54 protein-coding genes, 1 tRNA gene and 1 pseudogene (2 of these 56 running past the window's edge) are annotated in these 57,671 nt (G+C 38.4%); 33 read left to right on the forward strand and 23 right to left on the reverse strand.

Translation table 11 applies throughout. The features are described from left to right. The 3 genes from rpoB to tehA all read left to right on the forward strand — a co-directional run. Positions 1–1,714 carry the final stretch of a DNA-directed RNA polymerase subunit beta gene (gene rpoB / locus K6J66_RS02580; protein WP_038439425.1) on the forward strand. It extends 2,318 nt beyond the left edge of the window, so the window shows 1,714 of its 4,032 coding nt (coding positions 2,319–4,032); its start codon lies off the left edge, out of view; the stop codon is at positions 1,712–1,714. A 244-nt stretch (positions 1,715–1,958) separates the two neighbouring features. Next, positions 1,959–6,209 carry a DNA-directed RNA polymerase subunit beta' gene (gene rpoC, locus K6J66_RS02585; RefSeq protein WP_110442577.1) on the forward strand — a complete coding sequence of 1,417 codons (4,251 nt, stop codon included), beginning with the start codon at positions 1,959–1,961 and terminating at the stop codon, positions 6,207–6,209. 193 nt (positions 6,210–6,402) lie between these two features. Continuing rightward, positions 6,403–7,347: a dicarboxylate transporter/tellurite-resistance protein TehA gene (tehA, locus tag K6J66_RS02590; RefSeq protein ID WP_038439422.1), complete on the forward strand. Its 945-nt coding sequence runs from the start codon at positions 6,403–6,405 to the stop codon at positions 7,345–7,347. A gap of 52 nt (positions 7,348–7,399) precedes the next feature. Here tehA and tsaA read toward each other — a convergent pair whose 3' ends face one another. Next, entirely contained in the window at positions 7,400–8,119 is a 720-nt protein-coding gene (gene tsaA, locus K6J66_RS02595) for a tRNA (N6-threonylcarbamoyladenosine(37)-N6)-methyltransferase TrmO (RefSeq protein WP_038439420.1), read from the reverse strand. Between the two features lie 61 nt (positions 8,120–8,180). On the opposite strand from tsaA, the gene menA reads away from it, so the two are divergent. Next, positions 8,181–9,092, forward strand: coding sequence for a 1,4-dihydroxy-2-naphthoate octaprenyltransferase (gene menA, locus K6J66_RS02600; protein WP_038439419.1), 912 nt, complete (start codon positions 8,181–8,183; stop codon positions 9,090–9,092). 51 nt (positions 9,093–9,143) lie between these two features. After that, positions 9,144–9,632 (forward strand): ribonuclease E activity regulator RraA, encoded by a 489-nt coding sequence (rraA, locus tag K6J66_RS02605; protein ID WP_005669389.1) that lies wholly within the window; start codon positions 9,144–9,146, stop codon positions 9,630–9,632. 134 nt (positions 9,633–9,766) lie between these two features. On the opposite strand, the gene K6J66_RS02610 is transcribed toward rraA, so the two are convergent. From K6J66_RS02610 to K6J66_RS02640, 7 genes are all read right to left on the reverse strand, one after another. Continuing rightward, positions 9,767–10,318: a TIGR00645 family protein gene (locus K6J66_RS02610; RefSeq protein ID WP_005649445.1), complete on the reverse strand. Its 552-nt coding sequence runs from the start codon at positions 10,316–10,318 to the stop codon at positions 9,767–9,769. A gap of 105 nt (positions 10,319–10,423) precedes the next feature. Next, positions 10,424–11,422 carry a substrate-binding domain-containing protein gene (locus K6J66_RS02615; protein WP_005664516.1) on the reverse strand — a complete coding sequence of 333 codons (999 nt, stop codon included), beginning with the start codon at positions 11,420–11,422 and terminating at the stop codon, positions 10,424–10,426. Positions 11,423–11,449: 27 nt separating this feature from the next. Beyond that, the gene (gene rbsK / locus K6J66_RS02620; protein WP_038439413.1) at positions 11,450–12,373 is read right to left on the reverse strand and encodes a ribokinase; all 924 of its coding nucleotides are present in this window, start codon (positions 12,371–12,373) and stop codon (positions 11,450–11,452) included. An 80-nt stretch (positions 12,374–12,453) separates the two neighbouring features. Beyond that, a complete protein-coding gene (locus K6J66_RS02625; RefSeq protein ID WP_038439411.1) occupies positions 12,454–13,701 on the reverse strand; it encodes a NupC/NupG family nucleoside CNT transporter in 1,248 nt (415 codons plus the stop codon). 51 nt (positions 13,702–13,752) lie between these two features. Beyond that, the gene (gene uriH / locus K6J66_RS02630) at positions 13,753–14,685 is read right to left on the reverse strand and encodes a uridine-preferring nucleoside hydrolase UriH (protein ID WP_005658044.1); all 933 of its coding nucleotides are present in this window, start codon (positions 14,683–14,685) and stop codon (positions 13,753–13,755) included. A 187-nt stretch (positions 14,686–14,872) separates the two neighbouring features. Next, positions 14,873–16,315, reverse strand: a complete 1,443-nt coding sequence (locus K6J66_RS02635) for a DNA recombination protein RmuC (RefSeq protein ID WP_038439409.1) — start codon at positions 16,313–16,315, stop codon at positions 14,873–14,875. A 164-nt stretch (positions 16,316–16,479) separates the two neighbouring features. Then, on the reverse strand, positions 16,480–17,775 hold the full coding sequence (locus tag K6J66_RS02640) for an NAD(P)/FAD-dependent oxidoreductase (RefSeq protein WP_038439407.1): 1,296 nt from the start codon (positions 17,773–17,775) through the stop codon (positions 16,480–16,482). A gap of 140 nt (positions 17,776–17,915) precedes the next feature. On the opposite strand from K6J66_RS02640, the gene K6J66_RS02645 reads away from it, so the two are divergent. Next, positions 17,916–18,968 (forward strand): extracellular solute-binding protein, encoded by a 1,053-nt coding sequence (locus tag K6J66_RS02645; RefSeq protein ID WP_038439405.1) that lies wholly within the window; start codon positions 17,916–17,918, stop codon positions 18,966–18,968. Between the two features lie 69 nt (positions 18,969–19,037). On the opposite strand, the gene hslU is transcribed toward K6J66_RS02645, so the two are convergent. Further along, positions 19,038–20,372 carry an ATP-dependent protease ATPase subunit HslU gene (gene hslU, locus K6J66_RS02650; protein ID WP_038439403.1) on the reverse strand — a complete coding sequence of 445 codons (1,335 nt, stop codon included), beginning with the start codon at positions 20,370–20,372 and terminating at the stop codon, positions 19,038–19,040. Positions 20,373–20,382: 10 nt separating this feature from the next. After that, positions 20,383–20,910, reverse strand: coding sequence for an ATP-dependent protease subunit HslV (gene hslV, locus K6J66_RS02655; protein WP_005656555.1), 528 nt, complete (start codon positions 20,908–20,910; stop codon positions 20,383–20,385). Positions 20,911–21,131: 221 nt separating this feature from the next. Here hslV and aphA point away from each other — a divergent pair, with 221 nt between their 5' ends. Beyond that, positions 21,132–21,839, forward strand: coding sequence for an acid phosphatase AphA (gene aphA, locus K6J66_RS02660; RefSeq protein WP_038439401.1), 708 nt, complete (start codon positions 21,132–21,134; stop codon positions 21,837–21,839). 46 nt (positions 21,840–21,885) lie between these two features. Here the strand turns inward: aphA and K6J66_RS02665 are convergent. The 4 genes and pseudogenes from K6J66_RS02665 to K6J66_RS02680 form a co-directional block, all read right to left on the reverse strand. After that, a pseudogene (locus K6J66_RS02665) lies at positions 21,886–22,658 on the reverse strand (IS3 family transposase). 101 nt (positions 22,659–22,759) lie between these two features. Further along, complete coding sequence (gene luxS, locus K6J66_RS02670; RefSeq protein ID WP_005662536.1) at positions 22,760–23,263, reverse strand: S-ribosylhomocysteine lyase; 504 nt, start codon at positions 23,261–23,263, stop codon at positions 22,760–22,762. A gap of 329 nt (positions 23,264–23,592) precedes the next feature. Further along, the gene (locus tag K6J66_RS02675; protein WP_005656551.1) at positions 23,593–24,066 is read right to left on the reverse strand and encodes a YqaA family protein; all 474 of its coding nucleotides are present in this window, start codon (positions 24,064–24,066) and stop codon (positions 23,593–23,595) included. Beyond that, a complete protein-coding gene (locus K6J66_RS02680) occupies positions 24,066–24,668 on the reverse strand; it encodes a beta-phosphoglucomutase family hydrolase (protein WP_005652027.1) in 603 nt (200 codons plus the stop codon). The genes K6J66_RS02675 and K6J66_RS02680 overlap by 1 nt, the downstream gene beginning before the upstream one ends. 115 nt (positions 24,669–24,783) lie before the next feature. On the opposite strand from K6J66_RS02680, the gene K6J66_RS02685 reads away from it, so the two are divergent. From K6J66_RS02685 to K6J66_RS02735, 11 genes are all read left to right on the forward strand, one after another. Further along, entirely contained in the window at positions 24,784–25,161 is a 378-nt protein-coding gene (locus tag K6J66_RS02685) for a PRD domain-containing protein (protein WP_005691328.1), read from the forward strand. A 139-nt stretch (positions 25,162–25,300) separates the two neighbouring features. Beyond that, positions 25,301–25,912, forward strand: coding sequence for a 16S rRNA (guanine(527)-N(7))-methyltransferase RsmG (rsmG, locus tag K6J66_RS02690; RefSeq protein ID WP_005652031.1), 612 nt, complete (start codon positions 25,301–25,303; stop codon positions 25,910–25,912). A 125-nt stretch (positions 25,913–26,037) separates the two neighbouring features. Beyond that, positions 26,038–26,412: an ATP synthase subunit I gene (locus K6J66_RS02695; RefSeq protein ID WP_005659757.1), complete on the forward strand. Its 375-nt coding sequence runs from the start codon at positions 26,038–26,040 to the stop codon at positions 26,410–26,412. 36 nt (positions 26,413–26,448) lie between these two features. Then, positions 26,449–27,237, forward strand: coding sequence for a F0F1 ATP synthase subunit A (gene atpB / locus K6J66_RS02700; RefSeq protein ID WP_038439398.1), 789 nt, complete (start codon positions 26,449–26,451; stop codon positions 27,235–27,237). A 55-nt stretch (positions 27,238–27,292) separates the two neighbouring features. Further along, positions 27,293–27,547, forward strand: a complete 255-nt coding sequence (gene atpE, locus K6J66_RS02705; RefSeq protein WP_005652035.1) for a F0F1 ATP synthase subunit C — start codon at positions 27,293–27,295, stop codon at positions 27,545–27,547. A 49-nt stretch (positions 27,548–27,596) separates the two neighbouring features. Then, positions 27,597–28,067, forward strand: coding sequence for a F0F1 ATP synthase subunit B (atpF, locus tag K6J66_RS02710; RefSeq protein WP_005652038.1), 471 nt, complete (start codon positions 27,597–27,599; stop codon positions 28,065–28,067). 12 nt (positions 28,068–28,079) lie between these two features. Next, positions 28,080–28,613, forward strand: a complete 534-nt coding sequence (gene atpH / locus K6J66_RS02715) for a F0F1 ATP synthase subunit delta (RefSeq protein ID WP_005642563.1) — start codon at positions 28,080–28,082, stop codon at positions 28,611–28,613. 12 nt (positions 28,614–28,625) lie between these two features. Continuing rightward, entirely contained in the window at positions 28,626–30,167 is a 1,542-nt protein-coding gene (gene atpA / locus K6J66_RS02720; protein ID WP_005652042.1) for a F0F1 ATP synthase subunit alpha, read from the forward strand. A 15-nt stretch (positions 30,168–30,182) separates the two neighbouring features. After that, complete coding sequence (gene atpG / locus K6J66_RS02725; protein WP_038439396.1) at positions 30,183–31,052, forward strand: F0F1 ATP synthase subunit gamma; 870 nt, start codon at positions 30,183–30,185, stop codon at positions 31,050–31,052. A 16-nt stretch (positions 31,053–31,068) separates the two neighbouring features. After that, positions 31,069–32,442, forward strand: a complete 1,374-nt coding sequence (gene atpD, locus K6J66_RS02730; RefSeq protein WP_005649402.1) for a F0F1 ATP synthase subunit beta — start codon at positions 31,069–31,071, stop codon at positions 32,440–32,442. A 29-nt stretch (positions 32,443–32,471) separates the two neighbouring features. Continuing rightward, positions 32,472–32,900 carry a F0F1 ATP synthase subunit epsilon gene (locus K6J66_RS02735; RefSeq protein ID WP_015701694.1) on the forward strand — a complete coding sequence of 143 codons (429 nt, stop codon included), beginning with the start codon at positions 32,472–32,474 and terminating at the stop codon, positions 32,898–32,900. Between the two features lie 185 nt (positions 32,901–33,085). On the opposite strand, the gene K6J66_RS02740 is transcribed toward K6J66_RS02735, so the two are convergent. Continuing rightward, positions 33,086–34,288: an aromatic amino acid transporter gene (locus tag K6J66_RS02740; RefSeq protein ID WP_038439394.1), complete on the reverse strand. Its 1,203-nt coding sequence runs from the start codon at positions 34,286–34,288 to the stop codon at positions 33,086–33,088. 185 nt (positions 34,289–34,473) lie between these two features. Here K6J66_RS02740 and K6J66_RS02745 point away from each other — a divergent pair, with 185 nt between their 5' ends. Both K6J66_RS02745 and ygfZ read left to right on the forward strand, forming a co-directional pair. Further along, a complete protein-coding gene (locus K6J66_RS02745; protein ID WP_038439393.1) occupies positions 34,474–35,337 on the forward strand; it encodes a YicC/YloC family endoribonuclease in 864 nt (287 codons plus the stop codon). Positions 35,338–35,346: 9 nt separating this feature from the next. Then, positions 35,347–36,189, forward strand: a complete 843-nt coding sequence (gene ygfZ, locus K6J66_RS02750) for a CAF17-like 4Fe-4S cluster assembly/insertion protein YgfZ (RefSeq protein WP_038439392.1) — start codon at positions 35,347–35,349, stop codon at positions 36,187–36,189. Between the two features lie 43 nt (positions 36,190–36,232). On the opposite strand, the gene serA is transcribed toward ygfZ, so the two are convergent. From serA to lon, 4 genes are all read right to left on the reverse strand, one after another. Continuing rightward, positions 36,233–37,465: a phosphoglycerate dehydrogenase gene (gene serA, locus K6J66_RS02755; RefSeq protein ID WP_011272073.1), complete on the reverse strand. Its 1,233-nt coding sequence runs from the start codon at positions 37,463–37,465 to the stop codon at positions 36,233–36,235. A gap of 29 nt (positions 37,466–37,494) precedes the next feature. Beyond that, on the reverse strand, positions 37,495–38,154 hold the full coding sequence (gene rpiA / locus K6J66_RS02760; protein ID WP_038439389.1) for a ribose-5-phosphate isomerase RpiA: 660 nt from the start codon (positions 38,152–38,154) through the stop codon (positions 37,495–37,497). Positions 38,155–38,287: 133 nt separating this feature from the next. Beyond that, entirely contained in the window at positions 38,288–39,439 is a 1,152-nt protein-coding gene (gene hemW, locus K6J66_RS02765; RefSeq protein WP_038439388.1) for a radical SAM family heme chaperone HemW, read from the reverse strand. 116 nt (positions 39,440–39,555) lie between these two features. Then, entirely contained in the window at positions 39,556–41,967 is a 2,412-nt protein-coding gene (lon, locus tag K6J66_RS02770) for an endopeptidase La (RefSeq protein ID WP_040034485.1), read from the reverse strand. A gap of 192 nt (positions 41,968–42,159) precedes the next feature. Between lon and K6J66_RS02775 the strand changes: the two genes are divergently transcribed. Further along, positions 42,160–43,035 carry a VirK/YbjX family protein gene (locus K6J66_RS02775; protein WP_038439386.1) on the forward strand — a complete coding sequence of 292 codons (876 nt, stop codon included), beginning with the start codon at positions 42,160–42,162 and terminating at the stop codon, positions 43,033–43,035. A 48-nt stretch (positions 43,036–43,083) separates the two neighbouring features. Here K6J66_RS02775 and mazG read toward each other — a convergent pair whose 3' ends face one another. Continuing rightward, on the reverse strand, positions 43,084–43,875 hold the full coding sequence (gene mazG / locus K6J66_RS02780) for a nucleoside triphosphate pyrophosphohydrolase (protein ID WP_038439385.1): 792 nt from the start codon (positions 43,873–43,875) through the stop codon (positions 43,084–43,086). Positions 43,876–44,006: 131 nt separating this feature from the next. Between mazG and pyrR the strand changes: the two genes are divergently transcribed. From pyrR to K6J66_RS02840, 12 genes are all read left to right on the forward strand, one after another. Further along, the gene (gene pyrR, locus K6J66_RS02785) at positions 44,007–44,546 is read left to right on the forward strand and encodes a bifunctional pyr operon transcriptional regulator/uracil phosphoribosyltransferase PyrR (RefSeq protein ID WP_005656508.1); all 540 of its coding nucleotides are present in this window, start codon (positions 44,007–44,009) and stop codon (positions 44,544–44,546) included. A gap of 75 nt (positions 44,547–44,621) precedes the next feature. Next, positions 44,622–45,557, forward strand: a complete 936-nt coding sequence (locus K6J66_RS02790) for a peptidylprolyl isomerase (RefSeq protein WP_005656507.1) — start codon at positions 44,622–44,624, stop codon at positions 45,555–45,557. Positions 45,558–45,626: 69 nt separating this feature from the next. Next, positions 45,627–46,670, forward strand: coding sequence for an endolytic transglycosylase MltG (gene mltG / locus K6J66_RS02795; RefSeq protein ID WP_038439384.1), 1,044 nt, complete (start codon positions 45,627–45,629; stop codon positions 46,668–46,670). A gap of 16 nt (positions 46,671–46,686) precedes the next feature. Further along, positions 46,687–47,319: a dTMP kinase gene (gene tmk / locus K6J66_RS02800; protein ID WP_038440230.1), complete on the forward strand. Its 633-nt coding sequence runs from the start codon at positions 46,687–46,689 to the stop codon at positions 47,317–47,319. Continuing rightward, complete coding sequence (locus K6J66_RS02805; RefSeq protein WP_038439383.1) at positions 47,316–48,299, forward strand: DNA polymerase III subunit delta'; 984 nt, start codon at positions 47,316–47,318, stop codon at positions 48,297–48,299. The genes tmk and K6J66_RS02805 overlap by 4 nt, the downstream gene beginning before the upstream one ends. A gap of 54 nt (positions 48,300–48,353) precedes the next feature. Next, positions 48,354–49,136 (forward strand): TatD family hydrolase, encoded by a 783-nt coding sequence (locus tag K6J66_RS02810; protein WP_038439382.1) that lies wholly within the window; start codon positions 48,354–48,356, stop codon positions 49,134–49,136. Positions 49,137–49,162: 26 nt separating this feature from the next. Continuing rightward, positions 49,163–49,687, forward strand: coding sequence for a DUF1523 family protein (locus K6J66_RS02815; RefSeq protein WP_005656502.1), 525 nt, complete (start codon positions 49,163–49,165; stop codon positions 49,685–49,687). Positions 49,688–49,737: 50 nt separating this feature from the next. After that, positions 49,738–51,036, forward strand: coding sequence for a polyamine export protein PaeA (paeA, locus tag K6J66_RS02820; protein WP_038439380.1), 1,299 nt, complete (start codon positions 49,738–49,740; stop codon positions 51,034–51,036). A gap of 72 nt (positions 51,037–51,108) precedes the next feature. Continuing rightward, on the forward strand, positions 51,109–51,639 hold the full coding sequence (locus K6J66_RS02825; protein WP_005686915.1) for a hypothetical protein: 531 nt from the start codon (positions 51,109–51,111) through the stop codon (positions 51,637–51,639). 71 nt (positions 51,640–51,710) lie between these two features. After that, on the forward strand, positions 51,711–53,210 hold the full coding sequence (gene fruB / locus K6J66_RS02830; RefSeq protein ID WP_038439378.1) for a fused PTS fructose transporter subunit IIA/HPr protein: 1,500 nt from the start codon (positions 51,711–51,713) through the stop codon (positions 53,208–53,210). A gap of 1 nt (position 53,211) precedes the next feature. Next, positions 53,212–54,153 carry a 1-phosphofructokinase gene (fruK, locus tag K6J66_RS02835; RefSeq protein ID WP_038439376.1) on the forward strand — a complete coding sequence of 314 codons (942 nt, stop codon included), beginning with the start codon at positions 53,212–53,214 and terminating at the stop codon, positions 54,151–54,153. A gap of 1 nt (position 54,154) precedes the next feature. Further along, the gene (locus K6J66_RS02840; protein WP_110442576.1) at positions 54,155–55,825 is read left to right on the forward strand and encodes a fructose-specific PTS transporter subunit EIIC; all 1,671 of its coding nucleotides are present in this window, start codon (positions 54,155–54,157) and stop codon (positions 55,823–55,825) included. Between the two features lie 437 nt (positions 55,826–56,262). On the opposite strand, the gene K6J66_RS02845 is transcribed toward K6J66_RS02840, so the two are convergent. The 3 genes from K6J66_RS02845 to K6J66_RS02855 form a co-directional block, all read right to left on the reverse strand. After that, positions 56,263–56,348: transfer RNA gene (locus K6J66_RS02845), tRNA-Leu, on the reverse strand. A 24-nt stretch (positions 56,349–56,372) separates the two neighbouring features. After that, complete coding sequence (gene secG, locus K6J66_RS02850) at positions 56,373–56,714, reverse strand: preprotein translocase subunit SecG (protein ID WP_005649335.1); 342 nt, start codon at positions 56,712–56,714, stop codon at positions 56,373–56,375. Positions 56,715–56,822: 108 nt separating this feature from the next. Then, positions 56,823–57,671 carry the 3' portion of a DNA topoisomerase III gene (locus K6J66_RS02855; RefSeq protein WP_038439372.1) on the reverse strand. The gene runs 1,107 nt beyond the window's last position, so the window shows 849 of its 1,956 coding nt (coding positions 1,108–1,956); its start codon lies beyond the right edge, outside the window; its stop codon occupies positions 56,823–56,825.

The raw sequence follows: 57,671 nt of genomic DNA on the forward strand, positions 1-57,671 counted from the left end.
TTTAGGCGATCCAATTAATCGTGGTGAAGTATTAGCAGATGGTCCTTCAACTGATTTAGGGGAACTTGCATTAGGTCAAAATATTCGCGTAGCGTTCATGCCTTGGAACGGCTATAACTTTGAAGACTCAATGTTAGTTTCTGAACGTGTTGTTCAACAAGACCGTTTTACTACAATTCACATTCAAGAGTTATCTTGTGTTGCGCGTGATACTAAATTAGGTTCAGAAGAAATTACGGCGGATATTCCAAATGTAGGGGAGTCTGCATTAAGTAAACTTGATGAATCTGGTATCGTTTATGTCGGCGCTGAAGTTAAAGGTGGCGACATCTTAGTAGGTAAAGTAACCCCTAAAGGCGAAACTCAATTAACCCCAGAAGAAAAATTGTTACGTGCAATCTTTGGGGAAAAAGCTTCCGATGTGAAAGATTCTTCATTACGCGTGCCAAATGGTACATCAGGTACGGTTATTGATGTTCAAGTCTTCACTCGTGACGGCGTAGAAAAAGATAAACGTGCATTAGAAATCGAAGAAATGCAACTTCGTGAAGCGAAAAAAGATTTAACTGAAGAGTTAGAGATTTTAGAAGCTGGTTTATTTGCTCGTGTGCGTAATCTTCTTATTTCTAGTGGTGCGGATGCGGCGCAATTAGATAAAGTAGAGCGTACTAAATGGTTAGAACAAACCATTGCAGATGAAGAAAAACAAAACCAATTAGAACAGCTTGCTGAGCAATACGAAGAACTTCGTAAAGAGTTTGAACATAAACTTGAAGTGAAACGTAAGAAAATCATTAAAGGCGATGATCTTGCACCGGGCGTATTAAAAGTTGTGAAAGTTTACCTTGCAGTGAAACGTCAAATCCAGCCGGGGGATAAAATGGCGGGTCGTCACGGTAACAAAGGTGTTATCTCGAAAATTAACCCAGTTGAAGATATGCCATACGATGAAAATGGTCAGCCAGTTGAAATCGTATTAAACCCACTGGGCGTACCGTCTCGTATGAACATCGGTCAGATCCTTGAAACTCACTTAGGTTTAGCGGCAAAAGGTATTGGTGATCAAATCAATGCAATGCTTAAACAAAAACAAGAAGTGGAAAAATTACGTAGCTATATCCAAAAAGCATACGATTTATTAGGTAATGGTTCACAAAAAGTGGATTTAAGCACTTTTACTGATGAAGAAGTATTGCGTTTAGCGGGAAATTTACGTAAGGGCTTACCAGTTGCAACGCCAGTGTTCGATGGTGCAGACGAAGCGGAAATCAAAGAACTATTAAAACTTGGTGGATTACCAACTTCAGGTCAAATAACCCTTTACGATGGTCGTACTGGCGAGAAATTTGAACGTCCAGTAACCGTAGGTTATATGTACATGCTCAAATTGAACCACTTAGTTGATGATAAAATGCACGCTCGTTCAACAGGTTCTTATAGCCTTGTTACACAACAGCCATTGGGTGGTAAAGCACAATTTGGTGGTCAGCGTTTCGGTGAGATGGAGGTATGGGCACTTGAAGCATATGGTGCAGCCTACACCTTACAAGAAATGCTAACTGTGAAATCCGATGATGTGAATGGTCGTACGAAGATGTATAAAAATATCGTAAGTGGCAACCAACATATGGAGCCAGGCACACCGGAATCTTTCAACGTAATTATGAAAGAAATCCGCTCACTTGGTTTAAATATCGAGTTAGACGAAGAGTAATCACTGATTACTATAAATGGTGCTGATCCCTTGGCTCCACCCGTTTACGGGGGGAGCTGGCGCGAAGCGACTGAGGGGGGATTTATATCCTAAGCCCCCTTCCGCCCTTCGGGCATCTTCCCCCGCAAAGCAGGGGAAGGCAAGAGGAACAACAACATAAGATTTGAAATCGCCGAAGTGCGGTCAAAATTCTCCGAAATTTTTAACCGCACTTTAAACCTTTAACTCCGACAGGAGAACATTTGTGAAAGACTTAGTTAAGTTTTTAAAAGCACAATCAAAAACCAGTGAAGATTTTGATGTGATTAAAATTGGGTTAGCTTCCCCAGATATGATCCGTTCTTGGTCATTTGGTGAAGTGAAGAAACCTGAAACCATTAACTACCGTACGTTCAAACCTGAACGTGATGGTCTTTTCTGTGCGCGTATCTTCGGGCCTGTAAAAGATTACGAATGTTTATGTGGTAAATATAAACGTTTAAAACACCGTGGTGTGATTTGTGAAAAATGTGGTGTTGAAGTCACTCAAACTAAAGTTCGTCGTGAACGTATGGGTCATATTGAACTTGCATCGCCAGTTGCACATATTTGGTTCTTAAAATCATTGCCGTCTCGTATCGGTTTACTTTTAGATATGCCATTGCGCGATATCGAACGTGTACTTTATTTTGAAATGTACATCGTGACCGAACCAGGTATGACGGACTTAGAGCGCGGTCAATTATTAACAGAAGAACAATACCTTGACGCTGAAGATCGTTGGCAAGATGAATTTGAAGCGAAAATGGGTGCCGAAGCGATTCAAGATCTCTTAAAAGGTATGGATCTTGAATCTGAATGTGAAAAATTACGTGAAGAATTACAAGAAACTAACTCTGAAACTAAACGTAAAAAAATCACTAAACGCTTAAAATTATTAGAAGCATTTGTTCAATCTGGTAATAAACCAGAATGGATGGTTATGACGGTATTGCCAGTTCTTCCACCAGATTTACGCCCATTAGTGCCACTTGATGGTGGTCGTTTTGCGACTTCAGATCTGAACGATTTATATCGTCGTGTAATCAACCGTAACAATCGTTTAAAACGTTTATTAGATTTAATTGCGCCAGATATTATTGTGCGCAACGAAAAACGTATGTTACAAGAATCTGTTGATGCCTTATTAGATAATGGTCGCCGCGGTCGTGCAATTACGGGTTCTAACCGTCGTCCATTAAAATCATTAGCGGATATGATCAAAGGTAAACAAGGTCGTTTCCGTCAAAACTTATTAGGTAAACGTGTTGACTATTCAGGTCGTTCTGTAATCACTGTTGGTCCATACTTGCACTTACACCAATGTGGTTTACCGAAGAAAATGGCATTGGAATTATTCCGTCCGTTTATCTATGCGAAATTAGAAAGCCGTGGTTATGCTACGACAATCAAAGCGGCTAAGAAAATGGTTGAGCGTGAAGATGCGATCGTTTGGGATATTCTTGCAGAAGTTATTCGTGAACATCCGATTCTATTGAACCGTGCGCCAACACTTCACCGTTTGGGTATCCAAGCATTTGAACCGATCTTAATCGAAGGTAAAGCGATTCAATTACACCCACTCGTTTGTGCGGCGTTCAACGCAGACTTCGATGGTGACCAAATGGCGGTACACGTTCCATTAACCCTTGAAGCGCAATTAGAAGCTCGTGCATTGATGATGTCCACCAATAACGTGCTTTCTCCAGCAAACGGTGATCCTATTATCGTTCCATCACAAGACGTGGTATTAGGTCTTTACTATATGACCCGCGAAAAAGTGAACGGTAAAGGCGAAGGTATGTTATTGCAAGATCCTCGCGAAGCTGAAAAAGCATATCGTACAGGCGAAGCAGAATTACATTCTCGTGTGAAAGTACGTATTACTGAATATGTGAAGAATGAAGCGGGCGAATTTGATGCGAAAACCACGCTGACTGATACAACTATCGGTCGTGCAATCTTATGGATGATCGCGCCGAAAGGCATGCCTTATTCATTGTTCAACCAAACATTAGGTAAAAAAGCCATTTCTAAACTGATTAACGAAGCATATCGTCGTTTAGGTTTAAAAGAAGCGGTAATGTTTGCTGACCAAATTATGTATACCGGTTTTGCGTATGCGGCACGTTCTGGTTCATCAGTTGGTATTGATGATATGGAAATTCCAGCGAAGAAATACGAAATTATTTCTGCAGCGGAAGAAGAAGTAGCTGAGATCCAAGAACAATTCCAATCAGGTCTTGTGACGGCAGGCGAACGCTATAATAAAGTAATCGATATTTGGGCTGCCGCGAATGAGCGCGTAGCGAAAGCGATGATGGAAAACTTATCTCAAGAAGAAGTCATCAATCGTGAAGGTAATCCTGAAAAACAAGCGTCCTTTAACAGTATCTTTATGATGGCTGATTCTGGTGCGCGTGGTTCTGCAGCTCAGATTCGTCAGTTAGCAGGTATGCGTGGTTTGATGGCTCGTCCAGATGGCTCGATCATTGAAACCCCAATTACAGCAAACTTCCGTGAAGGTTTGAACGTATTACAGTACTTTATTTCAACCCACGGTGCTCGTAAAGGTTTGGCGGATACCGCATTAAAAACAGCGAACTCAGGTTACTTAACTCGTCGTTTAGTTGATGTGGCACAAGACTTAGTGATTGTAGAAGATGACTGTGGTACGCACGAAGGCTTAGTCATGACCCCATTAATTGAAGGTGGAGATGAAAAAGTGCCACTTCGTGAATTAGTATTAGGTCGTGTTGCTGCAGAAGATATTTTAAAACCAGGTACAGAAGAAGTATTAATTCCGCGTAACACCTTATTAGATGAAAAACTCTGTGATGTGTTGGATGCAAACTCTGTAGATAGCGTAAAAGTACGTTCTGTTGTAACTTGTGATACTGATTTTGGTGTATGTGCGAAATGTTATGGTCGTGATCTTGCGCGTGGTCATTTAATCAACCAAGGCGAAGCGGTGGGCGTTATTGCCGCTCAATCTATCGGTGAGCCGGGTACACAGCTAACAATGCGTACGTTCCATATTGGTGGTGCGGCATCTGCGGCAGCGAAAGAATCTAGTGTGCAAGTTAAAAACACTGGTACAGTGCATTTAATGAATGCAAAATTCGTGACTAACGATGAAAGCAAACTAGTATTAACTTCTCGTAACACGGAATTAACTATTACTGATGCATTTGGTCGTACTAAAGAACATTATAAAGTGCCTTATGGTGCGGTATTAAGCAAAGGTGACGGTCAAGAAGTCACTGCAGGCGAAACTATCGCAAATTGGGATCCACATACAATGCCAGTTGTCTCTGAAGTATCTGGTTTTGTGAAATTTGTAGACATTATTGATGGTTTAACTGTGACGCGTCAAACAGATGAATTAACAGGTTTATCATCAATCGTGGTTCAAGATGTGGGTGAACGTGCAACTGCGGGTAAAGATTTACGTCCAACTATTAAATTAGTTGATGCAAATGGCAACGATATTTTCTTACCTGAAACTGATGTTCTTGCACAATACTTCTTACCTGGTAAAGCAATCGTAAGTTTAGACGATGGCGCAGCAGTAAAAGTAGGTGAACCATTAGCACGTATTCCACAAGAATCTGTGGGTACTAAAGATATTACCGGTGGTCTACCACGCGTTGCGGATTTATTTGAAGCACGTAAACCAAAAGAACCCGCTATCTTGGCTGAAATTTCTGGTATCGTGTCTTTCGGTAAAGAAACTAAAGGTAAACGCCGTTTATTAATTACTCCTACAGAAGGCGAAACTTACGAAGAAATGATTCCAAAATGGCGTCAGCTCAACGTATTTGAAGGCGAAATGGTACAACGTGGCGACGTAATTTCTGATGGTGCTGAAACACCACATGACATTTTACGTTTACGTGGCGTGCGTGCAGTAACTGAATACATCGTGAACGAAGTGCAAGATGTTTACCGCTTACAAGGGGTAAAAATCAACGATAAACATATCGAAGTTATCGTTCGTCAAATGTTACGTAAAGCGGTAATTACTAAAGCTTACGACTCAGAATTCCTTGAAGGGGAACAAGTCGAAGTTGCTCGCGTGAAAATCGTTAACCGTCAACGTGAAGCAGAAGGTAAACCACCAGTTGAGTTTGAGCGCGAATTATTGGGTATTACCAAAGCGTCTCTTGCGACTGAATCCTTCATTTCTGCCGCATCGTTCCAAGAAACTACTCGTGTTCTTACCGAAGCAGCAGTGGCAGGTAAACGTGATGAATTACGTGGCTTGAAAGAGAACGTAATCGTAGGTCGTTTAATCCCAGCAGGTACAGGTTTTGCGTATCATCAAAATCGTCACAAACATCGCTTAGTTGATGATGTTGTAGCGAAATTATCTGAAGAAGATGAAGCCGCTATCGCTGATGAGTTTGTTATGACTGCAGATGATGCAAGTGCGAACTTAGCTGAAATGCTTAACATGGCAGATGATGCGGAATAATTAATTCCCTATATAAGAAAACCCGAATGAAAGTTCGGGTTTTTTATTTTTATGAAAATGGGTAGAGGTTTTATGCCAGAACAACAAGTATGTTTCTTCATAGAAATTCACAAAAATTTGAGACTTTTAGAAAAGTTTGTTGTTGATAGTTATGTTACACTTTGCTCAGATTTTTCAAAATAAGGATCATACTATGAATACAACAAAGCCTTTTCCTCTTCCAACAGGATATTTCGGTATTCCTCTTGGTTTGGCAGCCTTATCTTTAGCTTGGTTTCATTTAGAAAACTTATTTCCTGCTGCGCGAATGGTAAGTGATGTTCTTGGCATTGTAGCAAGTGCGGTCTGGATTTTATTTATTTTAATGTATGCGTATAAACTTCGTTATTACTTTGAGGAAGTTCGTGCAGAGTATCATAGCCCAGTTCGTTTTTCCTTTATTGCATTGATTCCTATTACAACTATGTTGGTAGGCGATATTCTTTATCGTTGGAATCCTTTAATTGCTGAAGTTTTAATTTGGATTGGAACGATTGGTCAATTACTTTTCTCAACATTACGTGTCAGTGAATTATGGCAAGGTGGTGTATTTGAGCAAAAATCTACTCATCCTTCGTTTTATTTGCCTGCGGTTGCTGCAAATTTCACCAGTGCAAGTTCATTAGCATTACTTGGCTATCATGATTTAGGCTATTTATTCTTTGGCGCAGGAATGATTGCTTGGATTTTTTTTGAACCTGTATTATTACAACATTTACGTATTTCATCTCTTGAGCCACCATTTAGAGCCACAATGGGGATTGTTTTAGCACCTGCGTTTGTGTGTGTATCTGCTTATTTATCGATCAATCACGGCGAGGTGGATACGTTAGCTAAAATCCTTTGGGGATATGGGTTTTTGCAATTATTTTTCTTATTGCGATTATTCCCTTGGATTGTAGAAAAAGGGCTTAATGTTGGTTTATGGGGATTTTCATTCGGATTAGCTTCTATGGCAAATAGCGCAACTGTTTTTTATCACAGTGATGTTTTACAAGGCGTGTCTATTTTTGTCTTTGTTTTCTCAAATGTAATGATTGGCTTATTGGTTTTAATGACAATCTATAAATTAACTAAAGGGCAATTTTTCCTAAAATAAGACATTTAAATTAACTAAGGCAGGGATTACCTGCCTTATTGATATATTCCATCTATTTGTCTTTTTCTATTTCAATTACTTCTACGCAATCAAGCGTACCCTCTTTAATTCGCCATTTCACATTAAATTCATACAAACTCATTCCATAAATACGATCACTCGGTTTACCTTGTTGATAGGCTGGGCGCGGATCTTGCTCTAGCACTTGGCGAATGAAACGACTTAAGTGCGGTCGTTTTTCTTCTCGTTTTTTTACCGCACTTTTGGCTTGTTCGGTAAATTCAACTGTCAGTTTTGCTGGTGGTTTTTCTTGGGCAAAGCTCGATTGCGCATTTGGCTCACTATCCGCATAGGCAATATAGGGTTTGATATCGAAAATTGGAGTGCCATCCACTAAATCCACCGCACCTAAATGGAGAAATACGTTACCGTTGATGCATTCTACTTGACGTAATTCGACTTTGGATAAACCAAGAGGATTTGGGCGATGAGTTGCGCGTGAAGCAAACACGCCAACGCGTTGATTACCGCCTAACCGCGGAGGGCGTACGGTGGGTTGCCATTTTCCTTGTTGGATTTGGTCGAATTGAAAAATTAACCAAAGATGACTGAATTGTTCTAATCCTCTCACGGCTTCAGGCGAATTATAAGGCGGTAAGAGTTCTACAATGCCTACTCCGTCTTCAACTAACTTAGGTTGGCGTGGTACGGAGAATTTTTCTTTATAAGGCGTGTGGATAATGGCGATAGGCGATAAGGTTAAATCATTCATAAATTGGGTGTCTTAGTGTAGAATACGCGGCTTATTGTAATCAAAAGTGCGGTCAAAAAAAATGATAAATGAAAAATTGAAAATGTGGTGGGAAACGGCTCGACCGAAAACTTTGCCCTTAGCGTTGGCATCGATTTTCACGGGTTCGGCATTAGGTTATTGGGCGAATCCACAAGGTTTTAATGGGCTTGTAATGGTGCTTTGTTTACTCACGACAATTTTATTGCAGGTGCTTTCTAATTTTGCCAATGATTATGGGGATCATCAAAAAGGTTCAGATACTGAAGAACGTATTGGGCCATTACGTGGCATTCAAAAAGGTGCAATTTCAGCAAAAGAACTGAAATGGGGATTAATTCTAATGGTGATGGCAAGTTTTCTTTCAGGAAGTTTCTTGATTGGAATCGCTTATGAAAATCTCTCAGATTTATTCGCTTTCGCTGGGCTTGGAATTTTAGCTATTGTTGCTGCCATTACTTACACAGTTGGGGTAAAACCTTATGGCTATATGGGCTTGGGCGATATTTCTGTGTTGGTATTTTTTGGTTTGCTTGGTGTTGGCGGTACTTATTATTTGCAAATTCACAGTATTGATAGTCACATTATTTTGCCTGCTATTGGTTCTGGCTTATTGGCAAGTGCGGTATTAAATATCAATAATTTACGCGATATTGAACAGGATGCGAAAGCTAGCAAAAATACCCTAGCCGTTCGTTTAGGTGCATATAAGGGGCGAGTTTACCACTGTATTTTATTAAGTGTGGCAGCCTTATGTTATTTAGCATTTGCGGTGGCAACGGCCATTTCTTGGACAAATTATTTATTTGTATTGGCAATGCCGTTGTTGGCTAAACATGCGATCTTTGTTTATCGCAGTCAGCAGCCAAGTGAATTGCGTCCAATGTTGGCTCAAATGTCTATGATTTCTTTATTAATCAATATCTTGTTTAGTTTAGGCTTGCTTATCGGCTAAATCGGCATATACTAAAGCAAACAACATTTCAACAATTGATAGGGGAAAGTTATGTTTATTGATACTTCAGAACTTTGCGATCTTTATGCAGAACAAGTGGATGTCGTGGAGCCAATTTTTTCAAGCTTTGGTGGTGTAAGTAATTTTTACGGTAAAGTCACTACAGTAAAATGCTTTGAAAGTAATGGATTAATTGCTGAAGTATTAGAAGAAAACGGCGAAGGTCGAGTGCTTGTCATTGATGGCGGTGGTGCGGTACGCCGTGGTTTGATTGATGCAGAATTGGCTCAACTTGCCGTTGATAATGGTTGGGAAGGCATTATTGTATATGGTGCAGTACGCCAAATTCAGCAATTAGAAAACCTCGATATTGGTATTCATGCCCTTGCGCCAATTCCAGTCAGTGCAGATGAAAGCAGTGCTGGCGAGAGTGATATTCCAGTGAATTTTGGTGGCGTAACCTTTTTCCCAGAAGATTATATTTACGCAGATCTGACAGGAATTATACTTTCGCAAGAGCCTCTAGATTTAGAAGATTAATTTCTACTTGATTAACATCTTAGTATTTAAGCTTTCCTATTCTAAACGGCGTATTATACTAAAAAATTAAATTGTAACTATATGATATATAAAACCCCGTTCAATTTGAACGGGGTTAAAAGTGCGGTAAATTTTTAATGTGTTTTATGGCTCGTGCTATACAAAATTTTGTCCGTATAAGCTAAAGCAATTGCCGACACTAAAAAGCCCAAGTGCAACAATAATTGCCACATCATCGTTTTTTCTGGCATATTGCTTGCATTCACAAAAGTTTGCAACATATGGATAGATGAAATGCCGATAATAGACATAGAAAGTTTAACTTTCAACACGGTGGCATTTACGTGGCTCATCCATTCAGGTTGATCAGGATGATTACGCGTACGCAATTTAGAGACAAAGATTTCATAACCGCCGATGGTTACCATCACAAGCAAGTTGGCGATCATCACGACATCAATCAAATTCAACACACCTAACATAATTGTGTTGGAATCCATATCATTTACATTAATCACTAACTCCCATAATCCTTTGATAAATTTATAAGAGTAGATTGCAAGGGTGACAATCAAGCCCAAATAAATCGGCACTTGCAACCAGCGACTAGCAAAAATTATTTTCGCGATAATATTCGATTGTTCGTTATATTTCGCATAAGGATCAACAGGTTTGTTTTCTTTCATAAGATTTTATTCCTAAATTAAACAGTGGGTTAAATAAACAAAAAAACCGCAAGAAAATAGCAGTTTTTTTGAAAATAGCAATAAGGAAATTGAGTTATTCTAATTTTATTTAAAAGTGTAAACAGATTCTCTTAACACGCAAGTTGGTTCTAAAACCAAAGTGCGGTAATTTTCATTAGGATTTTTAATTCGTTGCAATAGTGTTTCAACAGCGAGTTTGCCAAGTTCAGCTTTCGGTTGGCAAATGGTGGAAAGGGGAGGTGAGAGATAACGAGCCAATTCAATGTCATCATAGCCCATAATTGAAAGATCTTGCGGAATACGTAAGCCTTGTTGCTGAATAGCTTGATATGCACCAACAGCAATGGTGTCACTACAACAAAAAACTGCTGTTGGACGTGAAGATTGAGTAAGTAAAGATTGTATGCCAAGTACACCGCCTTCAAAGTCAAAATGACTTTCGACAATCCAATGAGGATTTAACGCAATTTTTGCTTCCGACAGCGCATTTTTATAACCTTGCAAACGATTTTGTGCGACAGATTTTTTGAGATTCCCCGTAATAATGCCAATTTTACGATGTCCTGCATCGATTAATGCTTTTGTCGCCAAATAGCCACCAAGTGCTGAATTTTCGAGTATTTTATCTGCATTTAACTCAGTAAACCACCAGTCCATCACAACCAGTGGCAGAGAAATGGCTAACTCTATATCAGCCTGAAAACGGCTATCACCACACATCAAAAGCAAACCATCCACTTGTTTGTGCATTAGAGTTTGCAGATTTTGTTGTAGGCGTTTGGCATCTCCACCCGTTGTAGCAATAATAAGATTATATTGATTTTTCTGACAATATTGCTCCACGCCAGCCATCACTTCCGCAAAGAAGGGATTATTTGTTGCGGTGACAAGTAGTCCGATAGTTTTGGTTTCGCGCACCTTAAGGCTTCGTGCAACAGCTGAGGGGGTGTAATTCAGTTCAGCGACAATACGCATCACTTTCTCACGAATTTCATCGCTAACAAAACGCGATCCATTAATGACATGTGAAACTGTGGAAGTCGAAACTTGCGCCAGTCGTGCAATATCTTTCATTGTCGCCATAAAAACACCCTAAAAATTCACCGCACTTTAAGCGTGTTCAAGAAATTCCAAAGTTTCTTGACGCGTTGGAATAGAGGATTGAGCCCCTTTTTTCGTCACACTAATCGCAGCGGCAGCTTGCCCAAAACGAATGGCTTCATCAAAGGCTTTTTCTTCCAATAAAGCCGTAACAAAACCGCCATTAAATGTATCACCAGCTGCGGTAGTATCTATTGCTTGCACACAAAAGCCCTTAATGATGCGGCTTTTACCTTTTCGACTGACAAACACACCTTTCGCGCCAAGGGTAATCATTACGGTTTGAATGCCTTTATCGTGAAAAACACTCGCAGCTTTCACCGCACTTTGCTCGTCGGTTACCGCTATCCCCGTCAGGATTTCAGCTTCAGTTTCATTTGGTGTAATAATATCAATCAAACTCAATAATTCGTCCGATAAAATCTGCGCTGGAGCAGGATTTAGCACAACCTTAACACCATTTTTCTTAGCGATTTGAGCAGCCAGCTCCACACCAGAAAGTGGGGTTTCTAATTGCATTAACAAGCAATCCGATTGTGCAATTTGCGCCTCACTTTGACGAACAACCATCTCACCCAAATGTGCATTTGCACCGCTAGCCAACACAATACTGTTCTCACTAGACTTGGCAACTTGAATAAATGCCATTCCCGTCATTTCCTGTGAAACGGTATTAATATGGGTTGTATCAATTCCTTCTTGCGCAAACGCATTTTTCATTGTTTTGCCTATGCTATCTGATCCAATGCAACTAATGAATGCGACCTTTGCCCCTAAACGAGCGGCTGCCACTGCTTGATTGGCACCTTTGCCACCATAGGCAATTTGATAATTTTGACCTGTTAGCGTTTCACCGGGTTTAGCAAAGTAAGGCACAGAAATCACATGATCAGCATTAATACTGCCAAGAACGGTGAGTTTTTTCCCTTTCATAATTATTCTCCATTACAAAAGTAGGCATATAAAACAATTAAACATCTGAAGTGCGGCTATTTTTACCGCACTTTTGAAGCTTAAGCTAAAACTACTCCACTTAAACCAATAAAAAACCCCGCAATAGTTGCGCTTAATAAATTAGCCAAAGACCCCGCAATAACAGCTCTAATTCCCAATCTAGCAATATCTCCTCGACGATTTGGCGCCATACCGCCAACACCACCAATTAATACAGCAATAGAACCAAAATTGGCAAAACCACAAAGAGCAAAAGTAATTATAGCCTTTGTTTTATCTGTAAGTTCCATTGGCGGATTTGCTCCTAAATAAGTAGAGAATTCAGAGTAACCGACAAATTCATTTACAGTTAATTTAATACCAATCATATGCCCTGCAACTTCAGCATCACTCCAAGGTACTCCCATAACCCACGCTAATGGTTTAAAAATCCACCCCAAAATCATGCCTAAAGAAAGATCTGGTCGATTAAACAATTCTCCAATTCCACCTAACATACCATTAACAAGCGCAATTAAAGCGATAAATGCAACCAACATTGCCCCTATATTTAATGCCATACTCATTCCAGCCCCGGCACCAGAAGCAATAGCTTCAAGCGCATTAGCAGGTTTATCTAATTCAACCTCTTCTATTTCGTCATTAAATTCTTCTGTTTGAGGATACAACATTTTTGCAAATAATAAGCCTGCAGGCGCAGCCATAAAGGAGGCTGCGATTAGGTAGGTTAAAGGTACACCTAATCCAGCGTATCCAGCTAAAACAGAACCTGAAATGGATGCTAGTCCTCCACACATAATAGCAAAAAGCTCTGATTCCGTCATTTTGCTAATATAGGGTTTTACAACCAATGGCGCTTCTGTTTGTCCAACAAAAATATTAGCTGCAGCAGACATAGACTCTGCTTTTGATGTTCCCAAGACTTTTTGCAATCCACCTCCAATTAATTTGATGACCCATTGCATTACACCTATATAATAAAGCAAGGAAATCAATGCAGAGAAAAAAACTATGACTGGAAGCACCTTAATAGCAAAAATAAAACCAACACTTTCACCCGATGCCAATCTACCAAAAACAAATGAAATACCTTCATTTGCGTAAGCAATAACTTTACTTACTGCATTAGACATACCCAAAAGGGCATCTCGACCAATAGGTACATACAAAATAAATGCACCAATAGCGATTTGAATTACTAATGCACCAAATACCGTTCTTACACGAATAGCTTTTCTATTATTGGAAAGGAGATAGGCTATGCCTAATAATACAAAAATCCCTAAGATACTAATAAATGCATCCATAGTTTGACCTCATTGTAAATAAAAGGAAGATAATAAAAATAAACTTTTTTGTTAATTTAATCGTTTGATTGCATCAATAATTAAATTCCAAAATCTCTCTTTATCTAGCTTTGTAGCTACTTTCGTATTGCAAAGCTTAGGTGGATAACGGAAATCAGCAACTGTCATTCCTAGGGTATGTGTACCAGTTAATTCAATATTAACTGGTACACTTACTGTTTCTATTAACGTTGGATCAATAACATAAGCTACAGCACAAGGATCATGAACTGGAGGATAATTAAAGCCTTGGGCTTGTTTATACATTTTTCCAAAAAATTCAAGTAATTCGACAACAAATTCAGCAGGCTTAGTATCAATTTTCGCGATACGCTCAACAACATCGGGGGTGGCTAATGCTTGGTGTGTTAAATCTAATCCAACCATAGTTACTTTCCATCCAGCATTAAATACAATATGCGCAGCTTCTGGATCAATTTTTATATTAAACTCAGCTACGGCACTCCAATTTCCAGTATGATACCCTCCCCCCATTAATACAACTTCTTTTACTCTCTCAATAATTTTCGGTTCTAATCTTGCAGCTAAAGCAATATTCGTCAACCCTCCTGTTGGGACAAGAGTAATTGTTTTCTCTGGGTGAGACATAATAAGATCAATGATTAATTCCACAGCATGCTTTTCATTGAAAGTTCGATTAGATTCAGGTAGTTTTGGACCGTCTAACCCTGATTCACCATGAATACTAGGTGCAACCTCAATTTCCCTAACAATAGGTCTGTCTGCGCCCTTCGCAAAAGGAACATTTTTCATTTGCGCAATTTCAGCAATTGCCAAAGCATTTCGTGATACTTTCTCTAATGTTTGATTACCTACTACAGTAGTGACTGCAAGTAGTTCAATCTCTGGATTACCATAAGCGAGTAACATAGCTATCGCATCATCATGTCCAGGATCACAATCTAAAATAATTTTTTTACGCATTCTTTACTCCTATATTTTTCATAGTCATAAACTGCTGACCTTCATATCGAAACGTTTCGACAAGGTAAATATAAAGAACAAAAATAGAAAAACAACTAAGAAATTTCAAATTTGGGATATTGATCACAAAATTTCTAGATAGGATAAAAAATTCTCCGACCAAATTTACATTCAATCGGAGAATAAATTATTGAAGATTTTCTTGATTTAAGACATTCAATCTAGCCAAATCCAGCTGATTATTCAATAAGTCCACATCGGGCATTGTTTTATTGGCTTTTGCGGAAAGGGTTTTAAATCGTTCTACTTTGCCAACTAAACCTTGTTGGCCAACAAGTGCGGTGACGGTGCTGTTGTATTGGTTGCTGACAGTGGAAAGCGTATTGCCGAGTTTGTTTAAACGCTCTGCCACCAAACAAATTTGGTTATAGATTTCGCCCGCTTTTTCAGCAATTTCTTTGGCTTCAGCATTACCACGTTCGATACGCCAGAGGTTTGCCACGGTGCGTAAAATCGGCATTAGCGTAGTGTGAGAGACCATAATTACATTGCGTTCATAACCGTAATTAAATAAGGCAGGATCAGCTTTTAAAGCCTCAATATACGCAGGTTCCACCGCAATAAACATAAGAACAAAATTCGGGCTGCACATGCCAATCAGATTGCTGTAATCTTTTTTATGCAGATCGTTAATATGGGTTTTTAATGCGGAAATATGTTCTTTTAGTAAACGCTCACGTTCAAAATCATCCTCAGAATTCACCGCATTTTCGTAAGCCACGAGCGACATTTTGCTGTCGATAATTAAGTGTTTTTCATCAGGTAAATTCAACACAAAATCAGGATAATTTCGTCCACCTTGTTCATCTTTAAAATGTGCTTGAGCGCGGTAATGTACATTTTCTTCAAGTCCTGCCAGTTGCAACGCTCGTTCTAATTGCACTTCGCCCCAGTTGCCTAACGTTTTCTTTTCGCCTTTCAGCGCAGAAGTTAAATTACTCGCCTCTTGCGACATATTCAGACCAATTTCCAGCACTTTTTTAATTTCCGCTTCCAAGCCTGCATTGCCTTTCACGGATTCGGAGTGAATTTCATTGACGCGTTTTTGGAAACCTTCAATTTGCTCACGGAAAGGCTTGAGCAAGGTTTCCAATGCCGTTTGATTTGATTGACTAAATGATCGACTTTTTTCATCCAAAATACGATTTGCTAGGTTTTGAAATTCCACACTCAACTGCAGCTTAGATTGTTCAAAGTTCTGTTGTTGCGCGGAAAAATATTTTTCTTTCTCTGTTAAGGTTGTTTGTAACCCCGTTAATTCTTGAGAAAGTGCGGTCAATTTTTCAGTCAAATTTTGTCGTTCTTGTGTGAGATGATGTATTTGTTCATCACGTTCAGTTAAACGATATTGCAGTCCTTGATTTTCAGTCTGTACTTTAATTGTTTGTTGTTCAAACTGGTTTTTAATGCTACTAAGTTCATCAAATTTACTGGCAAGCTGATTATAATCTTGAGTCGTTTTCGATAATTCTTGATGAAGATGTGTATATTTTTGCTGGCGTAGAATAAGTAATAAAATCAATATAATAACAACAGCTAACAAGCTGAAAAGTAACAAATTTTCTGACATATTTCTCTCTTAATGGAAAACACAAATTGTAGCGAAAAATATTATTTTAATTCTTGCTTTAAAGTGCGGTAAAGTTTTTAACTGATTTAGAATTTATGTCCATACAAAAATTAATTATTTTAGTCAATTTTGATGGCAATGCTTTAGAAAAACATTGTTGTATTTTAACGGTATTTATCTAAAAACTTGTAATACTGCACACCAATCTTTGTCGCAAGATCTTTGATAATTCGACCACCATAAACAGAAGGGACTTTCAGTCCTTCAAAAATAGATAAACGTTCATCGTCACCCAAAATCGCCTCAGCTACAATTCGCCCTGCAAGACCAGTCAAAGCAACACCGTGACCAGAATAACCATGAGCAAAATAAATATGCGGAGAAATACGACCAAAATGTGGCGTTGAGTTTAAGGTCATATCAATCGGGCCAGCCCAGCCATAATCGATTTTTACATTTTCAAGTTGCGGGAATACACACAACATATTTTTCCGCATAACCGCGACCATATCTTTTTCTGAGCTAGAATCACTACCAAAAAGCAAGCGATTGTCAGCACTTAAACGATAATAGTCTAATAATAAATTGTTATCGCACACTGACATGCCATTATTAATGACAGAATCAGCAACCGCTTGGCTTAACGGCTCTGTGGCGATAATAAAACTTTCCACAGGTAATATTTTACGATTAATTCCGTGATGAATAGATTTCGGGAGCGCATCAATATAAGCATTGGTGGCTAAAATAACGTCTTGAGAAATAACCGCACTTTTAGCTGTTTTAACCTCAACGCAACCATTTTTCTCAACCATATCCATTACAGGAGATTGTTCAAAAATTTGAACACCCAGATCGACACAAGCTTTCGCTAAACCTAAACAATAATTAAGTGGATGCAAATGCCCTGAATTACTATCAAATAGCCCCCCCACATAAATATCACTGCCTAAGTGCTGTTTTAATTTCGCCTTATCCCAAAGTTGCATATTCTGATAGCCAAAATTTTTATGAATTTCTTTTTCCATTTCAATTAAGTCATCCATTCGGCGTTCATTTAATGCTAATGTGGCATAGCCTTTTTTCCAGTCGCACTGAATGCCATATTTTTCAATACGTTCATCAATAATATCAATGGTCTCTAATGACATATTCCAAAGTTTATGTGCTTTATCTTCGCCAACTTGTTTAACGTATTCATCAATGCCTTCTTCAAAGCCATTAATTGCCTGCCCACCACTGCGACCAGAAGCACCAAATCCTACTCTTGCGCCCTCTAAGACAATGACTTTTTTTCCTTTCTCCGCCAGTTCTAATGCTGCAGATAAACCAAAAAATCCAGCTCCGATCACACATACATCAGCATGTTCAATTTGAGTGAGCGGTGGGAATTGAAAATCTTGGTTACGAGAGTCGAAATAATAAGAGCGAACGTGTTCTTGATAGGCAAAATTAAGCATAAAAAATCCCTTAGGAAAAAACTGGCAAAATCTTACCCCGAAAGGGAAATATGTCAAACCTTTTAGAAAAAAATGCTATACTGCACGCGCGCAAAATTTGCGCGTTTTATGATGAACGATAACCCTCGGAGGTCAATAAATTGAAAAAATTCTTTGCTCACTCACTCAAAAATCTTTTCCTTTCCACCACCGCACTTTTCGCGGCTTCCGCTTTTGCTAATAACAAACTTTACGTCTATAACTGGACAGACTATGTGCCTTCTGATTTAGTCGCACAGTTCTCTAAAGAAACTGGCATCGAGGTAATTTATTCTACCTTTGAAAGCAACGAAGAAATGTATGCGAAACTTAAACTTACTCAGAATACTGGTTCTAGCTATGATTTGGTGTTTCCATCAAGTTACTACGTAAGTAAAATGATTAAGGAAAAGATGCTTCAACCGATTGATCAAAGTAAATTGACCAATATTCATCAAATCCCTAAACATTTATTAAATAAAGAATTCGACCTAGAAAATAAATATTCATTACCTTACGTTTACGGCTTAACAGGTATTGAAGTTAATGCGGATGAGATTGATCCTAAAACCATCACTAGCTGGGCGGATTTATGGAAACCTGAATTTAAAGGCAAAGTTCTCATGACCAGTGATGCGCGTGAAGTGTTTCACGTAGCATTATTGCTGGATGGTAAATCGCCAAATACCACCAATGAAGAAGACATCAAAACAGCTTATGAGCGTTTAGAAAAACTGTTACCAAATGTAGCGACTTTTAACTCTGATTCTCCTGAAGTCCCTTACGTACAAGGCGAAGTTGCAATTGGTATGATTTGGAATGGTTCTGCTTATTTAGCGCAGAAAGAAAATCAATCTCTTCAATTTGTTTATCCAAAAGAAGGGGCTATTTTCTGGATGGATAATTATGCTATTCCGAATTCCGCTCAAAACGTGGAAGGGGCACATAAGTTCATCGACTTTTTACTTCGCCCTGAAAATGCAAAAATTGTTATCGAACGCATGGGCTTTTCTATGCCAAATAATGGGGCGAAAACATTGCTAAGCGCGGAAGTTGCTAATGATCCAAAATTATTTCCACCAGCGGAAGAAGTGGAAAAAGGAATTATGCAAGGCGATGTAGGAGAAGCGGTCGATATTTATGAAAAATATTGGAGTAAATTAAAAACTAATTAGTTTCTCAATTTAGAAAACAAAAAAGTGCGGTAAAAATTTACCGCACTTTTATATGTAAAATTTTTATCTTTAAAGAATAAAACGACTCAAATCTTCATTTTCAACCACTTCGCCAAGTGCATCCGCAACATAAGCCGCATCAATATTGACCGTTTGACCATTCATATCGCTTGCACTGAAAGAAATTTTATCCATTAAACGCTCCATTACCGTATGCAAACGGCGTGCACCGATATTTTCCGTTTTTTCATTCACTCGGAATGCAGCCTCAGCAATTTTCTTAACCGCCTCTGTTGTAAATTCAATATTCACCCCTTCTGTTGCCATCAACGCTTTATATTGTTCGGTTAAAGAGGCGTGAGGTTCTGTTAAAATGCGCTCAAAATCCGCCGCACTTAATGCGGTAAGTTCAACACGAATCGGCAAGCGCCCTTGTAGTTCAGGGATTAAATCTGAAGGACGAGCAACTTGGAATGCACCCGATGCAATAAATAAGATATGATCAGTTTTAACCATTCCGTGTTTGGTACTAACAGTCGAGCCTTCTACTAGCGGAAGTAAATCACGTTGCACACCTTCGCGCGATACATCTGCACCGCTATATTCACCTTTCTTACAAATTTTGTCGATTTCATCGATAAAGACAATACCATTTTGTTCTACCGCATCAATCGCTTTTTGTTTAAGTTCTTCAGGGTTAATTAATTTCGCGGCTTCATCATCAATCAACGCTTTCAACCCATCTTTAATTTTCATTTTGCGTTTTTTCGTTTTGTCTGAACCCAAATTTTGGAACAATGATTGCAGTTGATTTGTCATTTCTTCCATGCCTGGAGGAGCCATAATTTCAACCCCCATAGACACGCCAGCAGACACATCAATTTCAATTTCTTTATCATCTAATTGACCTTCACGTAATTTTTTGCGGAACGCTTGGCGAGTACTGCTGTGATTATCATGGCTTTCAACTTCGCCCCACTGATTTTTTGCTGGAGGAAGTAAAGCATCCAAAATACGCTCTTCGGCCGCGTCTTCAGCTCTTGCTCTGTTCTTCGCAATTTCCTGCTGGCGAACAAGCTTCATCGCACTATCCGTTAAATCACGAATAATGGAATCCACCTCTTTCCCCACGTAACCCACTTCGGTAAATTTCGTTGCTTCTACTTTGATAAATGGTGCATTAGCTAATTTTGCCAAACGGCGCGCAATTTCAGTTTTACCCACACCAGTTGGGCCAATCATCAGGATATTTTTTGGGGTTACTTCGTGACGCAGAGGTTCTTGAAGCTGCATACGACGCCAGCGATTACGCAGCGCAATCGCCACTGCACGCTTTGCATCGGCTTGACCAATAATATGTTGATCTAATTCAGAAACTATTTCACGAGGAGTCATTTCAGACATAGCTTTTTCCTTAATTCGGTAATTCTTCAATAGTGAAATTGGTATTTGTGAACACGCAAATATCACCCGCAATTTTCAAAGATTTTTCAACAATTTCACGTGCAGAAAGTTCGGTATTTTCCACCAATGCACGTGCTGCAGACAACGCATAGTTACCACCCGATCCGATTGCTAAAATTTGATCTTCTTCGGGCTGAACCACATCGCCAATACCCGTGATGATTAAACTTTCTTTTTCATCCGCCACAATTAACATCGCTTCTAACTTACGAAGTGCGCGATCTGTACGCCAATCTTTCGCTAATTCCACCGCACTTTTTAGCAAATGCCCTTGATGCATTTCAAGTTTACGTTCAAATAATTCAAAAAGTGTAAATGCATCTGCCGTTCCACCCGCAAAACCAGCAAGTACCTTACCATTATATAAACGGCGTACTTTACGAGCATTACCTTTCATTACGGTATTGCCTAAAGAAACTTGTCCATCACCGCCTACGACGACTTGCCCATTGCGACGTACGCTTACAATCGTTGTCATTGTTCTGTCCTTTTTATAAAGTGAAAAGTTGTTCGTTATATGGCGACAAATTGATTAAATTCAAGAGGGAAATTTATATTGTAGATTTATTCTTCACTCATAAATAAAAAATGTGAAGTGAATCATACTTTGAAACAGCAAACGATTGCTAATTATTGAATATAAGCTAAAAAAATGTATGATGTGAGCGGTTTTTAAATCAACGTTTGTGAGGAAAGGCAATGAAAAACGTCATGAAATTATCTGTAATCGCACTTTTAACTGCAGCTGCAGTTCCAGCGATGGCAGGCAAAACAGAACCTTATACTCAATCTGGCACTAATGCTCGTGAAATGTTACAAGAGCAAGCAATTCATTGGATTAGTGTTGATCAAATCAAACAAAGTTTAGAAGGTAAAGCACCAATTAATGTAAGCTTTGATATTGATGATACCGTGCTTTTCAGTAGCCCTTGCTTTTACCACGGACAACAAAAATTCTCACCAGGTAAACACGATTATTTGAAAAACCAAGATTTCTGGAATGAAGTAAATGCAGGTTGCGATAAATATTCTATTCCAAAACAAATTGCCATAGATTTAATTAATATGCACCAAGCACGTGGCGACCAAGTTTACTTTTTCACTGGCCGTACCGCTGGCAAAGTGGATGGTGTAACACTAATTTTAGAAAAAACGTTCAATATTAAGAATATGCACCCAGTTGAATTTATGGGCAGCCGTGAACGTACAACAAAATATAACAAAACGCCTGCAATCATTTCACATAAAGTTAGTATTCACTATGGCGATAGCGATGATGATGTGCTAGCAGCTAAAGAAGCGGGTGTTCGTGGTATTCGTTTAATGCGTGCCGCAAACTCTACTTATCAACCAATGCCAACTTTAGGCGGCTATGGCGAAGAAGTGTTAATCAATTCAAGCTATTAATTGACCGCAAGTTGGGATTTATCTTCCCCCAAAAAGTTAGATTGATTTAGTTCAAGGACTGAGTTCTGTCATTCACAGGGCTCAGCCCTTTTAGTTTCCCCTGAATGTGATCATGGTTGTAATAATGAATGTGCTCATGAATTTTTTTTTACAGTTGTTTGAACGTCTCAAATCGTTTGTCGTAATAACATTCAGTTTTTAATCGTCCAAAGAGGTTTTCCATCGCATTGTTATCTAAATAATTTCCTTTCCTTGACATATTCTGTTGAATGCTATTCTCTCGTAAAATTGCCTGATAACCGACCATTTGATACTGCCAACCTTGGTCGGAATGTAAAATTGGGTTTTGCGTCTTCAAGTCTTTTTTGTTGGTTGAGTTCTCCGCACGTAGTAAATTTTCCAATTCTAGTTCTTCCCCTCATGTTTTCGGTTTAGGTGGCATCTTAGGGTATTTCGGTTTCATGATTGGACGATTTTTAGGTTTGGGGATTAAGCCGTTTATACCTTGTTTTTCAAAGGCTTGCAGCCATTGACTAACAACGTCTGAATTGGTAATGACAAAATGTAAGTATGCGGATTCTGCAGAAAATTGCCCATTTTTAACCGCTTGTATCACGTTAAGTTTAAATTCAGATGAGTCATTTCGGTTTTATCCAGCACGGCTAACCCATTGATTCCACTATGATTAAATTGGTTAATCCAATGTCGTAATGCTCTGCTAGCAAGTTGAAAATGCCTGCGGGTAAGTGAACGATTTTTACCATTTTGAAGATCAAATTCGATGACTTGTTGCTTGAAAAGAGTGTTGTATTTGGTCATAAAAAATCTACACCTTAGTTGGTTATTTAGTCAATTTTTGGGGTGTAGATCATAAAGTGCGTTTTTTACTACTAACTTTTTTAGGTTAATCAAGCGTCTTCCTATTTTAATAAGGAATTATCGAGTGACAAATCTTCATTTTTATTTACACCTATACCGCGTGCGATAACATTTTTGGCAATTTCGTGTGCATCTTCTAAGGAATGTTCCGTATAGCTTCCGCATTGATAGATATTTAATTCGGGAATAGAAGCTTGATCTTGTACACCTAAAACATCTTGCATTGAAGCTAACCAAGCCTCAGATACTTCCTGTTCATTTGGTGTGCCAATCAAAGACATATAAAATCCCGTGCGACATCCCATCGGAGAAATATCAATAATTTCTATGCTATCGCCATTTAAGTGATCGCGCATAAATCCAGCAAACAAATGTTCAAGTGTATGAATGCCTTTTGGGGAAAGAATTTCTTTGTTTGGAATACAAAAACGTAAATCAAAAACAGTAATATTATCGCCTTTTGGCGTGCGCATCGTTTTTGCAATGCGTACTGCAGGTGCGTTCATTTTTGTGTGATCCACTTTAAAACTATCAAGTAATGGCATAAATTTTCCTTATAAATCAGTTGGTTAAGAAATAATTGAATAAATATTTATTTTTTACAAATTTTAATGAACTTTATAGTAAGGTTCATTGTCTTATAGAACAAGCAACTTGCAGTTGTTTTAATAAAATTGGTTCCTTAGGTTATTGCCCCACATTTATTGTGGGGTTTCTTTTATGCAAAAATTTTTATTTTGAAAATTTTTAAAAAATGTTGAACTTTCTTATAAAGCATTAGTCTTATAGTGTAAGCAACTTGCAGTTGTTTTAATAAAATTGGTTCCTTAGGTTATTTGCCCCACATTTATTGTGGGGTTTTTTCTTGCTCATTTTATAATAAGAATGGTGTACTCAAAAACAATAACGCAACATAACGAACCATTTTTCCCAGAAAGATAAAGAGACTACTCGTTACAAAATTTAATCTTAACCAACCAGCTATGGCACAAAATAAATCGCCAACTACAGGCAGCCAGCTCAAAAGTAAAGCAATCGCCCCATAACGCCGTAGCTGATTTATTGCCCATAAAGTGCGGTAATTTTTGGGATCGAATTTTGGCATCCATCGTCCAATTCCGTAAGTGGTTAAACTTCCTAAGCTATTTCCAGCGGTTGCAATCAATATTAGAGCTAATATATCTGCGTTAAATAAAGAACCTAACATTAATTTAGGTACAGCAAGTGCAACAAATATAACTTCTGAATTACCTGGTAATACTGTGGCACTCAAAAACGCACTGATAAACATAAAGCATAAGCTATTAGCCTGCCAAAAATCAGCACTAAAAAATGAAAAAATATCCATTATCTTGGCGAAATAATTTCTCGTGTGCGAACATCAAACACATCCATTCCCGCACTTAATCCTGCTTGCACGCCTAAATCCGCATCTTCAAATACGATACAACGACTTGGATTTGCTTGAATTAACTCCGCACAGCGTAAAAAAGTTTCTGGATGTGGTTTATGTTCTTTTACATCATCTGCACTGACAATGGCATTAAAGTAAGGTGCGATAGCCAGTTTATCCATCAACATATCAATAATTTTACGGTGTGAGCCAGAACCTAAAGCAATCGGCTTTTTCTGATGGAAGGATTTAACAATTTCAAAGGTTGGCAATAACTTTGATTGAGTCGGAATAAGTTGATAAGACAACTCACGTTTTGCAGCCAGCACATCCTCAATTCTATCCAATGGCATATTCGCCGCTTTCATCATTTCCCCCGCGATAGTTCGAACCGTCGCCCCGCCGAAGTTATACATAATTTGAAAATCAAATTCATAGCCAAATTTCTTTCCCACCATTGTCCAAGCCTGCGCATGCACGGGCATGGTATCAATTAAAGTTCCATCCATATCAAAAATCAATCCTTCATATGGATTGAAGATCTCGTAATCTAACATTTTTACATCCTTACAAATTTTTTTACCATTTTGCTACAAAACTGTGATCTATGCACTGTTTTATTTCAGTAAAGTGCGGTAAATTAGCGAACAAATTTTGAACTAACAAAAACAAATGCGGTTATTTAAGCAACTAGAACGTTGGAAAATTCGCAAGCAAATAAATCAATCTATTATTGATGTGATATTTCGTTTACGAAATCGATTAGCTCATTACTGGCAAGCTGATGTGAATACGCCTCAAGTGGATTTTATGCTGCTACACATTGCTTGCAGCTTAGGTCGAATAGAACGAGGAGGTTGTGTTTCTTCGCTTTATTCAGAAATGCTCGAAGAAATGCAAAGTGCGGTCATTTTTCCACAAGTTTTAGCTATTCATCAAGATTTACTCAAGTTAATGCCATTTTCCATTCCTGAAGCAGAACAAACTTATTTTTTAGCGAACATTCATTCTTTGGTTCTTGAACAGAAGCAATTAAAGCCTTTGAAATGAATTATGCGGAGGTGCATTCAATTTATGGTGTAAAACTGGACATTGATTCGGTAAATAATTCATCAAATTACTAAAAACATTAAGGAAATTTACCGCACTTTTAAGTAAAATAGCGTAATTTTTCAAAGAGATAATAAATATGAAAGCCAAATTAGTCAGTTTACTTGCGCAAGCAAATATAAAAATAAGTGATCAACAAATTCAGCAGTTGATTAATCTGGTCAATTTACTCAATAAATGGAATAAAGCTTATAATTTGACGTCAGTTCGTGATCCACAAGAAATGTTAGTTAAACATATTTTAGATAGTCTTGTTGTAAGTCCTTATTTACAAGGTGATCGTTTTATTGATGTCGGTACAGGGCCTGGTTTGCCTGGTTTACCTTTGGCAATTATTAATCCTTCCAAACAATTTGTCCTCCTTGATAGCTTAGGTAAGCGTATTAGTTTTATTCGAAATGCTATACGTGAGCTTAGACTAACTAATGTAACCCCCGTTTTAAGTCGAGTAGAAGAATATCAACCTGAAGATAAATTTGATGGCGTATTAAGTCGTGCTTTTGCTTCGTTAAAAGATATGACAGATTGGTGCCATCATTTACCAAAAGAAAATGGATATTTTTATGCATTAAAAGGGATTTATCAGGAAGATGAAATTAATGAATTGAATAAAAAATATACTATTCAAAAAGTGATTGAATTATCTGTTCCTGAACTTATAGGCGAACGACATTTAATCGTTTTACGTTAAAAAGTAACAAATAGATAAATTATTTTCTAAAAGTGTGATTTATATAACACTTTTTATGTGTTTTTAAGTTGAATCTAAAGCCAGCAAAGGTATAATCGGCGGGCTAAAATTATTTTGTAAAAGTGATGTCGCGCATTTTATCTCACGCTAAAAAAAACTACAGAAAAGCTATTGTTATTGAGAGTCTTTTGCTTGTAGTTTTTTATTTGCTTATTTATGGATGGCAACGCCAAAGTGCGGTAGATTTTAGTTACGGTTTTTTAAGTGCCTTTTTGCCTTTTTGTACATTTATATTTATCATTTTTTACAGAAAACAAAATTTTTCAACAAAACTGACCGCACTTTATCGTGCTGAAGCAATAAAGTTTATTTTAACGATGGTTTTTATCATTATTGCCATCAAATGGTTATTCGTTATCAATTTTATTGCGTTTTTTGTTGGTTTTTTATTGGCATTAGTGCTGAATAATATTATTCCACTTATTCTCAATAAAATTTAACTTTGGGTTATTCTTCTTCAGAACAAAGGATCGATTATGTCTGGACAAACAACATCGGAATACATTAGCCACCATTTATCCTTTCTCAATACAGGGGATGGATTTTGGAATGTTCATATAGATACGTTGTTCTTTTCTATTCTTGCTGCGGTTATTTTCCTATTTGTTTTTTCTCGAGTAGGGAAAAAAGCAACAACTGGCGTTCCAGGAAAAATGCAATGCTTAGTTGAAATTGTTGTGGAATGGGTTAATGGAATCGTGAAAGAAAATTTTCATGGTCCACGTAACGTAGTTGCGCCACTTGCATTAACAATTTTCTGTTGGGTATTCATCATGAATGCTATCGACTTAATTCCTGTTGATTTCTTACCTCAATTTGCAGGTTTGTTCGGTATTCATTATCTTCGTGCAGTGCCGACAGCAGATATTAGCGCAACTTTGGGCATGTCCATTTGTGTTTTCTTTTTAATTCTTTTCTACACAATAAAATCTAAAGGATTCAAAGGTTTAGTTAAAGAATATACGCTTCATCCATTCAATCATTGGGCGTTTATTCCTGTTAACTTTATTCTTGAAACGGTGACTTTATTGGCTAAACCAATTTCACTTGCTTTCCGTTTATTCGGTAACATGTATGCAGGGGAGTTAATCTTTATTCTTATCGCTGTAATGTATTCCGCTAATATGGCCATTGCAGCATTAGGGATTCCGTTACATCTTGCTTGGGCTATTTTCCATATTTTGGTTATTACCTTGCAGGCTTTCATCTTTATGATGTTAACGGTTGTTTATTTAAGTATTGCTTATAACAAAGCAGATCATTAATCGTTTTTTATTAACCAGCTCTAGGGCTAAAACTTAACTTCTATTGGAGAAAATTATGGAAACTGTAATTACAGCGACAATCATCGGTGCATCAATTCTTCTTGCATTTGCTGCATTAGGTACTGCAATTGGCTTTGCTATTCTAGGTGGTAAATTCTTAGAATCATCAGCTCGCCAACCAGAATTAGCATCTAGCTTACAAACTAAAATGTTTATCGTAGCTGGTCTTTTAGATGCGATTGCAATGATTGCTGTTGGTATTTCATTACTTTTCATTTTCGCAAACCCATTCATCGGTTTATTAAACTAATCACCTTATTTGCTTATCAACGTAAAACAAGCATAGTAAGGAGGACGTTGTGAATTTAAATGCAACATTGATTGGTCAACTTATCGCATTCGCACTTTTTGTGTGGTTTTGCATGAAGTTTGTTTGGCCACCAATTATTAATGCGATTGAAACACGTCAAAGCCAAATTGCGAACGCTTTAGCGTCAGCTGAAGCAGCTAAAAAAGAGCAAGCAGATACGAAAAATCTTGTTGAACAAGAACTTTCAGCTGCAAAAGTACAAGCTCAAGAAATTTTAGATGCAGCGAATAAACGTCGCAATGAAGTGTTAGACGAAGTGAAGGCTGAAGCCGAAGAACTAAAAGCAAAAATTATTGCACAAGGTTATGCTGAAGTAGAAGCAGAACGTAAACGTGTTCAAGAAGAATTACGTCTTAAGGTGGCTTCATTGGCTGTGGCTGGTGCTGAGAAAATTGTGGGTCGTTCTATTGATGAAGCGGCAAACAATGACATTATTGATAAATTAGTTGCAGAGTTATAAGAGGCTTAGCTTATGTCAGAATTAACTACAATAGCTCGCCCTTATGCAAAAGCTGCATTCGACTTTGCCATTGAACAAAGTGCGGTCGAAAAATGGACTGAAATGTTAGGTTTTGCTGCTGCCGTAGCTGAAGATGAAACGGTAAAAGCTTACTTAAGTAGTTCTCTTTCTGCACAGAAATTAGCTGATACAGTAATTTCTATTTGTGGCGAACAATTGGATCAATATGGGCAAAATCTTATTCGGTTAATGGCTGAAAATAAGCGTTTGAGTGCTATTCCTGCGGTGTTTGAAGAATTTAAACATCACGTAGAGGAACACCAAGCTATTGCAGAAGTTGAAGTAACATCTGCGCAACCATTGAATGCAACACAAATCGAAAAAATTGCAGCTGCAATGGAAAAAAGATTAGCTCGCAAAGTGAAATTAAATTGCAACGTGGATAACGCACTTATTGCTGGTGTGATTGTTCGTACTGAAGACTTTGTGATTGACGGAAGTAGCCGTGGGCAACTTACTCGTCTCGCAAACGAGTTGCAATTATAAGAGGAATACAAGATGCAACTAAATTCAACTGAAATTAGTGAATTGATTAAAAAACGCATCGCTCAATTCGACGTGGTCAGTGAAGCGCGTAATACAGGGACAATTGTTTCTGTAAGCGATGGTATTATTCGCATCCACGGTTTAAGCGATGTGATGCAAGGTGAAATGATCGCCTTACCAGGTAATCGTTATGCGATGGCACTTAACCTTGAACGCGATTCTGTTGGTGCTGTAGTTATGGGACCTTACGCAGATTTAGCGGAAGGTATGGAAGTTCAATGTACAGGTCGTATTCTTGAAGTACCAGTTGGTCGTGGTTTATTAGGTCGTGTAGTTAATACGCTTGGTCAGCCAATCGATGGTAAAGGCGAAATTGAAAATGATGGTTTCTCACCAGTAGAAGTGATTGCGCCAGGTGTTATCGATCGTCGTTCTGTTGATCAACCTGTTCAAACTGGTTATAAAGCTGTCGATTCTATGGTACCGATTGGTCGTGGTCAGCGTGAGTTAATCATCGGTGACCGTCAAACGGGTAAAACTGCGTTAGCAATTGACGCTATTATTAATCAGCGTAATTCAGGTATTAAATGTATCTATGTTGCGATTGGTCAAAAAGCCTCTACTATTGCAAACGTCGTGCGTAAATTAGAAGAACATGGTGCGCTTGCAAATACTATCGTGGTAGCTGCATCTGCATCTGAATCAGCAGCGTTACAATATTTAGCCCCTTATGCTGGTTGTGCGATGGGGGAATATTTCCGTGATCGCGGCGAAGATGCGTTAATTGTTTATGATGATTTATCAAAACAAGCCGTAGCTTATCGTCAAATTTCATTATTATTACGTCGTCCACCAGGTCGTGAAGCCTATCCAGGTGATGTGTTCTATTTACATTCTCGTTTACTAGAACGTGCTTCTCGTGTAAATGAAGATTATGTAGAAAAATTCACTAAAGGTGAAGTGAAAGGAAAAACAGGTTCTTTAACCGCACTTCCTATTATTGAAACCCAAGCTGGTGACGTATCTGCGTTTGTTCCAACTAACGTAATTTCTATTACCGATGGTCAGATTTTCTTAGAATCTAACTTGTTTAACTCAGGTATTCGTCCTGCGGTAAACCCAGGTATTTCGGTATCTCGTGTTGGTGGTTCAGCGCAAACTAAAGTTATTAAGAAATTAGCGGGTGGTATTCGTACCGCGCTAGCTCAATATCGTGAATTAGCAGCGTTTGCACAGTTTGCATCAGATCTAGATGATGCGACTCGTAAGCAACTTTCTCACGGTGAAAAAGTAACTGAATTATTAAAACAAAAACAATTCGCACCATTATCTGTTGCAGAACAAGCGGTTGTATTGTTTGCTGTTGAATTTGGTTATTTGGATGACGTGGAATTATCAAAAATTGCAAGTTTTGAGACCGCACTTTTAGATTATTCTAACCGTAATCACGCTGAATTTATGCAAGAGCTTAATAAAACCGGTAACTATAATGATGAAATCAAAGATACGTTAAAAAGTATTTTAGATGGTTTTAAAGCGAATAGTGCTTGGTAGTAACGGAGAGATAAGATGGCAGGTGCAAAAGAGATAAAAACCAAAATTGCCAGTGTACAAAGTACACAAAAAATCACTAAGGCAATGGAAATGGTGGCAACCTCGAAAATGCGTAAAACGCAGGATCGTATGGCTGCATCTCGTCCGTATTCTGAAACTATCCGTAATGTTATTAGTCATGTGTCTAAGGCAAGTATCGGTTATAAACATCCGTTCTTAGTTGAGCGCGAAGTGAAGAAAATCGGTATCTTGGTTATTTCAACAGATCGTGGGATGTGTGGTGGGTTAAATGTTAATTTATTCAAAACCACACTTAACCAAATAAAAAATTGGAAAGAACAAAATATTTCTACAGATTTGGGCTTAATAGGTTCAAAAGGGATTAGTTTTTTCCGTTCCTTTGGATTTAATATCAAAGGTCAGCTTTCTGGTTTAGGCGATACGCCCGTTCTAGAAGAGTTAATTGGTGTGGCAAATACAATGTTTGATGCTTATCGTAATGGTGAAATTGATGCAGTTTATATTGCATACAATAAATTTGTTAATACGATGTCGCAAAAACCTGTTGTGCAACAGTTAGTTCCTTTACCAGAATCTAAAGACGATCATTTAAATGAAAGACAACAGACTTGGGATTATCTTTATGAGCCAGAACCAAAAGTACTATTAGATAGCCTTTTAGTTCGTTATTTAGAGTCCCAAATTTACCAAGCGGTTGTAGATAATTTAGCTTCAGAACAAGCGGCTCGAATGGTAGCAATGAAAGCAGCAACGGATAATGCAGGTAATTTAATTAATGATCTGCGGTTGGTGTATAACAAAGCTCGTCAAGCAAGTATCACAAATGAATTGAATGAAATCGTAGCCGGTGCGGCAGCGATTTAAGAAAAGAGGAACGGTAATGTCAGCAGGAAAAATTGTACAAATCATCGGTGCGGTGATTGACGTTGAATTTCCACAAGATGCAGTGCCAAAAGTTTACGATGCATTAAAAGTTGAATCAGGTTTAACACTTGAGGTGCAACAACAATTAGGTGGCGGAGTAGTTCGTTGTATTGCATTGGGTACATCTGATGGTTTAAAACGTGGCTTAAAAGTAGAAAACACAAATAACCCAATTCAAGTACCAGTAGGCACAAAAACACTTGGTCGTATTATGAATGTGTTGGGCGAACCAATTGACGAACAAGGAGCAATTGGTGAAGAAGAGCGTTGGGCTATCCACCGTTCGGCACCGAGCTATGAAGAACAATCAAACAGTACGGAATTATTAGAAACTGGTATCAAAGTGATCGACTTAATTTGTCCATTCGCAAAAGGTGGTAAAGTTGGTTTATTCGGCGGTGCAGGTGTAGGTAAAACCGTAAATATGATGGAGTTGATTCGTAATATTGCGATTGAGCATTCAGGTTACTCTGTATTTGCGGGTGTAGGAGAACGTACTCGTGAAGGTAATGACTTCTATCATGAAATGAAAGATTCTAACGTATTAGATAAAGTATCTTTGGTTTATGGTCAAATGAACGAGCCACCAGGTAACCGTTTACGTGTTGCATTGACTGGTTTAACTATGGCTGAAAAATTCCGTGATGAAGGTCGAGATGTATTATTCTTTGTGGATAATATTTATCGTTATACCCTTGCTGGTACGGAAGTATCTGCGTTATTAGGTCGTATGCCATCCGCGGTAGGTTATCAACCGACATTGGCAGAAGAAATGGGTGTGTTACAAGAACGTATCACTTCAACCAAAACAGGTTCTATCACTTCTGTGCAAGCGGTGTACGTACCAGCGGATGACTTAACTGACCCATCTCCAGCAACAACTTTCGCACATTTAGACTCAACTGTTGTATTAAGTCGTCAAATCGCATCTTTAGGTATTTACCCTGCAGTTGATCCATTAGATTCAACTTCACGTCAGTTAGACCCGCTTGTTGTTGGTCAAGAACATTATGATGTTGCTCGTGGTGTACAAGGTATTTTACAACGTTATAAAGAATTGAAGGATATTATTGCAATTCTTGGTATGGACGAATTATCTGAAGAAGATAAATTAGTGGTAGCACGTGCACGTAAAATTGAACGTTTCTTATCACAACCATTCTTTGTTGCAGAAGTCTTCACAGGTTCACCAGGTAAATACGTGACATTAAAAGACACCATCCGTGGCTTCAAAGGTATCTTAGATGGCGAATATGACCATATTCCTGAACAAGCGTTCTATATGGTTGGTTCAATCGATGAAGTGTTAGAAAAAGCCAAAAATATGTAATCACTTCAAGTCATTTGAAGGAGAACAAAATGGCGACATTTAATTTAACAATAGTAAGCGCAGAGCAGAAAATCTTTGAAGGTGAAGTAAAACAAATTCAGGTAACTGGTGTGGAAGGGGAGCTTGGTATTTTGCCCGGACATACGCCATTGCTAACAGCAATTAAGCCTGGGATTGTTAAATTTACTCTTAAAGATGGGAATGAAGAAGTTATCTATGTTTCTGGTGGTTTTTTAGAAGTTCAACCAAATATTGTGACAGTATTAGCAGATATTGCTATTCGAGGTAGTGAATTAGATGCAGATCGTATTCACGAAGCAAAACGTAAAGCAGAAGAAAATATAGTATCTCACGGATCTGATGTAGATCACGACTTACTTGTTGCAAAACTTTCTAAAGAGTTAGCAAAACTTCGAGCTTATGAACTCACTGAAAAACTATTGAAAACAAGACGATAATTGAAAGTATAATATAGATGAAGTGAACTTCATTTAGTTTAAGGGCTAAGTTCTATAATTTTAGAACTTAGCCTTTTTGTTGTATGAGATTAATGATAAGTTTTGTCTGAAATTTTTATCTAAATTAATTAGGATAATATTTACTCTTTTTTAGATAAAAAGTGCGGTAAATTTTTAGTTTGTTTTTAACCTACAACAAAGGGTAAATAACCCGCACGAATCGCAAATGGAATGGATGTAATGATCACGCCTAATACCAATACGATAATTAAAGTCAGATTTCCTCCCCACACTTTGTATGGCAAATTAGCGTGGGCACGACGAGCTTTCCAAACAAGGCTAACTGGCAATACTACGGCGTAGAATGCAAACATTTGACCTGCGTAGCCTAGTGCTAAAATAAAACCTTCTGGGTAAAATAATGCAAAAACAAGTGGTGGAATAAAAGTCAGTAAACCAAGTGAAATTCTACCTGCTGTAACGTTAAATGAACGTTTTAGTAAATCTTCAATACATTCTAATAATCCTAATCCCACACCTAAGAAAGAAGTGATAAGTGCTAATGTAGAAAATAATTTTACCGCACTTGCGATCACATTGCTTCCAGTGATGGTGAAGGTTGCTTTTACTAAGCCATTTAAAGTCGCATCTTCTTTTAAGATTTGTAAAAATTCATTTTGTGTAAGCAAGCCGTGCGTGGATAGTTGCCATAGAATATAAGCACAAAGTGTTATGGCAGAGCCGACCAAAATAGAGAAGCGCAATGCTTTTACATTGCCATCTAAGTATTTATTTAAACTTGGAATGGAACCGTGGAAACCAAACGCCGTGAAAAATACAGGGCTTGCAGAGATAATTAAAGCCTTATCAATTGGCGTCGCCATTAAGTTATCAAATTTGATTTCTGGCAACATTAAGCTTAACACCACGGCAAAGGCAGCAAGCATAACGAAAAATAACACGCGATTAATTTTATCTACGCTATGTGTGCCGATGACGATAAATGAACCGAAAATCACGGTAAATAATAAGACGCTAACTTTATCGCCAAAACTTTCTGGTAATAAATCTTTTAGTAGTGAACCGCCACCGCTGATATAAGCGGCAATTAATGCATATAAGAAAATAATTAGCACGGCTGTGGCAATAATGCGTCCTGCTTTACCAAAATATTGTTCTGCAAGTGTGCCGATACCTGCATTACTTTCCGCAGTTTGATAGAGCTCAACGAATAAAAGTGCGCTAAAAGTTAATAATGCCCAAAGCCCCAATAACAAGATTAAAGTAAAGCCGAAGCCAATGCCAGCGGAAGTGAGAGGCATAGCCAACATTCCCGCGCCAATCATCGTGCCAGCAACAAGAAGTGTGCTGCCTACAGTTTTGTTCATTTTTGTTTCCTTATAGTGTAATAAAAAATTTACGATAATTGTATTGTATAATTTACACCGTGTAAACAACAGAATACAAAATATCTTTATTATTTACCGCACTTTTCTTTTCCCTTTCTGTGTTCATCTCGTTACAATACTTAGCGAATCAACTAAGACAAAGCTAAGAGAAAATAGGAGAACTTATGATTTACAGTATGACCGCCTTTGCACGCCTTGAAGTGAAAAAAGATTGGGGTGATGCGGTATGGGAAATTCGTTCCGTTAATCAACGTTATTTAGAAAACTTTTTCCGTTTGCCCGAGCAATTTCGCGGATTAGAAAACACGTTGCGTGAGAAACTTCGTCAAAGTCTTACTCGCGGTAAAATTGAATGTTCTCTACGCATTGAAACAAAAAAACAAGCAAATGCTGAGTTGAATTTAAATAAAGAGCTTGCGAATCAAGTGATTCAGTCTTTGCAATGGATTAAAGCTCAGGCTGGAGAAGGTGAAATTAATTTGACAGACGTGCTGCGTTATCCTGGTGTGGTGGAAGCGCAAGAGCAAGATTTAGATGCGATTAGTCAAGATTTATTGACAGCCTTTGATGATTTACTGACAGATTTTATTGCAATGCGTGGTCGTGAGGGGGAAAAACTGGACGACATTATTCAACAACGTTTAGATTCCATTGCAGTGGAAACGGATAAAGTGCGGTCACAAATGCCAGCAGTTTTACAATGGCAGCGTGAACGTTTATTGCAACGTTTTGAAGATGCTCAACTTAATCTTGATCCGCAACGTGTGGAACAAGAAATGATTTTACTGGCTCAACGCGTTGATGTGGCGGAAGAGCTAGATCGTTTACAAATGCACGTGAAAGAAACCACGAATATTTTGAAAAAAGGCGGTGCAGTTGGACGTAAATTAGATTTTATGATGCAAGAGTTGAATCGTGAATCCAATACCCTTGCGTCTAAATCCATTAATGCGGATATCACGGCTTCTGCGGTGGAGCTAAAAGTGCTTATTGAACAAATGCGTGAGCAAATTCAGAATTTAGAATAGGAAAGCAGAATGTCTCAATTTATTTCTCTTACTCAATATCAGCTGATTGAAGTACAGGGTGCGGATGCAGAAAAATATTTGCAAGGGCAATTAACTTCTGATGTTGTGCGATTAGCAAGTGGCGTAACGACACTTACAGCTCACTGTGACCCAAAAGGTAAAATGAATGCAATTTACCGTTTGTTTAAAGTAAGTAGTGAACAATTCTTTTTGCTCGTTAAGAAAGATATTTTGTCAAGCGGGCTAGATGCCTTGAAAAAATATGCGGTATTTTCAAAAGTCAGTTTTGATTTACGTGATTGGCAAATCATTGGCGTAATAGGTGAAAAATGTGGAAAAATTACACCGCACTTTTCATTAGAAATTGATGGACAGCGTTCAATTTTATTAAATGAAACTGAATTGCCCGTGAATTTTAATGGCGATGAAAAAATTTGGGAAATAGCTGATATTCAAGCAGGATTGCCAAATTTAAGTCCTCAAACGCAAAATGAATTTATCCCACAAGCCCTAAATTTACAGGCTATTGAGCAAGCAATTTCTTTTACCAAAGGCTGTTATATTGGGCAAGAAACCGTGGCACGTGCGAAATATCGTGGGGCAAACAAACGTGCAATGTTTATTTTTAAAGCGCAAACTCAGCAGGAAGTGGAAATTGGCAGTGAAATCGAAATGCAGATTGAAGCCAATTGGCGTAAGACTGGCACGATTACAAGTGCGGTCAATTTAGACGGTATTTTATGGTTGCAAGTTGTGATGAATAATGACATGGATTCAGAGCAACAATTTAGATTGCCGAGTAATGAAATACTGTTAGAGCGAGTGCAGTTACCTTATTCGATTACTGAATAAGAAAGCAAAAAAGATCAGGCATTAACCTGATCTTTTTTTGTATTTAGTAAAGTACACGCGCACGAATTGTGCCATCAATTTCCTTCAATTTTGTCAGTAATGGCGATGCATCATTCGTTTCTACATCAACGACAACATAACCAATTTTTGGGTCAGTTTGTAAATATTGTGCGGCAATATTGAGGTTGGCTTCGACGAAAATTTGGTTCAGTTTGTTCAATATACCAGGGCGATTTTCGTGAATATGCAATAAGCGTTTTGTTCCCTCGTGCTCTGGTAAAGAGACTTCTGGGAAGTTTACCGAAGAAAGGGTTGAGCCATTATCTGAATATTTAACAAATTTGCCTGCCACTTCAAAACCGATATTTTCTTGTGCTTCCGCTGTTGAGCCGCCAATATGTGGCGTTAAAATCACATTATCAAATTCGCGTAATGGCGAGACAAATTCTTCATTAATTGAAGCAGGTTCAACGGGGAATACATCAATTGCGGCACCCTGAAGTTTCCCGTCTTTTAAGGCTTGAGCGAGAGCATCAATATCTACCACAGTGCCACGCGCAGCATTGATCAAAATTGCCCCTTGTTTTAATTGTGCGATACGCGTTGCGTTCATTAAGTTTTTGGTAGATGGCAGTTCTGGCACATGTAATGAAACCACATCGCAAGAACTGAGTAATTCTTCAAGGCTACGAACCTGTTTTGCATTACCGAGCGGAAGTTTATTTTCAATATCATAGAAATACACATCCATGCCTAATGATTCGGCAATAATACTTAATTGTGAACCAATGTGGCCGTAACCAATAATGCCTAATTTTTTACCCCGCACTTCATAAGAGCCAGTCGCGGATTTATTCCAAACACCACGATGTACTTCGGCATTAGCCTGTGGCACATTACGCATAAGTAATAAAATCTCGCCTAATACAAGTTCTGCGACGGAACGAGTGTTTGAGAATGGGGCATTAAATACAGGAATTCCACGCGCTTTTGCCGCATTTAAATCCACTTGATTTGTACCAATGCAGAAACATCCAACTGCGATTAATTTGGGTGCAGCTTCAATCATTTCTGCGGTTAAATGGGTGCGAGAACGCAAGCCAATAAAGTGTGCATCTTTAATGGCTTCTTTTAATTCATCGCCATCCAGTGCTTTTTTATAGTAATCAATATTGCTATAGCCTGCCGCGTGGAGCGTATCAAGTGCGCTTTGATGCACACCTTCAAACAATACAAATTTAATTTTTGATTTGTCGAGTGAAACTTTGTTTGTCATATTTGCTTCCTTATGATTTTTATTATGAATTAGTCAATAATTTTGGCACCTTCAGGCGTGCCGACGATTACAACATCTGCGCCACGCAATGCGAATATCCCATTAGTGACGACACCTGCAACATTGTTTAATTCTTTTTCCATTTCAACTGGATTTAAAATACTGAAGTTGTGTACATCTAAAATCACATTGCCATTATCTGTAACCACGCCTTCACGATACTCAGGTGCGCCACCAAGTGCGACTAATTTTCTGCCCACTTGTGAACGAGCCATTGGAATAACTTCAACTGGCAATGGGAAAGTCGAACCTAACACATCCACTTGTTTACTAGAATCTACAATACAAATAAATTTTTTCGCTAATGCAGCGACAATTTTTTCACGAGTGAGTGCCGCACCGCCGCCTTTAATCATCATTTTTTGTGGATTGATTTCATCTGCACCATCCACATAAATATCTAAGCTAGAGACATCATTTGCATTAAATACTTCGATCCCTTGTTTACGTAATAATTCTTCTGATGCTTTTGAAGCCGCAACTGCGCCTTGAATTTTATTTTTGATTGTACCCAAAGCCTCAATAAAGCAGTTCACTGTGGAGCCACTGCCCACGCCAACAATTGTGTCAGCTTTTACATATTCTAATGCAGCTTGTGCGGCGAGTTTTTTCATTTCTAATTGATCCATTTCTTTTCCTTATCTTAATAAGTAAACGATTGCGTTACTTTATTACGAGCCTATCTAATAAACAAGTATAATTTTTTAGCGGACGTTTTTCTCAAGCAATGTTATTTCACGACTAAGTTATTTCAGGACTAGGCTATTCTTCCGTTAAAAATAATTCCAATAGTTCATTGAGAAATAATTTGCCTTGCTCAGTGATTTGCCAAGAATCAGCGTTTCCCACAATATAGTTTTGTTGAATGGCAAAATCAATTTGATTTTTTACCGCACTTTGCGACAAGCCTGTGTAATCTTCAAATTCTTGTTTGGGTACCGCTTCTAACAAACGAAAGCGATTCATAAAAAACTCAAAAGGGCGGTCAATTTCTTGCACGTTTTTTTCTTCGTAAAGATATTCGCCACGCAAATAACCTTTCGGGTGTTTGGTTTTAGAAAAGCGAGTAATCTCGCCATTCGGAAACGTCAATTTCCCGTGTGCGCCACAGCCAATGGCTAAATAATCCCCAAACCGCCAATAATTCAAATTATGTTTACACTGAAAACCTGTTTTTGCGTAAGCTGAGGTTTCATATTGCTGGTAGCCTGCCGCCGTTAAAAGTTGGTGACCTTGCTCAAAAATATCCCAAAGCGCATCATCATCTGGCAATTTAGGTGGGCGGTAAGCAAACATCGTATTTGGCTCAATAGTGAGCTGATACCAAGAAATATGGGGAGGGGATAGCTCAATCGCTTGACGAAGATCATCTAAAGCTTCTTCCAACGTTTGGTTCGGTAAGCCGTGCATTAAATCTAAATTGAAACTTTTTAGTCCAGAAACTTTCGCTAAATTGACCGCACTTTTTGCCTCTGTTGCATTATGAATTCGCCCAAGACGCTGTAATTTGTCATCATTAAAACTTTGTATTCCCATAGAAATTCGCGTAATGCCTGCAGATACATAACCTTTAAAACGTTCAGCTTCTACCGTGCCAGGATTAGCTTCTAATGTAATTTCAATGTTATCTTCAAAATCAATCTGTTTTTTTATTTCTTTTAAGAGGTGGGCAATACTTTCTGACGAAAACAAACTTGGCGTACCGCCACCAATAAAAATCGAATGGAGTTTTCGTTGTTGAATGGAATTTTTAAAGCGTTGTAAATCAGCCTGCAAATCTTGCAGAAGATGATAAATATAGTCTTGTTCTGGTATATCGCCTTTTTGTGCGTGTGAATTAAAATCACAATAAGGACATTTTTGAACGCACCAAGGAATATGTATATACAAGGAAAGTGGAGGAAGTTGTAGCATTGTGTTATTAACAAGTTTTCAATTTGGAAAAGTATAAATTAACCTTGTGTAAAGATGAAATTTTCATCTCTAAAGTCAATAAAAGGGCTTGTTTTCACAAGCCCTAAAACATTCAATTAATTGACCGCTCTTTCCGATTTACTCGTCACTTTACGGCGTGGTGCTTTAGGTTTAGCCTCCACTTTAACAAATTCAATGCCTTCTGGTGGATTTTCCAACGCAAGACCAAGCACTTCATCAATGGTTTCTACCGCATGAATTGCAAGATTTTGTTTCACGTTTTCTGGAATTTCTTCGAGATCTTTAACGTTTTCTTTTGGAATTAATACGGTTTTAATTCCACCACGATGTGCTGCAAGAAGTTTTTCTTTTAATCCACCGATTGGTAATACTTTACCACGTAAACTGATTTCTCCCGTCATTGCCACATCAGCACGCACAGGATTACCTGTTAAACAAGAAATTAATGCAGTACACATTGCAATACCTGCACTTGGGCCATCTTTTGGTGTTGCACCATCTGGCACGTGAATGTGAATGTCACGTTTTTCGTGGAATTCAGCATTGATACCCAGTTTATCCGCACGAGCACGCACAACGGTCATTGCCGCTTGAATGGATTCTTTCATCACATCGCCTAATGAACCAGTGAAAGAAAGTTTTCCTTTGCCCACAACAGAGGCAGTTTCAATAGTGAGTAAATCGCCCCCCACTTCTGTCCAAGCTAAGCCAGTTACTTCGCCAATACGGTTTTGCGTGTCAGCTTTACCAAATTCAAAACGTTTTACGCCAAGATAATCGTGCAGATTATCTGAATTTACCGTGATAGATTTAAGTTTTGGATTTACTAATAAATTTTTCACGGCTTTACGGCAGATTTTTGAAATTTCACGTTCTAATCCACGTACGCCCGCTTCACGTGTGTAATAGCGGATAATATCTAAAATTGCACTTTCTTCTACGGTAAGTTCGCCTTTCTTTAAACCATTACGTTCAATTTGTTTTGCTAATAAATGGCGCATTGCGATATTAAGTTTTTCATCTTCTGTATAACCAGAAAGACGAATAACTTCCATACGATCCAATAATGGGCCTGGAATATTCATAGAGTTTGATGTTGCCACAAACATCACATCAGAAAGATCATAATCCACTTCTAAATAGTGATCGTTAAATGTGGTGTTTTGCTCGGGATCTAATACTTCAAGCAACGCTGATGCAGGATCACCTCGCATATCGGATGCCATTTTGTCGATTTCATCAAGCAAGAATAATGGATTTTTTACGCCCACTTTTGCCATCTTTTGAATTAATTTACCTGGCAATGCACCAATATAGGTTTTACGGTGACCACGGATTTCTGCTTCATCACGCACGCCGCCTAATGCCATACGTACATATTTACGACCAGTAGCATTGGCAATAGACTGACCAAGAGAAGTTTTACCTACACCTGGAGGACCAACTAAACAAAGAATCGGGCCTTTCACTTTGTTTAAACGCGCTTGTACTGCTAAATATTCAAGAATGCGTTCTTTTACGCGATCTAAACCATAGTGATCGGTATCTAAAACTTGCTGTGCTTTAACAATGTCTTTTTTCACTTTAGAACGTTGATGCCAAGGCACTTGGATCATCCATTCAATATAACTGCGTATTACCGTTGCTTCAGAAGACATGGCTGACATCATTTTAAGTTTTTGTAATTCATTTTCTACTTTGTCGCGTACATCAGCTGGCATGCCTGCCGCTTCCACCTTTTGATGCAGTTGTTCAACTTCATCAATGGTATCTTCATTTTCGCCACCATCCATTTCTTTACGAATGGCTTTAATTTGCTCGTTCAAATAATAGTTACGCTGGCTTTTCTCCATTTGTTTTTTGACACGACCGCGAATCCGTTTTTCCACTTGGAGAATATCAGCCTCTGATTCCATCATACCAAGCAAATATTCTAAACGTTCTTGCACATTAGCGAGTTCTAACGCATTTTGTTTATGGCGAATGCTTACAGGGAGATGGGCAGCCATTGTGTCAGCTAAGCGATCAACATCATCAATACGTTGAAGGGCATTGAGAATATCTGTAGGCACTTTTTTGTTGAGGGTAAGATAATTTTCAAACTCAGAAAGCACCGCACTTTTTGCCACTACTAACTCTTTTTCATCGCCATAAGTGGTTTCAATAGGGGTAATTTTTGCGGAAAAGTACTTTTCGCCGTCTTCAAGGTTGTTAATTTTCGCGCGATTTTGACCTTCAACTAGCACTTTTACTGTGCCATCAGGTAATTTTAATAACTGAATAATGTTAGCAATAGTACCCACATCAAATAAATCTTCAGGGGTCGGTTCTTCTAAATCTGCTTCTCTTTGGGATACCAAAAGAAGCTGTTTGTCATCATTCATTGCTTCTTCAAGGGCATTAATGGATTTTGCACGCCCTACAAAAAGTGGCATTACCATATAAGGAAAAACGACAACATCACGTAATGGCAATACGGGCATTGTACGTTGGGTATTCTTCGCCATAATTGGTCTCTCTTATAATTTCGTTCCGATAATTTGGGTAAATATGGGGGTAGGGAAAAAGGAATTCAAGGAAAAGATTATAACAAAATCTGAGTTATAAAGTGGGTTTTTAACAAAAAAGAATTTTGGCAAATGAAGTGATAATGGCTAAAATAACGAAAAATTTTATTAAATTTCACAAAATATTGAGTTATGTCCACGAAAAATCATTTTATTTTCCCCACTTACGTTCAAATGTATCCTTATTCTAAGGATCGCCCTTTTCTTAAACAAGTGCGGGAAAAATTACGCTATTATGGCTATAAATGGTTATATCAAAAGCAATGTCATCAATTAGTGGATTTCCTTAATACAGAAACGCAATGGCAGTCTTTATTTACACAAGATTATTATCGTACTAATACAATTCTGACGACCTTTTGCGATAAACGTTTTTCTGCTTCAGAACGTTTAACGGCGATTACGGAGAATTTACGTTTGGCAGAAGAAAAAATGGGACGTTCGCTTTGTCAGCAATTATTAGATCAACAAAATATCGTGCTAACCCAATTAACAGAGGATTTGCGTTTATCGTTGAGTATTAATCATATCGATCCCTTTGAAGGATATTTTTCTATTAATATTCGTAATCAAAATAACGAACGAGTATATGATGCGTCTTTCACTTTTTTAAGCCCGAATAAATTGCTTATCGCCTCAATTCAAGGCCCCTCAAGTGGTAATGCTCAAGAACTTGTAAAACAGGCTACAAAAGCATTACACGGTATGCGTCCAATGTTTATGTTGGTTAATGGGTTCAAAATGCTCGCTGAAAAATGGCAATGTGAGTTAGTGGGCATTCCGCACAAAGCGCAAGGAAAATATCGTCTTTCTGCGCGCAGTAAGATTTTGTTTAATTACGATGAATTTTGGCAAGAAAACCAAGGAGAATATTGCCATAACTATTGGCAATTACCTTTGCATATTGAATGCAAACAATTAGAAGATATCGCAAGTAAAAAACGTTCTATGTATCGTAAACGTTATGAAATGTTAGACCAAATGGCACTGGATATTCAGCAACTTTAACGAAGAAAGTGCGGTAAAAATGGGAGAAATTTTTACCGCACTTTTCAATTAGTTTTCTTGTTTTTTCACTTCATCCCACAACAAATCTAATTCAATAAGTGGCACATTATTCACTTGCTTACCTTGTTGTTGAACCGCTTGTTCTACTGCTCGAAAACGACGTTCAAATTTTAAATTTGCTTTCCGCAATGCATCTTCAGGATCACATTTTAAGTGGCGAGCAAGATTGACGGTTGCGAACAATAAATCGCCGATTTCCTCTTCCACTTTATCTTGTTCAATTGACGTGCGGTTAATTTCAGCTTGAACTTCTTCTAATTCTTCCCGCACTTTGTCAAATACGGGTGAAATTTCTTCCCAATCAAAGCCTACTTTTGAACAACGTTTTTGTAATTTTGCTGCTCGCGTAAGAGAAGGCAAAGCACGAGGTACATTATCTAAAATAGAGGTTTCTGCACTTTTACCTTGTTTTTCTTTGGCTTTCATTTCGTTCCAACGGGAAAGGGCTTCTGTTTCGTCTCCCGCTTTTGCATCACCAAACACATGAGGATGACGGCGCACAATTTTTTCAGCAATATCTTGCAATACATCGTCAAAAGTAAAGTATTTATCTTCTGTAGCAAGCTGGCTGAAGAAGACGACTTGTAATAATAAATCCCCTAATTCTTCGCGTAAATTTGGTATGTCTTTTTTCTCAATCGCTTCGATTACTTCGTAAGTTTCTTCCGTTAAGCAAGGAATCATGGATTCATAATTTTGTTTTAAATCCCACGGGCATCCGCCATTTGGATTGCGAAGTTGGGCGATGAGTTGAATAAAATTTTGAATGGAGTAGCGCATAATTTGGTTTCCTTTGATGGAATGTTTTGGATAGTATAACGAACAAGAAAAATGGTGCAAATGCCGTCGCTTTTTAGGCGTATTTTCTTTATACTTTGCGCATTGAAATACTATTGATAAAGCTGGGAAAAATGGAAAAAATTATTATTGATCATGATCGTTTTCTTCGCACAATTTCGCGTATTTCTCACGAAATTATTGAAAAACATCAAACCTTAGATGATCTTGTTATTGTTGGGATTAAACGCCGTGGCGCGGAAATTGCAGAATTATTACAACGTCGAGTTGAAGAGTTAAGTGGTATAAATTTACCTTCAATGGAACTGGATATCACCTTTTATCGCGATGATTTAACCTTGGTTGATCAGGAAGATAAAATGCCAGTTTATAGTGGTTCATCACAATATTTGAATATTCAAGATAAAACCGTCATTTTGGTTGATGATGTGTTGTTTACTGGTCGAACCATTCGATCGGCAATGGATGCGCTTACTGATTTTGGTCGTGCGGCAAAAATTGAATTAGTGATTTTTGTTGATCGTGGTCATCGTGAATTACCCATTCGTGCTGATTACGTAGGTAAAAATGTGCCAACAAGCCGTGATGAACTTGTGCAAGTTCGCACTGAAAAACAAGATGGCTGTTACGAAGTTGCTATTCTAGGGAAATAAATCTTATCTATTGTGAACCTTCAATAGAATTGTTACTCTAACCAACGTTATGGACTCTTTTTTGATGAGATGAAAATGAAAAAATTTATTCTAAAATCTTTTTTATTGGCTACTTTGGGATGTGTCGCTTTCGCTTCTATGGCACAAGCGGAGGAACGTGTCGTAGCAACAGTAGATGGTATCCCTGTTTTAGAAAGCCAAGTGCGTGCCAATATGGGTAAAAAAGGTGATCGCCAAAGTGCGATTGATAAAATTATTGATGATATTTTGGTGCAAAAAGCAGTTCAAGAATCGGGAGTCAAAATTGATCCGCGTGAAATTGATCATATTGTGGAAGACACCGCGGCTAGAAATGGCTTAACTTATGGTCAATTTTTGGATGCGTTAGATTATCAAGGCATTTCATTAAATGCATTTCGTCAGCAAATTGCTAATCAAATGGTGATGGGGGCTGTACGCAACAAAGCTATTCAAGAAAGCATTGATGTAACGCGTGAAGAAGTTGTCGCACTCGGTCAAAAAATGTTAGAAGAAGCGAAAGAAAAGGGTACGGCACAGAAAGTTATGGGGAAAGAGTATGAAGTTCGCCATATTTTGTTAAAACTTAATCCATTGTTAAATGATGCTCAAGCAAAAAAACAATTAGCTAAAATTCGTTCTGATATTATTGCAGGTAAAACAACTTTTGCTGATGCCGCATTAAAATATTCTAAAGATTATTTATCGGGTGCGAATGGCGGTAGTTTAGGTTATGCGTTCCCAGAAACTTATGCACCACAGTTTGCGCAAACCGTCGTGAAAAGTAAACAAGGTGTGATTTCTGCACCATTTAAAACTGAGTTTGGTTGGCATATTTTGGAAGTAACTGGCGTACGTGATGGCGATCTTACAGCAGAAGCCTACACACAAAAAGCATATGAACGTTTAGTCAATACTCAATTACAAGATGCGACGAACGATTGGGTTAAAGCATTGCGTAAAAGAGCGAATATTCAGTATTTTAATAAATAACAAAGTATCAAAAATAAAGGGGCTTAATTGCCCCTTTTGTTGTTTTTTATTTTCTCTTTCTTATAGCTTATGAAGAAATTTTTAATTGCGATTTTACTTTTAATTTTGATTTTAGCGGGCGCGGCGAGTTTTGCTTATTACAAAATGACTGAATTTGTAAAAACACCAGTAAATGTGCAGGCAGATCAACTTTTAACTATTGAACGTGGCACAACAGGTTCAAAATTAGCCACACTTTTTGAGCAAGAAAAGTTAATTGCTGATGGGAAATTATTACCTTATTTGCTGAAGTTGAAACCTGAGCTAAATAAAATAAAAGCAGGGACTTATTCTCTTGAGAATGTTAAAACTGTGCAAGATTTACTGGATTTGCTTAATTCAGGTAAGGAAGTGCAGTTCAATGTAAAATGGATTGAAGGAAAGACCTTCAAGGATTGGCGAAAAGATCTCGAAAATGCACCGCACTTGGTGCAAACCTTGAAAGATAAGAGTAACGAAGAAATTTTCACATTACTTGACTTGCCAGATGTCGGTCAAAATCTTGAACTAAAAAATGTGGAAGGTTGGCTTTCTCCTGATACTTATAATTATACGCCTAAATCCACAGACTTGGAGCTACTGAAACGCTCAGCAGAGAGAATGAAAAAGGCGTTAAATAAGGCTTGGAACGAGCGTAACGAGGATTTACCTTTAGCGAATCCTTATGAAATGTTGATTTTGGCTTCTATCGTAGAAAAAGAAACGGGTATTGCTAATGAGAGAGCAAAAGTGGCCTCTGTATTTATCAACCGTTTAAAAGCAAAAATGAAATTACAGACGGATCCAACGGTAATTTATGGTATGGGCGAAAATTACAATGGGAATATTCGCAAAAAAGATTTAGAAACCAAGACGCCTTATAATACGTATGTGATTGATGGATTGCCGCTAACGCCTATCGCTATGCCAAGCGAAAGTTCGTTACAGGCTGTTGCAAAACCTGAAAAAACAGATTTTTATTATTTTGTGGCAGATGGTTCTGGTGGGCATAAATTTACCCGAAATTTGAATGAACATAATAAAGCGGTGCAAGAATATTTACGCTGGTATCGCAGTCAGAAAAATGCCAAATAAGAGTGCGGAAGAAAATATGAAAGGAAAGTTTATTGTCATTGAGGGCTTAGAAGGTGCGGGAAAAAGCTCTGCTCATCAGTCTGTTGTGCGAGTCTTGTATGAACTTGGTATTCAAGATGTCGTATTTACACGAGAACCTGGTGGAACGCCACTGGCTGAGAAATTACGCGATCTCATCAAACATGAAACCGAAGAACCCGTGACAGATAAAGCAGAGTTATTAATGCTTTATGCGGCTCGTATTCAGTTGGTGGATAACGTGATTAAACCTGCTTTAATGCAAGGAAAATGGGTGGTAGGTGATCGCCACGATATGTCATCTCAGGCGTATCAAGGTGGCGGACGTCAATTAGACCCTCATTTTATGCTCACCTTGAAAGAAACCGTATTAGGTGATTTTGAGCCAGATCTCACCATTTATTTGGATATAGATCCGCGCGTCGGTTTAGCTCGAGCTCGTGGACGTGGTGAATTAGATCGTATTGAACAAATGGATTTGGATTTTTTTCACCGTACTCGAGCACGCTATTTAGCGTTAGTAAAAGATAATCCAAAAGCGGTCGTAATTAATGCAGAGCAGAGTATTGAACTTGTTCAAGCTGATATCGAAAGAGCGGTAAAAAATTGGTGGAAATCAAACGAAAAATGACCGCACTTTACCCTTGGCTAATGCCAATTTATCATCAAATTGCTCAAACCTTTGACGAAGGGTTGGGGCATCATGCTGTGCTGATTAAAGCTGATTCTGGTTTAGGCGTGGAAAGCTTATTTAATGCACTTGCACAGAAAATAATGTGTGTAGCTCAAGTCGATAAACCTTGTGGTCAATGCCATTCTTGTCATTTAATGCAAGCCCATAGCCATCCAGATTATCACGAATTAAGCCCTATTGACGGTAAGGATATTGGCGTTGATCAAGTACGCGACATTAATGAAATTGTTGCGCAGCACGCACAACAAAATGGCAATAAAGTAGTGTATGTGCAAGGAGCGGAACGTTTAACGGAAGCCGCTGCCAATGCGTTATTGAAAACATTGGAAGAGCCTCGTTCAAATACTTATTTTTTACTTCAAACAGATAGTTCGTCAAGTTTGTTGGCAACCATTTACAGTCGTTGTCAAGTGTGGAATCTGTCCGTGCCTAATGAACAAATGGCTAGTGATTGGTTGAAATCAGAAAGTGCGGCAGAAAATCAGGAAATTTTGACCGCACTTGCGATGAATCTTGGGCGTCCGCTTTTAGCATTAGAAACGTTACAAGAAGGATTTATTGAACAGCGTAAAAACTTTTTGCGTCAATTTTGGGTGTTCTATCGCCGACGTTCGCCATTGGAATTGCTTCCGTTGTTTGACAAAGAACGCTATGTTCAGCAAGTGGATTGGGTTTTGGCTTTTCTTTCTGATTGTTTAAAGCATAAACTTGAAATTGATAGTCATCGACAAGTGGCTGATCTTGGCCGTGGTATCGAACAATTCAGCGATGAGCAAACTGCCCTTGGTTTATTACAAGCAATCAAAATTATGCAAAAAGTGCGGTCAGATTTGCTGACTATTAATGGCGTGAATGTTGAATTGATGCTATTAGATGGCTTGACGCGATTAGTCACTGACGTATTTGAAACGCAATAAGTTAAAGATATATCGTCTATGGCGTTCAAGCCTTAGGCATAAGGAAAAATAATTATGTACATTGTTGATTCTCACTGTCATTTAGATGCGTTGGATTATGAAAATTTACACAAAAACATCGCAGATGTGGTGGAAAAAGCACGTGCGCGTGATGTGAAACATTTGCTCGCGATTGGTGTAACCTTAAGCCGTTTTGAGCAGGCTTATGACTCTTTACGGGAATTTAATAATGTCTCGCTTGCTTGTGGTGTTCACCCACTTGATTTTGAAGAAGAACCTTATGACGCAGAGCGTTTATTGCGTTTGGCGCAAGATCCGAAAGTGATTGCTATTGGCGAAATTGGCTTAGATTATTATTACAGTGCGGACAATAAAGCGGCGCAACAAGCGGTGTTTGGTAGCCAAATCGATATTGCAAACCAATTAGATAAGCCTGTGATTATTCATACACGTTCTGCGGGTGATGATACCATTGCAATGTTACGCGAACATCATGCTGAAAAGTGCGGTGGCGTTATTCATTGTTTTACGGAAACTATGGAATTTGCGAAAAAAGCGTTGGATTTGGGTTTTTACATTTCTTGTTCTGGCATTGTCACCTTTAAAAATGCCGAAGCGATTCGTGAGGTTATTCGTTATGTACCAATGGAACGCTTATTGGTGGAGACGGATTCGCCTTATCTTGCGCCTGTGCCTTACAGAGGAAAAGAAAACCAACCAGCGTATACGAGAGAAGTATGTGAATACGTGGCAACCTTAAAGGGCGTTTCTGCAGAGGCGTTTGCTCAAATCACTACACAAAATTTCGAGCGTTTATTTAAAATTCGTGTAGAATAAATGTACAGTTCTGACAAGGGAAAAGTATGCGAAAATTTTTTAAATATTTCTTATTTATTGTTGTTTTTTTATTCCACGGTTTTATGTTTTCCGTAGTGAATTATGTATTTCCTCATTACGATGTGACACGTGTTACTGGCGTAGAAGTTAAACGTGTTGATAAAGACGGCCCCATCACAAAATCGAATCCAGCTGATGGCCCAACACGTGATGTGTATTACATCAATACGCAAAATGACGATGGCAAAATTATGGTGTATCGCAATGAAGATACACGTTGGGGGTTCCCGTTCTACTTCAAATTTGGCTCAGCCAATTTACAGGCTGAAGCGCAGGCTTTGGGTAATGACAACAAACTTGTGCAAATTAAATACTATGGTTGGCGTATTACGATCATGGATGAATATCGTAATGCAACCTCAATTAAAGAAATTACTGCTGATGACACACCAAGCAATCCGATTGTTTCGTGGATTTTATATGTATTCTTGCTGGCGACATTATTTTTGTCTATCCAATTTATTCGTGGCTGGTTTGACAGCGATAAGTAATATCCCAAACGGTCGCAAAGTGCGGTCGTTTTCTTTTATATTTTTGAGTAATGATTATGGAATTATTTCATACTATTTTGGCAATTGTGGCTTTAATTTTAAGTAGTGCAGTTGTTTCTTCTGCTGAAATTTCTCTGGCGAGTTCTCGTAAGTTAAAATTACAATCTCTTGCAAATAAAGGCGACGTGCGTGCGCTTCAAGTGCTTAAATTACAAGAGCATCCTGGTCGTTTTATTACGGTGGTTCAAATTTTGTTGAATATGGTGGCGATTTTGGGTGGGGGAATTGGCGAAAGTGCACTAAGTCCTTACATTGCAGATATTTTAAATCGTTCTTTTGAAGGAAGTTGGATTGAGCCAACCGCCTCTACAATCGCTTTTATATTAGTGACTTGTTTGTTTATTTTATTTGCTGATCTTATTCCAAAACGTATTGCTATTACTTATCCTGAAATGGTGGCGTTGAGCGTTGTGGGTATTATGAATTTTAGTATGTATGTGTTTAAACCGCTTGTGTGGTTTTTTGATACTATTGCTAATGTATTTTTCCGCTTATTTCGCATTTCTACTGTGCGTGAAGATGGCATGACCTCTGAAGATATTTTCGCCGTAGTTGAAGCAGGTGCAGAAGCTGGTGTATTAAAAACTCAAGAGCATTATTTGATCGAAAATATTTTCGATATGCAAGCCCGTACGGTAACTTCCACAATGACAACCCGTGAAAACATCGTATATTTAGACCGCACTTTTTCTCGCCAAGAAGTGATGGATACGCTTTCTCGTAATTCCCATTCTAAAATTGTGATTTGTGACAATGGCCTCGACAAAATCTTAGGTTATATCGAATCCCATACTTTGCTCACCATGTATTTGCAAAATGAAAATGTGGTGCTCACAGATCCTAAACTACTCCGTAAAGCCTTATTTGTGCCTGATACGCTTTCTCTTTACGAAGTGTTGGAATTGTTTAAATCTACTGGCGAAGATTTTGCGATTATTGTGAATGAATATGCTCTTGTAGTGGGTATTGTTACGCTAAATGATGTGATGAGTATTGTTATGGGGGAATTGGTTTCTAACGAAGAAGAATATATTGTGAGCCGTGATGAAAACTCGTGGCTGATTGATGGTGCAACGCCATTAGAAGAGGTAACTCGAGTATTAGATATTGCTTATTTTCCCGATGAAGAAAACTACGAAACTATCAGTGGTTTTATGATGTATATGTTACGTAAAATCCCGAAAAAAACCGATTCTGTGGTTTACGGAAAATACAAGTTTGAAGTGATTGATACGGAAAACTTTAAAATCGATCAGATTTTGGTGTCTTTAGTAAAAGAGGCGGAATAATTACCGCCCTTTCTTTAATGCCTTTCAGCCAGTATAATGGCGGCGTTTTATTAACTTTAATCAGGTATGACTATGTTTAAAAAAATCTCTGTTTTATTTTTTACGTTAATATTGGCAGGTTGTTCTTCTTGGTCATCGGTTACTAACTATATTCCATTTATGGGGAACGATAAAAAAGTGATTGATTTAGATAAAGATAAAATCGATCAGAAATCCTATGCAGCTGCTTATGAAGCGACTGTGGCGACATATAAAGGTCGCGTGAATGAAAATTTCTTTGTAGATAATTTTGCAAGTGGTGCGAATGACTGGTATTTAGGTCGTATTTTAGTTCCTGTGAAACAAATTCAGGATAAACTTTATACAGGCGGTCATGATTCTGATGTATATGCTTATTATAGTGGTGTGTTACATGCGGAAGCATTGCAAGCTAACCTTAAACGTTTGAGTGCAAATTGTTGGGAAAAAGTGGATTCGCAAAGTATGGCTCAAGGTATTTATGATGCGATGCGTGATTTACAAAAAGGCGAAGCACGCGGAGAAAATGATGAATATATTGTGCAAGGTAGTGAAGCGCTGCTGAAAGCCTGTACATCTAAATAATTGTTTTTCAATAAGCTGCTGGTCGATTTGTTTCATCCGCAGCTTTCTTTTTAAATTATTAAGGAGCAAGAATGTTAGAACTTTCGGAAAGCAACATTCATTTAAATGCTAATGCAATTGATAAACAACAAGCGATTGAAATGGCAGCGTCCGCATTGGTTCAAGCAGACAATGTTGAAAATGGTTACTTGCAAGGAATGTTAGCGCGCGAGCTGCAAACCTCGACCTTTTTAGGCAATGGCATCGCTATTCCTCACGGCACCTTGGATACTCGTTTGATGGTAAAGAAAACGGGCGTGCAAGTGTTTCAATTTCCTCAAGGCATAGAATGGGGCGAAGGAAATATTGCTTATGTCGTGATTGGTATTGCGGCGCGATCTGATGAGCATTTGTCCTTATTACGTCAACTTACCCACGTTTTGAGTGATGAAGATACCGCAGCAAAATTAGCAAAAATAACTGATGTGGCTGAATTTTGTGCGATTTTAATGGGAGAGACAATTGAGCCATTTGAAATTCCTGCTGCCAATATCAGTTTAGATGTAAATACCCAAAGCCTATTAACTTTAGTTGCGATTAATGCGGGGCAATTACAGGTGCAAAGTGCGGTAGAAAATCGCTTTATTTCTGAAGTGATAAATAATGCGGCATTACCGCTTGGCAAAGGGTTATGGGTAACGGATTCTGTCGTAGGAAATATGAAAAATGCCTTAGCATTTAGTCGTGCTAAAACAATTTTTAGCCACAATGGCAAGGCCGTAAAAGGCGTGATAACCGTTTCAGCCGTCGGTGATCAAATTAATCCAACTTTGGCGCGTTTATTAGATGACGATGTCCAAACAACCTTGCTCAATGGAAATTCAACAGAAATTTTGACCGCACTTTTGGGGTCAGAGTGTGATGTTGAAACTCAATCTGTAGAAGGTGCTGTTGTAGGAACCTTTACGATTCGTAATGAACACGGTTTACATGCTCGCCCAAGTGCAAATTTGGTTAATGAAGTGAAAAAATTCACTTCTAAAATAACCATGCAAAATCTTACTCGTGAAAGTGAAGTCGTCAGCGCAAAAAGTTTGATGAAGATTGTTGCGCTTGGTGTAACACAAGGTCATCGTTTACGTTTTGTGGCAGAGGGAGAAGATGCCAAACAAGCGATAGAATCATTGGGCAAAGCGATAGCCAATGGCTTGGGAGAGAATGTTTCGGCAGTGCCACCGTCTGAACCCGATACCATTGAGATTATGGGCGATCAAATTCACATACCTGCGGTAACAGAAGATGATAATTTGCCAGCAAATGCCATTGAGGCCGTGTTTGTGATTAAAAATGAGCAAGGTTTGCACGCTCGCCCAAGTGCAATATTGGTAAACGAAGTGAAGAAATATAATGCTTCCGTAGCAGTTCAAAACCTTGATCGTAATTCTCAATTAGTGAGTGCTAAAAGTTTGATGAAAATTGTGGCATTAGGCGTAGTGAAAGGGACTCGTTTACGTTTTGTTGCGACGGGCGAAGAGGCACAACAAGCTATTGACGGAATCAGTGCTGTGATTGAATCGGGTTTAGGGGAATAGTATGGCAAGCGTCGTAACCATTACCTTAAATGCCGCCTATGATTTAGTTGGGCGTTTAAATCGTATTCAACTTGGCGAAGTAAATACGGTAGAAACATTGGGCTTATTCCCTGCTGGAAAAGGCATTAATGTCGCAAAAGTACTAAAAGATTTAGGCGTTAATGTTGCAGTCGGTGGCTTTTTGGGCAAGGATAATTCAGCTGATTTCGAGCAAATGTTTAATCAGCACGGTTTGGAAGATAAATTCCACCGTGTTGATGGCAAAACACGTATCAATGTAAAAATTACCGAGACTGAAGCGGATGTGACAGATTTAAATTTCTTGGGATATCAAATAAGCCCACAAGTTTGGCAACAATTTGTAACTGATTCTTTGGCTTATTGTTTAGATTATGACATTGTCGCAGTTTGTGGCAGTTTACCTCGAGGTGTATCTCCTGAATTATTTGCTGATTGGTTGAATCAGCTTCATCAAGCTGACGTCAAAGTGGTGCTTGATAGTAGCAATGCTGCGCTCACCGCTGGATTAAAAGCGAAACCTTGGTTAGTAAAACCCAATCATCGAGAACTTGAGGCTTGGGTTGGTCATCCATTAAATAGTCTTGAAGAAATTATTGCCGCTGCACAGCAACTCAAAGCGGAAGGCATTGAAAACGTAATTATTTCAATGGGCGCAAAAGGTTCTTTATGGATTAATAATGAAGGCGTGCTCAAAGCCGAACCAGCAAAATGTGAAAATGTCGTGAGTACCGTTGGAGCAGGCGATTCCATGGTAGCTGGTTTAATTTATGGTTTTGAAAAAGGTTTATCTAAAGCAGGAACCTTAGCTTTTGCTACGGCTGTGTCCTCTTTTGCGGTGTCTCAAAGTAATGTCGGTGTGAGTGATTTGAGTTTACTTGACCCCATTTTAGAAAAAGTACAAATAACGATGATTGAAGGATAGTATGAAGTTATTTTTAACCCAATCAGCTAATGTAGGCGATGCGAAAGCCTATTTATTACATGAAGTTTTTCGAGCAGCTGCACAAAAAGCGAATGTCTCTATTGTAGAAACACCAGCTGAAGCAGATCTTGTTCTCGTATTTGGTTCTGTCTTACCAAATAATCCCGCTTTAGTCGGTAAAAAAGTCTTTATTATCGGCGAAGCTATAGCCATGATTTCTCCTGAAGTCACGCTGGCAAATGCCTTAGCCAATGGGGCTGATTATGTTGCACCGAAAAGTGCGGTGAGTTTTACAGGTGTTTCTGGTGTAAAAAATATTGTTGCGGTAACTGCTTGTCCGACAGGCGTTGCTCATACGTTTATGTCAGCCGAAGCGATTGAAGCCTATGCGAAAAAGCAAGGTTGGAATGTAAAAGTTGAAACCCGTGGTCAAGTTGGGGCTGGCAATGAAATTACTGCAGAAGAAGTAGCGGCGGCTGATTTGGTATTTGTTGCAGCAGATATTGATGTGCCTTTAGATAAATTTAAAGGTAAGCCAATATATCGCACTTCAACAGGATTAGCCCTGAAGAAAACCGAGCAAGAATTTGATAAAGCATTTAAAGAGGCCAAAATTTTTGATGGTGGAAATAATGCAGGAGCGAAAGAAGAAAGCTGTGAGAAAAAAGGTGTGTACAAACACTTAATGACTGGCGTTTCTCATATGTTACCGTTAGTGGTTGCTGGTGGATTGTTGATCGCGATTTCCTTTATGTTCAGTTTTAATGTAATTGAAAATACAGGAGTTTTTCAAGATCTTCCCAATATGTTGATGAATATCGGTAGTGGTGTGGCGTTCAAGTTAATGATTGCCGTGTTTGCCGGTTACGTTGCATTTTCTATCGCGGATCGTCCAGGGCTTGCAGTTGGTTTGATTGCTGGGATGCTGGCAAGTGAAGCGGGTGCAGGGATTCTTGGCGGTATTATTGCGGGTTTCTTAGCGGGCTATGTGGTGAAAGGGCTAAATGTGATTATTCGATTGCCAGCAAGTCTGACTTCATTAAAACCGATTTTAATTTTACCGCTCTTAGGTTCGATGATTGTTGGTTTGACGATGATTTACCTCATCAATCCACCAGTGGCTGAAATTATGAAAGAGCTAAGTAATTGGCTTACTTCAATGGGCGAAGTGAATGCGATTGTGTTAGGTGCAATTATCGGCGCAATGATGTGTATCGATATGGGCGGACCGGTAAATAAAGCAGCGTATACTTTTTCGGTTGGATTGATTGCTTCCCAAGTTTATACACCAATGGCTGCGGCAATGGCCGCAGGTATGGTTCCTCCAATTGGTATGACAGTTGCCACTTGGATTGCTCGCAATAAATTTACCGTTAGCCAACGCGATGCAGGGAAAGCATCATTTGTTCTTGGTTTATGTTTTATTTCTGAAGGCGCATTACCATTTGTGGCAGCAGATCCAATTCGAGTCATTATTAGTTCTGTGATTGGTGGTGCGGTGGCTGGTGCGATTTCAATGGGATTAAATATTACATTACAAGCTCCGCACGGTGGATTATTTGTCATTCCATTTGTATCTGAGCCATTGAAATATCTTGGTGCAATTGCGATTGGTGCTTTATCAACAGGTGTAGTTTACGCCATTATTAAATCAAAAAACAATGCGGAATAATACCGCACTTTGAATGTAAAAAATAATTTTCATTGAAAAAGTTAGACTATGAAATCAAGGACTAAGCTCTGTAATCTACAGGGCTTAGTCCTTTTAGTTATGGATGTATTCGTGAATCGTTTGTAAAAGTAGGAGCAATCTTTTTCTTTCAGTTTTGCTTTTTTAATTTGGGTGTCAGAAAGCGGATTTGTTAAGTATGCCATAAAATAGCCCTACTTAGTAATATAACAAACTAGGCGATAATCCTAGTATTTACAAGTCTCTATGCTGTTTTAGTAATAGATTTTTTTGCCTTAGTGTGAATATATTATTAAGTCTATTACTAAAATTCTAAGGTTCGATAGTGTTTATAGTGGAGTCGTATAGGGAATAAAAAAGCCTTGATTTCAGTAGAATCAAGGCTTTGTAATGCTTTTAGTGCTGTATATTTTTTAATTTGGTGCTCTGGGCGAGACTTGAACTCGCACGACCTGTGGTCACTACCCCCTCAAGATAGCGTGTCTACCAATTCCACCACCAGAGCTTTAATTTTTATGCTAATCCTATTTTATTGTGGGATGTCGCTATTTTTATTGTCTTTCGCTGGAGCTGCTTGTTGTTGCTGAACTTGCTCTGCAGCTTGTGATAAATCGTCAAAAGTACCTTTTTGAACATTGCCTTTATGTGAATTCATATTACCTAAAACAAGGGCAATAACAAAAAATGCGGTTGCTAAAATCGCACTAGTACGTGTTAAAAAGTTACCTGCACCAGCAGAGCCAAACATTGTACCTGATGCACCACCACCAAAAGATGCGCCTGCGTTCGCCCCTTTACCTTGTTGAACGAGAATAAACCCGATCAAGGCAATCGCGACAACAACATAAATAAATAAAAGAACTTGATACATTTTTTCTCTCTAATTTGCAATTTTGCAAGAAAACTGGTCGTGAATGTTATAGAAAATTCAATTTTCTCGCAAGTGCTTTGCATAAAAAAAATATTAATTGGTTTAACTTTAATCAGTTTCACTGTTTGATTTACTGGATTTTTTTACCGCACTTTTAGGTTTCGCTCTATCGGATTTAATCATTTTAATGCGGCTTAATTGTCTTAATGCATTAAGATCTACAAAACGGACTAAATCAGGCAACATTTGATTCAAGTTATGCATAAATTGTTGATAGGTTGCTTGTTTTTGACTAATGTCTGTGAGTTGCGATTCCCAATGAGCCGTCATATCTGGTTGGGTGGCAATATCTGGTAATGCCTGAATTAAAATTCTTCCAGCTTCTGTACTATGAATATTTCGCCCTTTTTTCGTTAAAAAACCGCGTTTAAAAAGTAATTCAATGATGCCAGCGCGAGTAGCCTCTGTACCCAATCCATCGGTTTCTCGCAGGATTTTTTTGAGTTCTTTATTCTGTACAAATCGTGCAATGCCCGTCATTGCTGAAAGCAAGGTTGCATCGGTGAAAGGTTTTGGCGGCTGAGTTTTTTTACTCATCACTTCTCCGCGTTCACAATGCAAAATTTGTCCTTTCTTTACTATTGGTAATAAGGGTTCTTGATTTTCTGTGTCGTCTTCTTTGCCTAATAATTCTTTCCACCCAGCCGTTTGTAAATTTCGCGCTTGAGCTATAAAAGTACCGCCAGCGATATTTAATGTGATTTTACTTTTACGATATTCTGCGTCAGGACAAAATTGCATTAAATATTGGCGAGCGATAAGGCTGTAAATATTACGTTCTTCTTGTGTTAGATTTACTGGACGATTTTTGGCAGTCGGAATGATTGCATGGTGAGCCTCTACTTTTTTATCATTCCAACAGCGATTTCTCTGTTCAGTTGAAATGACATTTGGTAA

The sequence above is a fragment of the Haemophilus influenzae genome (assembly GCF_019703545.1).
GTDB classification, from domain to species: Bacteria; Pseudomonadota; Gammaproteobacteria; order Enterobacterales; family Pasteurellaceae; genus Haemophilus; species Haemophilus influenzae_E.

Coding starts and splice junctions, on each gene's coding strand:
- hslU (WP_038439403.1), bottom strand. CDS start 20,372: ATGTCTGAAATGACTCCTCGTGAAATAGTTTCTGAATTAGATCAACAT.
- K6J66_RS02640 (WP_038439407.1), bottom strand. CDS start 17,775: ATGCTTAATTTTGCCTATCAAGAACACGTTCGCTCTTATTATTTCGAC.
- K6J66_RS02735 (WP_015701694.1), top strand. CDS start 32,472: ATGGCGACATTTAATTTAACAATAGTAAGCGCAGAGCAGAAAATCTTT.
- serA (WP_011272073.1), bottom strand. CDS start 37,465: ATGACAAACAAAGTTTCACTCGACAAATCAAAAATTAAATTTGTATTG.
- K6J66_RS02635 (WP_038439409.1), bottom strand. CDS start 16,315: ATGTCAGAAAATTTGTTACTTTTCAGCTTGTTAGCTGTTGTTATTATA.
- fruB (WP_038439378.1), top strand. CDS start 51,711: ATGTTAGAACTTTCGGAAAGCAACATTCATTTAAATGCTAATGCAATT.
- K6J66_RS02625 (WP_038439411.1), bottom strand. CDS start 13,701: ATGGATGCATTTATTAGTATCTTAGGGATTTTTGTATTATTAGGCATA.
- K6J66_RS02815 (WP_005656502.1), top strand. CDS start 49,163: ATGCGAAAATTTTTTAAATATTTCTTATTTATTGTTGTTTTTTTATTC.
- K6J66_RS02685 (WP_005691328.1), top strand. CDS start 24,784: ATGCGGTTATTTAAGCAACTAGAACGTTGGAAAATTCGCAAGCAAATA.
- K6J66_RS02675 (WP_005656551.1), bottom strand. CDS start 24,066: ATGGATATTTTTTCATTTTTTAGTGCTGATTTTTGGCAGGCTAATAGC.
- secG (WP_005649335.1), bottom strand. CDS start 56,714: ATGTATCAAGTTCTTTTATTTATTTATGTTGTTGTCGCGATTGCCTTG.
- atpH (WP_005642563.1), top strand. CDS start 28,080: ATGTCAGAATTAACTACAATAGCTCGCCCTTATGCAAAAGCTGCATTC.
- rraA (WP_005669389.1), top strand. CDS start 9,144: ATGTTTATTGATACTTCAGAACTTTGCGATCTTTATGCAGAACAAGTG.
- K6J66_RS02680 (WP_005652027.1), bottom strand. CDS start 24,668: ATGTTAGATTACGAGATCTTCAATCCATATGAAGGATTGATTTTTGAT.
- uriH (WP_005658044.1), bottom strand. CDS start 14,685: ATGCGTAAAAAAATTATTTTAGATTGTGATCCTGGACATGATGATGCG.
- atpB (WP_038439398.1), top strand. CDS start 26,449: ATGTCTGGACAAACAACATCGGAATACATTAGCCACCATTTATCCTTT.
- atpE (WP_005652035.1), top strand. CDS start 27,293: ATGGAAACTGTAATTACAGCGACAATCATCGGTGCATCAATTCTTCTT.
- hslV (WP_005656555.1), bottom strand. CDS start 20,910: ATGACAACGATTGTAAGCGTACGTCGCAATGGGCAAGTCGTCGTAGGC.
- lon (WP_040034485.1), bottom strand. CDS start 41,967: ATGGCGAAGAATACCCAACGTACAATGCCCGTATTGCCATTACGTGAT.
- atpA (WP_005652042.1), top strand. CDS start 28,626: ATGCAACTAAATTCAACTGAAATTAGTGAATTGATTAAAAAACGCATC.
- K6J66_RS02805 (WP_038439383.1), top strand. CDS start 47,316: ATGACCGCACTTTACCCTTGGCTAATGCCAATTTATCATCAAATTGCT.
- K6J66_RS02840 (WP_110442576.1), top strand. CDS start 54,155: ATGAAGTTATTTTTAACCCAATCAGCTAATGTAGGCGATGCGAAAGCC.
- paeA (WP_038439380.1), top strand. CDS start 49,738: ATGATTATGGAATTATTTCATACTATTTTGGCAATTGTGGCTTTAATT.
- mazG (WP_038439385.1), bottom strand. CDS start 43,875: ATGCGCTACTCCATTCAAAATTTTATTCAACTCATCGCCCAACTTCGC.
- aphA (WP_038439401.1), top strand. CDS start 21,132: ATGAAAAACGTCATGAAATTATCTGTAATCGCACTTTTAACTGCAGCT.
- K6J66_RS02825 (WP_005686915.1), top strand. CDS start 51,109: ATGTTTAAAAAAATCTCTGTTTTATTTTTTACGTTAATATTGGCAGGT.
- atpG (WP_038439396.1), top strand. CDS start 30,183: ATGGCAGGTGCAAAAGAGATAAAAACCAAAATTGCCAGTGTACAAAGT.
- rpiA (WP_038439389.1), bottom strand. CDS start 38,154: ATGGATCAATTAGAAATGAAAAAACTCGCCGCACAAGCTGCATTAGAA.
- K6J66_RS02790 (WP_005656507.1), top strand. CDS start 44,622: ATGAAAAAATTTATTCTAAAATCTTTTTTATTGGCTACTTTGGGATGT.
- tsaA (WP_038439420.1), bottom strand. CDS start 8,119: ATGAATGATTTAACCTTATCGCCTATCGCCATTATCCACACGCCTTAT.
- K6J66_RS02810 (WP_038439382.1), top strand. CDS start 48,354: ATGTACATTGTTGATTCTCACTGTCATTTAGATGCGTTGGATTATGAA.
- K6J66_RS02745 (WP_038439393.1), top strand. CDS start 34,474: ATGATTTACAGTATGACCGCCTTTGCACGCCTTGAAGTGAAAAAAGAT.
- rbsK (WP_038439413.1), bottom strand. CDS start 12,373: ATGAAAGGGAAAAAACTCACCGTTCTTGGCAGTATTAATGCTGATCAT.
- K6J66_RS02610 (WP_005649445.1), bottom strand. CDS start 10,318: ATGAAAGAAAACAAACCTGTTGATCCTTATGCGAAATATAACGAACAA.
- menA (WP_038439419.1), top strand. CDS start 8,181: ATGATAAATGAAAAATTGAAAATGTGGTGGGAAACGGCTCGACCGAAA.
- mltG (WP_038439384.1), top strand. CDS start 45,627: ATGAAGAAATTTTTAATTGCGATTTTACTTTTAATTTTGATTTTAGCG.
- ygfZ (WP_038439392.1), top strand. CDS start 35,347: ATGTCTCAATTTATTTCTCTTACTCAATATCAGCTGATTGAAGTACAG.
- K6J66_RS02695 (WP_005659757.1), top strand. CDS start 26,038: ATGTCGCGCATTTTATCTCACGCTAAAAAAAACTACAGAAAAGCTATT.
- K6J66_RS02775 (WP_038439386.1), top strand. CDS start 42,160: ATGTCCACGAAAAATCATTTTATTTTCCCCACTTACGTTCAAATGTAT.
- luxS (WP_005662536.1), bottom strand. CDS start 23,263: ATGCCATTACTTGATAGTTTTAAAGTGGATCACACAAAAATGAACGCA.
- rsmG (WP_005652031.1), top strand. CDS start 25,301: ATGAAAGCCAAATTAGTCAGTTTACTTGCGCAAGCAAATATAAAAATA.
- tehA (WP_038439422.1), top strand. CDS start 6,403: ATGAATACAACAAAGCCTTTTCCTCTTCCAACAGGATATTTCGGTATT.
- fruK (WP_038439376.1), top strand. CDS start 53,212: ATGGCAAGCGTCGTAACCATTACCTTAAATGCCGCCTATGATTTAGTT.
- K6J66_RS02615 (WP_005664516.1), bottom strand. CDS start 11,422: ATGGCGACAATGAAAGATATTGCACGACTGGCGCAAGTTTCGACTTCC.
- atpD (WP_005649402.1), top strand. CDS start 31,069: ATGTCAGCAGGAAAAATTGTACAAATCATCGGTGCGGTGATTGACGTT.
- pyrR (WP_005656508.1), top strand. CDS start 44,007: ATGGAAAAAATTATTATTGATCATGATCGTTTTCTTCGCACAATTTCG.
- tmk (WP_038440230.1), top strand. CDS start 46,687: ATGAAAGGAAAGTTTATTGTCATTGAGGGCTTAGAAGGTGCGGGAAAA.
- K6J66_RS02740 (WP_038439394.1), bottom strand. CDS start 34,288: ATGAACAAAACTGTAGGCAGCACACTTCTTGTTGCTGGCACGATGATT.
- hemW (WP_038439388.1), bottom strand. CDS start 39,439: ATGCTACAACTTCCTCCACTTTCCTTGTATATACATATTCCTTGGTGC.